Raw genomic sequence first — 57,671 nt, 5'->3', positions numbered from 1 at the left:
GAAAAGTAAGCAGTACAACGATTTGGTCGTGATTTCTAACAGCCATCCCTTTTAAAGAATTTTTTAAAAATACTCGGTTGGCCAACTGAACAAGGTGGCGAATGATGCTGTTCCTTTTATGTGTATTGTCCATTTCGTCTAACCGGATAATAACAGCTAAATAATCACCCATCGGATCGAAATCCATCTGTTTCGCTTTTTGAAGAATGGTGCCGTCTACTTTTCCAGAAAATAGAACATCAATGAGCTCCCCATTTATTTTTTCCTGTGCATCAAAAATAGCTTGATCCTTTACAAGTTCGAGTGAGATAACGGTACATGCATGCTCCAATGCTGCGATATCAACATCACGCATTTTTTCAGGAGAAACGATAATTAGTGAGCCATAAAGCGTTGGCTTGGCCCCAATTGGAAGGACGGTTATACACTGATTTGCTTTATTCATGTTGGTTTCAATGAATGAACGGACGTTTCCAGGTGTTTTTATCGCATTCTGTGCCAATTCCCTTATTGTATATAACTCATCATCGGATAGCCTATCTTTATATGCATAGGAGATCAGTTCTCCAAGATCATCGTATAACAAAACATTGTGTCCGGTTGTTTCGTTCAAATAAGTGATAATCGAATCGAGCCCTTCACCGTGTAAAACAAGGGCAGCCAATCGATTATGGATATCCACAGACCGTGATAGCATCTCATTTTGTTTGGAAATCGTGTTATTTAATTCCTCCAGCTGTCTTACCGTCTCTTCTTGCTCACTGTAAAGGTTTGCTTTCTCAAGTGCTACAGCAGCTTGATGGGCAATAGCAGTTAGAAGATTAATATCCTCCGGGATAAAGTGAAGGGACTGATCAAAAGAATCAAGTGTAATAACTCCAATACATTCTCCTTTTAATAGGATTGGTGCACAAATAGATGAATAAGGAAGTGTAGGGATCGATTGATCCATGAGCATATGATTCGTTTCTGACAGGGTTGCTGTTGCTTTTTCCACTTCCGTTCTGTTATGAAAAATCAAGCATTTTTGGGCGGTGAAAGCCAGGCCCGTCATAGATTCACCTGGTTTTAACCGTACCCTTGTAATTTCTGACTTGAAATTGCTGTCAGACTTTGGAATAAGCAAATCTTGTTTAGGGTCATAAATGAATAATACCCCACCGTGGGCCGCATCAATGACTGAGACCGTTTGTACCATAATCGAGTCTATAATCTTATCGATATCTAAGGATGAGTTTAATACATTGGAGACGTGTATTAATGACTGCAGCTGGCGATGACTAAGAGTTTCCTTCATGTTGCACCTCACAATCTAATGATAGGAATAATGAAAAAATTAAATTTCTTTTGTCTATTGTAACAAACTCTTCTTGACGATGTGTGATTTTTATCAGGAATTATTAGGTGAAAGGGAGATTTATGTGATATTTTTGTGCTTTTACACAAATTGTTTATTAAAAATTTTGTAGAAAACAACATAACAAATATTCTGATAAGTTTTATAATTATAAATATATTAAAAATTTCTTGCCATTCCATTAAAGCGACAAACTAATCGGGAGTGTGGCAGAAAGGATAGGGCATTGATTAACAAAGAAAGATTATGGAGTCGGTTGAATCTTCTAAGCGAAATTGGGAAAACAGACACAAACGGAGTCACTCGCTTATCTTTCACTCCGGAAGAAAGAGCAGCGAAGGATCTTGTAGCTGCATTTATGATCGAAGCAGGGCTGAAAGTTCGTGAGGATGAAGTTGGAAACCTAATTGGCAGGAAAGATGGAGGAAATCCAAATGCATCTGTGGTTTTAACTGGTTCCCATATAGATTCTGTCCTTAACGGTGGGAATTTTGATGGACCACTTGGTGTTCTTGCAGCGGTTGAAGCACTTCAAGTCATGAATGAGCAGAATATTGAGACAGAGCATCCCATTGAAGTGATTGCTTTTACGGATGAAGAGGGGGCAAGATTTAGTTTTGGGATGATTGGAAGCAGGGGTATCGCTGGCACCCTTACGCAAGAAGAATTGCTTAATAAGGATAAACAGGGGATTACGATTGCAGAAGCGTTTGTCGCTAGTGGTCTAAAGCCAGAAACGATAGGAAAAGCAGCACGCAAACCTGAGGATGTTAAAGCATATATCGAGCTTCATATTGAACAAGGGAAAGTCCTTGAAGGTCAAAACCTCTCTGCCGGGATTGTTTCAGGATTAGCTGGTCCGTTATGGCTCAAGTTTATTCTAGAAGGAGAAGTCGGTCATGCAGGTGCGACCCCGATGTCCATTAGGCATGATGCATTGACTACAGCTGCAAGAGTGATGCTAGTGATTGAAGCAGAAGCAGCTAAAACTGGAACTACAGTTGGTACAGTGGGACAAGTTCAGGTACTGCCAGGTGGAATTAACATCATTCCAGGTCGGGTTGAATTCTCATTAGATCTTCGCGATATAAGTGAAGTAGTCCGTGATGGGGTAGAGCAGAATATTAGGGAACAGGCCGGGCAGATTTGTAAGACCCAAGGTGTTAAATTGACGATTGAAGACTTACAGCGGGTTGCACCAGCCCCATGTTCTGTAATTGTAAAGAATGCTGCAAGAGAAGCTTTTGAAAAATTAGGTCTAGAAAGTTATTATCTTCCAAGTGGAGCAGGACATGATGGGATGCAATTGTTGGATTTATGTCCAATGGGAATGATATTCATCCGCTCTAAGAATGGAATTAGTCATGATCCAGCTGAATGGAGTTCAAAAGAGGACTGTGCAGACGGTGCGAATGTTCTTTATCATACGGTACTTAATCTAGCGGTTCAAAAGGTAAATGTAACAACAAACTAATAGGAGATGACAAGCATGAGTATTAATACAAAAGTAAATCTTAATCAATTAGCAGAAGAAACAAAAGAGCAAGTCATTGCCTGGAGAAGGCATTTGCATCAAAATCCGGAACTATCCTTCCAAGAGGAAAAAACATCTCAATTTATTTATGATACGTTAAAATCGTTTGGAAACTTGGAGATTACCCGTCCAACAAAAACTAGTGTGGTTGCGCGTTTGATCGGCCTTGAGCCAGGAAAAACGCTTGCCATTCGTGCGGATATGGATGCACTGCCAATCCAAGAAGAGAACACATTTGAATTCGCTTCCCAAAACCCTGGTGTAATGCATGCTTGTGGTCATGATGGTCATACAGCAATGCTGCTCGGTACTGCCAAAATCCTTTCGGGCTTAAAGGAGCAAATTAAAGGCGAAGTTCGTTTCTTGTTCCAGCATGCAGAAGAGTTATTCCCAGGTGGAGCTGAGGAAATGGTGCAGGCAGGAGTAATGGACGGGGTCGACCTTGTCATCGGTACACATCTCTGGTCTCCAATTGAAAAAGGCAAAGTTGGGGTTGTCTATGGTTCGATGATGGCTTCACCAGACACCTTCTGGATTACTGTGAATGGAAAAGGTGGACATGCAGCCCTTCCACATCAAACAATCGATTCCATCGCCGTTGGTGCACAGGTTGTAACCAACCTTCAGCATATTGTATCAAGAAATACGGATCCACTGGATAATTTGGTTATTTCCGTGACCCAATTTATCGGTGGGACAACCCACAATGTAATTCCTGGACAAGTTAAAATTTGGGGAACTGTTCGCAGCTTTGATCCAACACTTCGTGAATCCATTCCTGCAAAAATGGAGCGCGTCGTCAAGGGAATTACCGAAGCGCATGAAGCCACTTACGACTTTAAATATGAATTTGGCTACCGTCCTGTCATCAATGATAATGAAGTGACAGCCGTGATTGAAGAAACGGTTCGAGAAGTATTTGGTGAAGAGGCACTTGATATGATGAGACCCAATATGGGTGGAGAAGATTTCTCTGCATTCATGGAAAAAGCTCCAGGCTGCTACTTCTATGTTGGAGCCGGTAATGAGGAACAAGGTATTACCTACCCGCATCATCACGAACGCTTCACAATCGATGAGGATGCACTAGAAATTGGTGTAAAAACATTCCTTCATGCGACTTTTAAGTTTTTAGCTTAAGTTATCATATGGATCTTCGTGAAATAATAGAGACCAGCGAAGGTCCGGTTTAATTATAAAGGCATTATTATTATCTATTAATATTGGGGGGTTATTTTATGAAACTTCATCAACTTATCGCAATCATACCGTTCATTGGTTTACTCGGTGGAATTCCTTTCGTCAATAAAGTCACTCCCTACGTGTTCGGGATGCCTTTTGTGCTCTTTTACATTGTTTTGTGGGTAGTGATTACTTCCGGAATTATGGCGATTGTTTTCAAAATGGACCCAGCAAATAAGGAGGAGGAAATCTAATGAATACAGCATTAATTATCATTTTCGGATTTTTAGCATTATCCATCTTCCTTGGTGTCCAAGCTCAAAAGGGTAAGGACATGAGCCTTGAACAGTGGTCAGTAGGGGGACGGGGGTTCGGAACAATCTTTGTATTCTTGTTAATGGCAGGGGAGATTTATACTACATTTACGTTCCTTGGCGGAAGCGGATGGGCTTACGGTAAAGGGGGCCCAACTTATTATATTTTAGGCTATGGTTGTCTAGCTTATATCATGTCCTATTGGTTACTTCCTGCCATTTGGAAATATGCAAAAGATAACAAATTAATGTCACAATCTGACTTTTTTGTTAGTAAATATAAAAGTCCATTACTTGGTGTTTTTGTATCTATAGTTGGTGTAGTTGCATTGATTCCATATCTTGTCCTACAATTAAAAGGACTAGGAATCATTGTTTCTGAAGCTTCTGGTGGTTCGATTTCATCTACTGCAGCTATCTGGATTGGAGTTATTGCTGTAACGGTTTACGTGATGATTTCAGGAATTCACGGTTCTGCTTGGACAGCTGTTATTAAAGATATCATGATTTTAGGTATTGTTTTATTCTTAGGTATTTATTTACCAATTCATTATTACGGCGGCTTCCAGCCAATGTTTGAAGCAATTGAGGCTGCTAAACCAGGTTTCCTTGCTCTTCCTGAGACTGGATTAAGTGTATCTTGGTTTATTTCTACAGTATTATTAACTGCACTTGGTTTCTATATGTGGCCGCACACTTTCGGTTCCATTTATTCAGCACAAAGTGCAAAGGTATTCCGTAAGAATGCGATTATCATGCCGCTTTATCAACTCGTGTTATTATTTGTATTCTTCGTAGGCTTTGCCGCCATCCTTCAGGTTAAGGGTTTGGAGGGTCCAGCCGGTGACCTTGCCTTATTAAAACTATCGATGCAGACATTTGATCCATGGGTAGTCGGATTAATTGGTGCGGCTGGTTTATTAACTTCGATTGTTCCAGGATCAATGATAATGATGTCAGCCTCTACCTTATTAGCTAAAAACGTCTATAAGGTTTTTGTACCAAAAGCTTCTGACCAACAAATATCTAAACTAGCTAAGAACCTAGTGCCCGCGGTTGCACTCATCGCCCTATACTTTACCTTTAAAGGCGGGGACACTCTAGTAACCTTGCTATTAATGGGCTACAGCCTTGTAACACAATTGTTCCCAGCATTGGTATTCAGCTTAGCTAAAAAGAACGTGGTGACAAAAGCTGGTGCGTTTGCCGGTATTGCAGTGGGGGTGTTTACGGTTGCCTACATTACAATTAGTGCTTCTACAGTTGGTACACTATTCCCAGCGCTTCCACAATTCATTAAGGACCTCAATGTGGGTGTTATCGCATTAGTAATTAATCTTGTTGTTACATTTGTTGTAAGTTTTGTAACGAAATCAGCAAGTGCTGCCAATAACACGAATGAGCGTGTGGCATAATTTTAGAATGAATAACTAAAACACCTCCAAGTCGTTAAAAAGTATTGACGACTGGGGTGTTTTATTTTTGTAACGTTTAAATCAGTGAAGTTAATCAGTCTGTTTTTGAATTTTTTCTTTCTTATGCTTCATCAAGAAAAATGTTAATGGCTGGTCGGAACCCGTCATTAATTTATACACATAGGAAGAAGTAAGTTTATAGCCGTCGTCTATTTTTGTGGCCAAATAATTCGTCCGTTCGAACAGAATGGACCGGATATGATTGATTTGACGGGAGATTTTGTCCATTAGTGCTTCTTGATTGTCTAAGCGCTGTAAAACTCCGCCTTGAAACGCCTCTTGTTTCGCCATTTTTTCTGCAACCACTTTTTGTAGTTCGAGCTGTTCATTCAGTTGGAGGACAAGCACCATGATTCGCATCCTCGTACCTCTCCAACCTTCTTTGTAAATCATTTAGTTGATGGCCAACATGGTTCCACTGGTTGAAGTGTGTTTCTTCTTGATGTTGGGATTGCATACCTAATTCAGATAAGGCTTTTTTGAGTGCAGTATTCGCTATTTGCTGTTCAGAAATTAATTGAGACAGGAAATCCTGTCTTGATATGACTTGATTGGGCGCTTGTGGATTTTGTTTGTTTTTATAAACATCCGGATGTTCACTGTTATTAATGAATAATCCCATACCTCTCTCCGCCTTTTTTTGTATTTGGTTGGAATATTTTATGCTTGAAAAACTAAAGAGGGGACATGATTGGGCTGTTGGAAAGGAAAGAGTGCAAAAAAACAACGCTCGGAAAAATTCCATGCGTTGTTTCGATAAAATTTTATTATCAAACAAGAGTCGGTGTTTTCAATACGAATTTTTCTACAACCTTTGCAACACCATCATTCATATTGCTGTCAGTGACAAAGTTAGCTTTTTCTTTAATATCGTCTGGAGCATTCCCCATAGCAACACCTAAGCCTGCAAACTCAATCATTGCAAGGTCATTATAGCTGTCTCCAATTGCGATGACTTCTTCGCGCTTAATCCCCAGTTGTTGAATCAAATGGCTAAGGCTTGTACCTTTCGTGACGCCATGCTCCGTAAATTCTAGAAAGAATGGTTTGGAACGCATGACACTTAGATGACCAGCTAACTCTCGCTGCAGTTTTTCTTCTACTTCCGCAAGTTTTGTTTCATCTTCAAGCATCAGCACTTTTACCACAGGTTCCGATACAGCCTCCACGAAACTGCCGACTTCAATTATTTCTAGGCCAGTAATTTCTCCTTCAATATTTGTGAATTGGTTTCCAGCCTCGGTAACAATCTGATCCCCAACATACGTATGAATCCAAACATTTTCACGACGACTTACTTCATATAAATAGTGAACGACATCAGGCGATAAAGTGCTGCTAAACAGTTCTTCACCAGTCTGACAGTTAGTAATTTTAGCGCCATTAAAAGAAAGAATAAAGCTGCCGAAATCATTCAACCGCAGTTCTTCAGCAATAGCATACATGGCTGACGTAGGCCGGCCAGAAGCTAACACCACTTTCACTCCTAATTCTTGTGCATCCATAAGTGCACGCTTTGTGCGGTCAGATATCGTGTGGTCGTCCTGCAATAGTGTATCGTCTAAATCAAGTACAATCATTTTATAATGCATTCTTGAAGTCTCCTTTAAACATATGTCATCTAACTATCTTACTATAAATCTAGTGAAAATACGTCTAACAATTGAATCCAATTCGTAGTTATCGAATAATAAATGGGAGGTTCTTATTTTTATAAAATTATGTCATACTTAAGTGAACGTAAGTTATGTAATCAACGGAAGTACTGGAGGCTTTTCAAAAATGAATCGATGCGGTTGGGTAAATCAGGATCCACTATATATTGATTATCACGATTATGAATGGGGAGTTCCGGTCTATGATGATCGCCTGCTATTTGAGTACTTAAATCTCGAAGGGGCCCAGGCAGGACTGAGTTGGTACACCATTTTAAAAAAGAGAGAGAACTACCGGAAAGCTTTTGATAACTTTGAAGCCGAAAAAATTATCCGCTATGATGAAAAGAAAATCGAAGAATTAATCCATAATGAAGGAATTGTCCGAAATAAGCTAAAAATCAATGCAGTCATTACCAATGCACTTGCGTTTTTGAAGGTTGTGGAGGAGTTTGGCTCATTTAGTAAGTACATATGGTCCTTTGTTGGCGGTAACCCCATTCAAAACCACTTCCGTGAAATGAAAGATGTTCCTGCAATCACGGATATTAGTGATCAATTAAGTAAAGATTTAAAGAAGCGCGGCTTCAAATTTGTTGGCTCGACCATCTGTTATGCCTTCATGCAAGCGACCGGAATGGTGAATGACCATATCGTGACCTGTGAATGTTATCAAAAAACACATCAAATAACGAACTAAAGAAAAAAAGCGACTATCTCAATGTAGAGACATCGCTTTCCTTAGGTTGTGTAAAGAAAAATATAAAGATGGCAATTGACAGTAAAAATAAAAATATTTCTGCTTTAGAGGGCTCGAATGTTGGGAGGTCTGTTAAGGACAACATGACCACTTCCTTCTTAATTAGATTTGATTAAAATTTCAGGTTCGATTTCAAAATGTTCAGATACAATCCAGCGAAATTGCGTAAAGACTTTTTCTAAATCAGGCAATGTAGGTTCGTGTTTAGGAACTCCAAAAATAGGTCCTGTAATATTAAAGCTAAACCTTCCTGGACCTATAAAGATACCTGACACATTTGTCTGATCGCTAATCAATAGTATCGCTAAAAGGATATCCCCAATGTCCAAAAACAAACTAAATGTTTTATTTCCTGCTTTACCTTCTAAACGCGCTCTTCCAGTTAGCGGCCCACCAACAGATAGGGCAAATCCTCCTGGTTCTATAACAAGTCTAACAACTGTCACTTGACCTGTTAATAATAAAAATGCCGTTATAATATCAATAGTTCGTTGGATAGATATAACTGTTTGTAGGCCATTTTCTAAGTCACAACTACTTTTCAACGATTTCACAACCTACTCAATTTAAACTCTTCATGTACAACGATAATGACAAGGATAGAAATCTTTGCAGCTAAAGCATATCTTTTGTATATTATGAAATGAATCGAAGGGTGCTACTCATTTTACAAAAAGAAAGCCCATCACAACAGTGATGGGCTTTCTTAGCAAGAAAAATAGCTTCTTATGATTGTGCAGGTTTATCAAGCGTGAAATCTGATGTTGGCAAAGTAATGATCTTGCCGCCAATTTGGACATGAATGGTGTCGTTGAAAATGGCTTTCACAATTCCCTTTAAGGAGATGGTTGAATTGACAGAGATTTTTTTAGATTCAGCTTGGTTTGCCACAATATCAACGCCTTTCGAAAATTGGTAGAAATATAGGATCTTATAAAAAATAAAATAAAGATACATTAAATTATTCGGAAAAATATTAGAAACTCCTGCTAAGGCAAGGGGATTTTTATAAAAAAAATCGGTCATGTTTTGATCTATCTATATTGCAAAGGGGTGTTAAAACAATAATAGCGACTTAACATGAACCGTAGGTCAAGTATCGCATTTTTGAAGTTGTCTGTCAACGAAAACATGAACTCTGGTTCAAATTTTAAAATCGTGGTATGATATATTTGAGGTGATAAAATGCCAGACAGTGATGACCTATTAATTGGTGAATTCCCTTTTCTTCCAAAACAGGAACGGGCCCAACAAAAAAGAAATGCACTGCTCGAAAGTGGACAAATTTTGTTTATTTCTAAGGGGTACGAGCAAACTACTGCTAAGGAAATTGCTGCCCATGCAGGTGTTGCTACCGGTACCTTTTATCGTTATTTTTCAGATAAACGCCAACTTTTAATGTCATTATTAGAAGACAAATTAGACAAGCTTCTCCCACCTGAACCTAGTTGGATTTCCCATGATCCAGTATCATTATTAGCATCGCTTTTAGAAGCCCATAATAAACGCCTTAATGAGTTAGGGATACAGCGTGTGTTGCCTGAGTTAGTGATGAAAGATCCTGGTCTTGCTGAATTTCTGGGTGACGCACGAAGGAAAATTCATTCGAGAATTTTGTTAGGGCTTAAACAAGCGGAAGAAAAAGGATTAACCTGGGAGGATCTCGATTTAGAAACTGTCGCGTGGGCAATTTTAGTCTTAGTGGAAAATGGTCATGGGAAAGAGGGACAAACTGGGAAAAGAGCGGATTTTCTAGAAATTTCGAAAGTAATGTGCCGGATGGTTTTTCCACCAGATGTGTTACAGCAATTGCAAAATACGGATGAAACGAATAATCCAATATCCCAAAAATGAAGGTGATGTCGATATGATAAATGTTCAGGTAAAGGATTTTATGGTTAAGGATGTTATATCAGCTAGTCCAAGTGCTTCCATTAAAGATGTAATGACAATGTTTGTTGGGAAAAAAATTGGCGGTTTACCGATTATCGATGAGAATGGTGTGCTACGTGGATTTGTAACAGATGGTGACATTTTACGGGCAATCAGTCCAGTCGATCGTCGGATTCATGATTATTTTTCTCTTATCACATATGTTGCCAAAGAAAACATGGAGAATCGCTTGAGAGAATTAGCTGACAGGGAAGTCATTCGGATTGCCAAAACCCACGGAATCGTAACCGTCCATCCTGAAGATGAAATGAAAAAAGTTGTCTCTCTATTGTCTAAGCATCACTTTAAAAAACTACCTGTTGTTGATGAGTCTAATCATGTGGTTGGTGTAATCAGCAGGGGAGATGTCATTCGCAGCATACAAGAAACGATTATTAATGATTGGCAATGATAGTCTTGCAACTGAGACAGCCCTTCACTTTAAAGGGAAGGGCTGTCTTTGGAAAGAATATACTCCTATTGTTCCATTATAATAACCTTTGTAAGACTAAACTATTGAAGTGGTTTTTCAAGCAGGAGTTCAGATGCTGGGAGCGTTATGATTTTCCCGCCAATTTGCACATGAACGGTATCGTTGAAAATGGCTTTTACAATTCCTTTTAATGAAATTGTCGAATTAACAGAGATTTTTTTCGCTTCAGCTTTGTTTGCCAAATTAACCAACACCCTTCGAAATAGTTATGAAAATATTATATATGAAGATAAGGAAATAAAGCCAGAATAAATTATCAGAAAAGTTAAAAAAATTTACATTTTGTGAACGCAAAAATAATTTTTCTTCTATTCTTATGTGGGATGCAAATGATTGGTGAGTATTTTACGCTATTCCCTTTTTAAAAAGGTAAGATGTATTTGTATGATTTCAGAACGACTGCCAATCCGAAGTGGAGGACCCCAAAAACCATAACCGGATGAAACAATGGAATGAAGCTGACTTTTCTGAAGATAGCCCCAATCATTTTCAAATATCCTTTTTGTAATCAGATGATTCGGTGCCATTTGACCTCTGTGTGTATGGCCTGATAAAAGTAAGTCGACACGATTTTCTTGCGCATGAGTTATTTCAGCTGGCTGATGATCCATCATAATAATTGGCAGGGATGGATCAATATCAGTTAGAATAGCTTCAATCGGTAGCCGATTTCGATCAGTTTTGTCTTTTCGACCTGCAAGATAAAAGCTGTCAGCTATTTTGAGTACTTGATCCAATAGGATAGTTATCCCGATTCGTTCCATTTCCTGCAAAAACTTTGGAATCCCACCGCCATAATATTCATGATTTCCTAGAACTCCATAGACACCTAAGGGGGCCGATAACTCCTTCATTACATCACCCATTTTCTTTTGAGTAAATGGCTCGGGATCGTCGTCAATGATATCGCCTGGCAGTAAAATGATATCCGGCTTTAGAGCGTTTACATTACGGACAAGACGGCGAATATGTCGGATGCCTGAAAGTCTGCCAAAATGCATATCAGAGGCCATGGCAATTCGAAGCTCAGTTAGATTGCCCACCTGTTTTGGAATGACAAGTGAAAAAGTCCGAACGACAGGGCTATATGCATTAAACGTTCCGAAGATAAATAGAATAACAAAAGATATTAACACCGCTCCTCCTACCCAATTGATGACTGATGTTGTGGAAAGATCAGCAAAAATGAGAACAAAGGCAACAAGATTGGAAAGAGGCAAGAAAAGGATGGCATATTGGAATAATCCAAACCAATAAGAGCCGATCATTTTAAATAGAGGCACTTTTTTTGTGAAATGTCCGATGATGTATGAATAGGAAATGAGACTAACGACTAAACCGTATATCCATTTATCCTGCAAATTAAATACTGAATGCAGCCAAACCCAGCCGTTCCAACCGATATAAAATGTTATGGCAGAATATACAATTATGATGGTCATGAAATTTATCAAGTAGCGTGGTTTCATCGATTGCTCCTTTATTGAGGGAATATTCCATAAACATGAAATGTAGTTCAAGTATTGCATTGGCATGCAAGGGCTGTCAATTAATCCAACCCATTTGAATCAGATTACGATGGGATGTAGTGACATTGAAAAGGTAAGTAAGGTTAGTCCTTCATCAAAAATCGTCGTGGTCCATATGGAAGCTTGGAATCATTACTCTTATTGTCACGAAAGGATTTAATGCAATATTTTAGGTCACCAGCTATAGTAATCATACTATCTATGAACACATTTAGTGATTATGGATGATAAGGGTAAAAGATGTCATGGATAGATATTTTAGAAATATAATTTCTTTTTCAAAACATTTTCAATGCATATTAAGGATATGAAGGACAAAACCTGGTAAGAGTACAGGAGAAATGTCTTTTAAGAAGCCTCTGAAGGACAAAATCTTGAAACAGTACAGGTTAAATGTCTTTCATAAATCTTTTGTAGCAACCGTTCCCGTCACTTTCCTGAGGTATGATATAATATTCCCAAAAAGGAGGCGGACCAATGTCTAATGAAGTAGGGAAGGTAGATGAACTTTTTGAAAATACCTGCTGCTCAGATGAAGGAAGCGATCGTAAGAGTCATCATCCGAATAAGGTGAAAAATAATCTTGTTACGAGACTTAATCGAATTGAAGGGCAAATTCGAGGCATTAAGGGCTTAATTGAGAAAGATACGTATTGTGATGATGTCATAAACCAGATATCGGCCACACAATCCGCCTTAAATAGCGTAGCCAAAATCCTGCTTGAAGGTCATTTGAAAAGCTGTGTTGTAGAAAGAATTCAAGAAGGTGATTTTGAAGTCTTGGATGAAGTTCTCGTCACCATCCAAAAATTAATGAAAAAATAATCTAGTCTATTGGTGTTCTAAGGACAATCAAAAAATAATATTTTTCGACGGAGAATGTACCCAGGTACGTTCTTTTTCTTTTATAGGAAATTAGGTCTATTTAAGAAGAAAGATTGAAAGAAACTCGAATAATATATTTGAAATATTCTGATAAAAATATTATTATAAATAAAAATTCAAAGGATTTTTCCCAACAGATAAGCTTACCGTCAACACAGCTGAATATAGAAAAATTGGTAAAAGATGGACTATTAATGGTATGTCAGATATATTTGGGCCAGGTATAAAAGTTTCCATTTATATTGGTGATGCAGTCCAGCAAACTTGCTCACAAGTGTAAATGTAAATAACAGAGGGGCTTTTACTTTCACTACTATTAATTCAGCCAAGTCCATAGTTCAAGGGGGAACTCTCACTCTAGTCTCTACTTCTGGTGGAAAGTTAACAAATGTGGCGGTAACAGTTAGGTAGTTTTAGGACATTGTAAAAATTTGAGAATTGTCAATGTCCCAACTTTCATTAATATGAAATAGGTTAATCTAAGCAATCCCTTGCTGGAAAGGTACTAATATTAGTAAACTTTCCGGCTTTTTTAATTTGGGATACACCATCTTTAAAGAACGTCCCATTCCAGAGGTGAATATAATATTTACAAGGAAGGGTGGGTGCACATGTTTTTCGGTGGGTTAGTTCTTATTGGGATGGTCATACCATTCATATTAATGAAAAGAGATTCTCGATGGGTGAACTGGATCCCAGCGGTATTCTTTTTAGCAGCAGCATTCATAATGGGTGCTAAGGCGGTACTTTATCCAGGTGAGGGAATGGCTGATCTAGCTGAGAGAATCTATTTTATGATGTTTGGATCCGTTGCGATTGGTTCCATTATTGGGGGGACAATCGTTCACTTTATAAAAAGTAGAAAGAAAAAATAGTCAAAATATGAATTTCCTTCAAACCGATTGGAAGGCAGTCCCCTTAGTCAATTCCGGATCCCTTTACATTAATAAACGATTCTTCAAGAAAATCGGTTTGTATATTATATAGGGATTTTGAAGATTATTGGTGTCAGGCACCATTATTTTCAAAAAAACTAGACCTCATGGTGAGGTCTAATAAATTTTTATTCAGAAATAGAATTTGATTTTGAGATAGTAGTTGTTTCAGGTACGCGAAGAAGAATGATTCCTCCGATGGCAAAGAGAATAACTAAGCTAAACACACCGCTGTTCGTATTTCCGGTTATCTGTGCGGTGAATCCGACAAGGAATGGCCCTAAAATAGCTGCAAATTTATAAAAAATACTATAAAAGCCAAAGAACTCATTGGCGTTTTCTTTTGGAACTAGTTTCGCAAAGTAGGAGCGGCTTAGGGCCTGGATTCCACCTTGTGAGGAGGCAACAAGCATCGCCAAAATCCAAAAATCTAACGTAGTTTTTAAGAAATAAGCATACGTACAAATGATTATATAAACAAAAATTCCAACTAGCAGCATCGTTTTGCCTTTAAATTTATCGGCAAGCTTCCCAAATAAAATCGCGAATGGTGCAGCAACAACTTGTGTCGCAAACAAGATAATAAGTAGGTTCGTAGAAGTGATTCCTAGGTCAGAACCGTATGCTGTAGACATGGTAATAATCGTATTAACTCCGTCAATGTAAAAGAAATAGGCAATTAAAAACAGAAACAGTGGACGGTACAATTTAATCTTCTTAAATGTTTTAACAAGCTGTTTAAAGCCATTGGAAATGGGATTTGGAACGGATTCTTTATAATAAACCTGTTTGACATTTTTTAGCATTGGAATCGTGAATAAGCCCCACCATAATGCGGTAATCGCAAAAGCCGCTTTACTTGCAACCGTAACAGATAATGGAAGGATGTTTTGCTGCGATAATATAATCAGAGCAATGCTAATAATAAAGGGAATTGTACTTCCGATATACCCCATTGCATAGCCTTTTGATGAAATCTGGTTCATCCTCTCCTCAGTCGTTACATCGACAAGAAAAGCATCATAGAAAATATTTGTTCCGCCAAAACCAATCACGGTAATCATGTAACAAATTAATAAAATTAGCCATTGGTTACTCGGTACGACTGAAAGCAGTAAGGTAAATATAATTCCTAATGCAAAGAAAAAGGTGAAAAATCGTTTCTTAAACCCTTTGAAATCCCCTATACTTCCTAAAATAGGCGCACAAAGCGATATAAGCAGAGTAGCAAACGAATTAGCATAGCCCCAATAAGCAGTGGAAGTGGAAGCTTCAAGCCCCGCCTCGGTAGCTGCTGCCTTAAAATAAAGCGGGAAGATTGCCGTTGTGATTAGGATCGAATAAGCAGAGTTTGCCCAATCATATAACGCCCAGCTCTTTTCTTGCTTTGACATCCGACTCATAGATTTTCCCCCTTTTAATTCTTTAACATTTCTTCTATCGTCCTTCCATCTGTCTGGCCTAAATTTACTCCTAGAAGCCTTGCAAATGTTGGACCTTCATCAATGAGACGGATAGAAGGCAGGGTGATTGATTTTATCCCTTTTCCAGCTGCCATAAAAATGGTTCCATAATTTTCTTTCTCAGGTGAATAGCCATGACAGGCCAAGGTGTATTTATGATCCGCGTTTACGTCCTCCTTCGTGATTGTTTTGATGAACTCCCCTTCGAAGTCTTCTAAAAAGAAATATCCTCTTTGGGCTTCAACCATAAAGGAACACGTTCCATCTGCGCCTTTTTCAGCTGCTTGTTCCCCAGTGAGAGCGTTTTCAATCCCGTTTTCAGGATCCACTTGTAAGGAATCTAGCAATCGTCTAACTTTATCATGTGTGGCTAAATCTTGTTTGTCTTTAATATAAATATATGCAGAGCCATCACAACTTTTACAATATGCCTTCCAATTAATTATCTTTCCTTTTCCATTAGTGGTTATAAGATTTTGCTCATGAAAGAGAACATTTAGGTTGATGGCTTTATTTTCATCTAATGCACTATGATCACCTAGTGCAACTATAGTGGAATTCTCATAGATTCCGCTTTCCTTTAAGGCCTCGATAATTCTGCCAAGTCGGCTATTGTGGCGGTCGATTGCTGCCAGTGCTTCTTCCGAAGAAAAACCATGATAATGCCGCTGGGTATCCAAATCCGTAAAGTGGACCATCAATAAATTCGGCTTCTTGGTTTTAATGGTATCGACGGTCGATTCCAATACGAAGTCATCCAATTCCGGTTGATTAAGGCCTTTTCGGATATGCCCGTAAAGTTTATTAAGATCCCACTGAAAGCGTGGACTTCCACTCATCAGTGAAACAAGAATTTGATTATGCCAAGGGCGGTTCGCAAAAATTTCGGGCATATTATAGTCGATTTTTGCTTTGGCTGTGACTGGCCATAATAGTGCAGCTGTTGTCATATTTGCCTTTCTTACTTCGTCATACAAGGTTGTTCCTCGAATACAATCTCTGAACCAGTTCCAATCAGGAGAAATCATGCCTGGCTGCAGAAGTGTGTTATTAATTACACCGTGTCGGTTCGGATAATTACCTGTGACAATCGTTGCATGACAAGGATAAGTGACGGAAGGGTAAATGGATTCGACTTTCTCAACATAGGCCCCATTTTTTAATAGGGTTTGAAAGTGTGGTAGTTCTTTTAACTTAGGAAAATCTAAGGCTGAAAGGCAATCAAATGAAATGATAATTAAATGGTCAGTCAGTCGTTTCATAAATTGGAAAACCTCCGAAAATATCTACCAGTTACTCAATTGTACTACAGGTAGGCGGAAATGGAAGAATGGTTACAGAATATTTACATTATTGTTGAAAGCATTGATTTAATAGAAGGTTTTTCTAGTATAATGATATTAGCAAATTCTGGATTAATGGAGGTATGAAGATGCCAAGTATCCGAAGCTATTTTTTTGAAAAAGGAATTAAACTTTCGGTAAAAAGAGCCCTAAAAAAGGGGATATCAGATCGAGCGATGGATGAACAGCGGCAGATGCTCGACACGGCAGCAAGAAAACTGGGGAAACTCCCGAAAAACTGCCAGGTTGAGCAACTTGAAATTGAAGGCTTGTACGCTGAGTGGCTTAGTTCCGAAAACATTTTAGCTGACAAGGTGATCCTTTATTTACACGGTGGTGGTTATGCATTTTGCTCTGCCAATACCCACCGCCCACTAGCGGCTCGAATTGGGAAAGCGGCGGGTGTAAAGGTGTTATTTCCTGAGTATCGTCTTGCACCGGAACATCCATTTCCAGCTGCCATCGAGGATGCTGTTACCATGTACCGCTGGCTATTGCGACAAGGTTATGATTCCTCCAAGATTATTTTGGCAGGAGATTCTGCAGGAGGTGGCTTAAGCATTGCTGCCACTTTGGTCTTAAGGGATCAAAATGAACCACTCCCAGGGGCAATTGTTTGTCTTTCTCCTTGGGTAGATTTAACAAGCAGCGGGGAAAGTTACCGTAAAAACAAGGAGGTTGATCCATATTTAAGTGTGCAAGGTGTAAGGGATGCAGCACTAATGTATGCGGGGAATGAGAATTCCCTCAACCATCCGCTAATATCACCAGTCTTTGCAGACTTGACCGGGCTTCCTCCATTATTCATCCAAGCAGGAAATCATGAGATCTTGCAAAGCGATGCAGAATTACTCGCCGCACAAGCACGTCATGCAGGTGTTAATGTCACATTTAAAGTTTGGGACAAGATGTGGCATGTGTGGCAAATTAGTGGTGATACTTTACCTGAAGCGAAAAAGGCTGTTAGCGAAATAGGGAATTACCTAAAGAAAAACTTCCAATAATTTTTTTAAGCTTACCTTGGCCAGATATTGGGTCCAATTATAAATGAACATCTGAGAACTCCTGAGCTACTGAATCAGGAGTTCTTTCACGTGTTGATAACAATAATTAAACCTATGAACTTTATGAACAAAATGGTAGTTAAGTTTTTAATGCTGTTTAAATGAATAATCTATGAAAACCTCAAAATTTTTGTAAAATTAAGAAAACGTTAAGAAAACGTTTACAAAGGGGGAAATGAAATGTTTTCTATCAAAAGAATTACAGCAGTAATGTGTGCAGGAACATTGGCCTTAAGTTTGGGGGCTTGCAGCAGTAAGGAAACAGCGAGTACAAGTAAAAAAGAGGAAGGCACCGGTTATCCAACAAAGGCCATTAGCGTGGTAGCACCGTCTGGAGCAGGTGGAGGCTGGGATTTAACAGCCCGCTCGTTTACAAAAGTGTTAAGTGAAACAAAGCTTGTAAAACAGCCAATGACAGTTGAGAATAAGCCTGGCGGCGGTGGAGCAGTTTTTATGGCGGAATATGCAACCCAGCAAGTGGAAAATAATGACATGCTGTTTGTCAATTCACCGCCGATTATTATCAACAATTTAAAGAAAGAAGGAAACAGTCCGTACGGTTATAAGAATACCACACCATTAGCACAACTTACGAAAGACTATGGAGCGATAGTTGTTAAAGCCGATTCCAAATTTAAAGATTTAAAATCGGTTTTGGAAGAAGTAAAGAAGGATCCTAGTAAGTTGACTTTTGCTGGTGGCTCGGCACCAGGTTCGATGGACCATTTAGTTTCCATTCTACCAGCCTATAAATATGGGGTTGACCCAACCAAAATTAAATACGTTTCCTATGATGGCGGTGGCGAAGCGATTACCGCATTACTTGGAGGAAACGCAGATGTCATTGGGACGGATGCCTCTAGCGTAAAAGAGTTTCTTAAGGCAGGCAAAGTAAGAGTCCTTGCGATTACATCCACTGAACGCTTATCAGGTGACTTTAAAGATGTCCCTACAGCGAAGGAACAAGGTGTCGATGCAGAATTTACGATTTGGCGTGGTGTATTTGGTCCAGAAAAAATGTCCGATGAAGCAAAGGCTTATTGGGAAAAAACCATTGATAAGTTAGTTCAATCACCTGAATGGAAAAAAGAAGTCGAGACACAAGGCTGGGAATTAGAGTATAAAAATGGGGCAGATTTTAAAAAGTTCTTAGATGATCAGGAATCACAAGTACAACAATTATTAGAAGCATTAGGAATGCAGAAGTAGAAGTAACCCAAGAGGGAAGGAACGACTTTCTCCTTCCCTTTTATTTTAAAATCGCACGGATTGGGGGGATTGCGGATGGACATTAAATTTGATCGCATCGCTGCTATAGTCTTTCTAGCTGTAGGAGTTCTATTTATTATCGGAAGCAGAAGTATTGCAAGTTCTTCTTATGGAAGTGTAGTCGGACCAGATATTTTTCCATTTATTCTTGGGGTATTGTTGACGATCTTAAGTATTCGCTTATTTTATGAAACCTTTAATGGAAAAACGCAGGAAAAGAAAAAAGAAAAATTGCAGTATAAGCCTTTTTTAATCATATTGGCAGCCACATTAATCTATATTTTGACGCTGGAATCAGTTGGTTATGTGATCACTACATTTTTATTTCTTTTTGTCTGCTTTCAGACAATGGAACGTGCTAAATGGCTGACCTCACTAATAATCGCTGGATGTTTTTCTGGATTTGTCTATTTCTTATTTGTCGAAGTATTAAAAGGAACTCTTCCAGGGTGGCCAATTTGGTTTTAGTCAATTAAGTTATGGTGTCAGGCACCACGTTTCTTGGAAGGAAAGGGGGATATGTAATGAATACTCTTGATTATTTGCTGCACGGATTCGGTTCGGCACTTATTTGGTATAATTTACTTTTTGCATTTGTTGGAGTTTTGATTGGGACAGCCGTTGGGGTGTTACCGGGGATTGGTCCGATGAGCGGCGTTGCCTTGCTTATTCCTGTTACCGCTTCCATTACGGGAGGACTTCCTCCTGAACAAGCCGCAACTAGTGCCATCATTCTCCTTGCTGGTGTCTACTACGGAGCCATGTATGGTGGATCAACCACTTCTATTCTATTAAATACTCCTGGCGAGTCATCGTCCGTAGTGACAACATTAGATGGTTATCAGATGGCAAAGAAAGGACGAGCGGGTAGTGCGTTATCGATTGCAGCGATTGGGTCGTTTGTGGCAGGAATCGTCACGTTGGTCGCACTAATTGCCTTAGCGAAACCATTGTCAAATCTAGCCCTTAAATTCGGTCCTTCTGAATATTTCTCTCTGATGCTCTTAGGACTAGGCGCTGTGAGCGGATTGGCAGGAAAGTCCGTTACGAAAGCCTTAATTATGACGGTAAGTGGGCTGCTCCTTGCTACGATCGGAATTGACAATGTTTCTGGGATTGGCCGATTTACCTTTGATATTCCATGGTTATACCAAGGAATTGAATTCTTGACCATTGCCGTTGGTTTGTTTGCCCTTGGTGAAGTGTTTAAGACCATCCTAGAGAAAGATGAAGAAGATACACAAATGGCAAAGATTAATAATTTACTGCCATCTAAAGAAGAGTTGAAAGAATCGGCTGGACCGATCGCCAGAGGATCCATCTTAGGCTTTTTTATCGGGATTCTACCTGGAGCAGGTGCGACGCTCGCTTCCTTTTTTTCTTACATATTAGAAAAGAAGATTTCTAAAGACCCATCGAAATTTGGTACTGGGGCGATTGCGGGTGTTGCAGCACCAGAATCGGCGAACAATGCAGCCTCAGGCGGAGCAATGATACCCTTATTAACATTAGGAATTCCGGGCTCGGGTACAACCGCCATCCTGATGGGGGCACTGATGATGTATAACGTTCAGCCAGGTCCGTTATTATTCGAAGATCATCCCCAAGTAGCGTGGGGATTGATTGCTAGTATGTTTATTGGAAATATCATGCTGTTAATACTCAACCTCCCGCTTGTTAAGGTATTTGCAAAAATCATTCAGACACCAAAGAAATATTTGATTCCAATCATTATTGCCATCTCTATTTTCGGTGTTTATGCGGTTCAAGTTTCGATTAATGACCTTTTGCTTCTACTAGGTTGCGGTTTAGTTGGCTATTTTCTAAATAAACATGATTACCCGATTGCACCATTGGTGTTAGGACTTGTACTAGGTCCAATGCTTGAGAATAACCTGCGCAGAGCCTTAACGATTTCAAATGGAGATTTTGGACCGTTTTTCACACGCCCTATCTCATTAAGTTTCTTAATTTTGACCGTTCTTTGGTTGGTTATTCCGGTCATAATGAAGATGAGAGGAAAAAATGTCGTTATAAACGAAGAAGGATAATCTTTTTAAAGTTCTGATTATTGAAAAAACCCCTTTTTTTAAGGGGTTTTTTTCTATATGATAGATATAGAGGTGTTTGTATGCGATTACATACGAAATTAATGTTAGGTATTTTTATATTAATCATCCTAATTGGCGGGGTTTTTGAAATAACTTTTAAAAACATAATGGAATCCAATCTTAAGCACGAAAAAGGGACGAAGGCCTTATCGGTGGCACAGTCCATCTCAAATATGCCAGAGATTCAAAAAGCCTTTTATAGTACCGATCCTGCTGCCATTATACAACCGATCGCAGAAAAAATTAGAAAACAGGTTGGAGCGGAATTTATTGTTATCGGGAATCGAAAGGAGATTCGCTATTCTCATCCTGACCCAAACCGATTAGGACAGAAAATGGTTGGTGGAGATAATGAACGAGTCTTTAGAGGAGAATCGGTCATCTCAGAATCGATTGGAACCCTTGGTCCTTCCTTGAGAGGAAAAGCACCCATATTTAGTGAGGGCGGCGAAGTTATTGGAGTGGTTTCAGTAGGATATCTTCAAACGGATATTGATAAAGAAGTTTCAAAGATTAGAAGAAAAATCTTTATGGTGACAATGATTATCTTACTGGGAGGATTAATAGCCGCATTATTAATCTCCTTAAATATTAAGAGAGCGATTTTCGGACTTGAACCTAAAGAAATAGCTTGGATGTACCAGGAGAAACATGCCATATTAGAATCCATCCATGAAGGAATTATCGCAGTCGATACGAATGGGCGAATAACAGTTGTCAATGAAACCGCACATAAATTTCTCAATGTTCCGAAAGAGGTCCTTCTCCGTGGAAAAAGAATTGAAGATGTACTTGAAAATACGCATCTATATGAAGTTGTTCGAACGGGACTTGCGGAGTATGATCGGGAATTTGCCATTTTTGGAGAGGTATTTTTGGTTAATCGTATTCCCATTTTTAATAAAAAGGGAGAAGTAATTGGAGCAGTTGCTAGCTTCAGAAACAAGTCAGAGCTTTCCAATCTGATTCAGGAATTGTCCCATGTAAAAGCATATGCTGAAGGACTAAGAGCACAGACACATGAATATTCCAATCGTCTTTACACACTTCTTGGCTTGATTCAACTTGGTTCTTATAAAGAAGCGATTGATTTCATTTCAAGGGAAGTGGATGTCGCGCAAGGTTTCATAAGCTTCCTAATGAAGGAAATTCCTGACCCGATCATTGCCGGTTTTATTTTAGGTAAGGTCAGTTTATCGAGTGAGTTAAAAATCAATTTTACAATAGACCGAGAGAGCAGCTTTAAGGATGTTCCAGCGGAAATCAGTAGGGATACGTTAGTCACAATTATAGGTAACCTTGTCAATAATGCCTTCGATGCTGTAAGAGAAAATAATAAGGAAGAAAAAAAGGTTTCTTTGTTTTTAACTGACCTAGGAAAAGAATTGATTATCGAAATAGAAGATAACGGCAAAGGCATTGACACGAGCCTAAGTGAACAAATTTTTCAAGATGGATTTTCAACGAAAAACCGTCAAAGCAATGCAGGGATTGGGTTAAGTCTTGTTAAGGAAGCCATAAGGAGCTTAGGGGGATATATCACCTTTTCCTCGAATGAAGGGGAAGGGACCATTTTCACAGTAGCGATACCAAAAAGCAGGGGGTGTTTGAATGAAGCAGAGCCCGGATATAGAAGTGTTAATTGTTGAGGATGATTTACGAATTGCAGAAATTCAAAAACGATTTATTGAACAGATTGCTGGTTTTCAAACGGTAGGAATTGCGGCAAGTTATCAAGAAGCAAAGACCTATATTGATTTACTACAGCCAGACCTTCTCTTGCTGGATGTATATTTTCCAGACATGAATGGAATTGATTTACTCAAAGAAACAAAGCAGCAAAATAAACAAATGGATGTAATCATGATTACCGCCACAAAAGAGATTCATAAGGTTCAAGAGGCAATTAGTATAGGTGTGTTTGATTATATTATTAAACCAGTGATTTTCGAGAGATTCAAACAATCATTGCTGCGGTATCAGGATTTTCACACGAAGTTAGTAGAATTGAGGAATGAAAATCTCCATGTCACCCAACAACAGGTGGACAAGTTACTGCGAAAAGAAATAGATCTCTCCCTTAGCGAAAAAGCTTATTTGCCGAAGGGAATTGATCCGCTTACACTTGAAAAGGTTTTGGATGTCCTGTCGAAAGTCGATTTCGGGTTAACAGCAGAATTCGTCGCCAAAGAAATAGGCGTTAGCAGAACAACGGCCAGAAGGTATCTTGAACATCTCATGTCTGAGGAAAAAATTGCAGCAGATTTAGCTTACGGAACGGTGGGTCGTCCTGAACGAGTCTATTTGGTAAAAAGTGGAGTCAAATAGCATAACCACTAAAAAGGAAGAAGGCTCTAATGGAGAGCCTTCTTCCTTTTTGATGTAGGCAGTGCATAAGAAGGCGGTGCCTGACACTATTGTGAATTATTCACATGGTGCCTGACACCATGTTGTACCTTTGTTTAATTGTAATAATTTTGCCAATATTACCACAGGAGAGAATTTAAATTAGTTATATAATAAGATTGAATCTTCATAGCCAGCAAGATATTTAGTAAATGTGGCTGGTTTTAGTAATGTAATATGAAGGAGGGGTAATTGACATGAAAAGTTTAATTGTGTATTGCTCGTCTCATGGGACTACAGAAAAAGCAGTAAGATTTTTAAGTGAAAGTCTTGAAGGGGAAGTTTTAGCGGTGGATATGAAGAGGGAGAAAGAAGAGTTCGATCTGGCAAATTTTGATACCGTTATCATTGGCGGCTCGGTTCATGCAGGGAATATTCAACGAAAAATAAAACAGTTTATAAGAAACAACCTAGAAACACTTTTGGAAAAAGACGTCGGTCTTTTCCTTTGCTGCATGCATGATGGCGAGACCGCCATCGAGCAATTTAACCATGCCTTTCCACAAGAATTGCGCAAAAATTCCACGGCAATGGGGTTATTTGGCGGTGAATTTCTCTTATCAGAAATGAACTTTATAGAAAAACAAATTGTAAAAAAAGTGAGCGGTGCAACCATTGATCAATCCAATTTAGATTATGAGGCCATCAAGGAATTTGCGTCCAAATTAAATCATATAAAAAGTATTGTTTAGTGGTTACTGCCTCTTCTATTTCTATAGAAGATAAGGAGTGATATTTGATGGAATCCACGTTGAAATCTTCTTATATAATGACAATTATCATCGTTGTGCTACCTTTAATTGCTGCAGTCGGTGGACTTTTTATTGACGAATTGTATAAGGATACTAGCAGTTTTGCCTTACATGCATGGTATGCCAATGATATTATTTTACTCGCTGTCGGCTTGCCACTTTTGATTGCTGCATTGCTTCTATCGATTCGTGGTTCACTAAGAGGGCAGTTAGTTTGGTTAGGAATGCTTAATTTTACTATATATAATTATTCTTATTATCTTTTTGGTGCTGCATTAAACTCTTTTTTTCTTATATATGCCGCCTTGTTCACTTTGTCGATGTATTCAATTGTTTTCGGATTAGTTTTAATAGATTACAACAATATTGAAAAGTCATTTAAGAAGAAAACACCTGTTAAAGGGATTAGCATTTTTATGATCCTATTAGCCATAACCCTTGGGGGAGCATGGATTGTTCAGTGGATAAATTTTGTTACCACAGGTAATCCACCACAAATCATGATTAATTTAAATTCTTCAAACAACCTGGTTGCCACATTAGATTTAACATTCGTAGTTCCATTATGTATCGTTGCTGCCTATTTTCTTTGGCAGCGGCGGCCAATCGGATATGTGCTAACAGTTATGTTAAATGTTAAGGGGTTTGTTTATAATCTAATATTGATTTATGGTTCGATTGTTCAGGAACAAGCAGGAATCAAAGGTGCAATGGATTTAGTTCCGTTATGGGTGATTCTATGTATCGGCTGCCTTAGTTCTTTTGTCATTTTGTTAATTAATATGAAACCAATTGAAAATAAAAGGAAGACATTAGAAAAGGTCGGATAAATCTAAAATATATCGAGATATTTGAACGTTGCTGCTTTTGCAGAACGTTTTTTTATTGCCGAAAAAGAACCTGTCGGATAAATTTTTTCGACACATTCCAATTTGGCATGATTTTTTTTGTCAAATTTTGCTTATAAAAATAAGCATGAATGACTATAATGAAAGAGGTCTTAATACAAAAAGAAAGAGGATTAAAATGAAGATTTGGTTTAACAGATGGTTTACAACGGTTTCCCATTATATTGATATGATCCGGTTCAATGAAGATAAGCGGAACTTTATCATTTATGGGACACATCCGAACAAAGATGCCCTTTATTTACAAAATTGTGATTACGCCTTTGTCGAGCCAGATATATCTGGTGAAGAATATATTGGTTTTTGTCTTGAGTTTTGTCAGAAGCATGGGATCGATATTTTTGTCCCAAGGAAAGAAAATGTCCTCATCTCAAAAAGACTAAGTGACTTTGAGGCTTTGGGTGTTAAAGTGCTAGTTTGCCCTGAAGCAAAGTTAATGGGGACAATGGATAATAAAGCAGATACCTATCGCCTTTTATCCAACGGAGCAGCAAACTTTTTGATTCCGGACTATTATGTCGTCAATAATGTTGAGGATTTTAAGAGGGCGTATGAAAAACTCAAGGAAAAAGGACATACGGTTTGTTTTAAACCAGTGATTGGTGAAGGTGCCAATGGATTTCGGGTCATAATAGACCAAATCGTGTCCATTGACCAGTTTTTCAATCATGGAATTGGTTTCCGTATTCCCTATGCCCATGCCTGCGAAATTTTGAGCCAGCAAGATACATTCCCTGACTTAATGGTGTTGGAATTTCTAGAGGGAAGAGAATATAGTATTGATTGTTTATCGTCCCATGATGAATTGTATGCTGCTATTCCTCGAATGAAGGGGGATGGAAGAGTCAGGGAGCTTGTGGAACAGGCGGAACTCATTAAATTAGCACACGATTTTCACCAAGAGTTTAAATTGCCATATGTATTCAATATTCAGGTAAAATACAACAACTTTGGTGAGCCGAAACTGTTGGAGATTAATCCGCGAATGAGCGGGGGAATGCACATTAGTTGCTTGTCAGGGATTAACTTGCCATATCAAGCCATCAAGGTTTTACTTGGTGAAGAGGTGGAAGTAGTCAAACCTAGGTTTGGAATTCGAGCAAGTCATATTGAGAAGGAAATGATTCTGAAATATGGCGATATTAGTTAATTGAACAAGCAAAGCCAAAGAAAAGAGCAGGTTTTTTTGTATCGACCTGCTCTTTTCACTATTAGGAAGATTATTTATAAAAAACTTTATCGATATTGTATTTTGCGTGTAGTGTATTAATGATAAAGGTTTCATAAATTTCTCTCTCCATCGGATCTTCCACAACACATACTGCAATCCGATAAACTTCATCACGATGTAATTTGATCGGCGAAACAGTATCTTCAAAATGTCTTTTTACACGAGGGCGCAACTTCCTTGCTTTTCCTACAAATAGTAATTCGTCATTTGCGTTTGAAAATAAAATAATCCCGCCTTTGTCTCTTGGGATCTTATTGTAATCAGTAAAACCATAAACGCTGCTTAGCGGCGCCTCAATTTTTTCTCCAACTTGGTTCTTTTTCGTAATCACTATATCAGGATTAGGTATTTCAATTTTTATCATTAAGAAAATCGCTCCTTGCTTAAAATAAACGGTGTCCCCGTTTTGCTAACAGTTCATTATAGCACAAACTTTTGTTAATAGAATTGACTTTCTTATTTTAACCATTTTTCAGTCCTCAAAACCAGTTATACAGGATCTCTTTTGAATTTATTAGAGTGAATAAATAATGGTAGAAAAATATTCCTTATTTTTGTAAACTTAAGGAAAGTGTTGTAATTTTGCTGATTTAATTATGTTCGCAAGGTAAATAATTCTTGGTAGGATTCGATTGTTATGAACTTTCTATTTATAATAGAAGGTGATATAAAATATTAAGATTAGAAAGGGTGTTTTTATGGCTATTTCATTGTCTAAAGGGCAAAAGGTTGATTTAACAAAAACAAATCCTGGTTTAACGAAAGTTGTTGTTGGTCTTGGCTGGGATACAAATCGTTATGACGGCGGGAAAGATTTCGATTTAGATGCAAGTATATTCTTATTAGGAGCAAATGGAAAAGTGACTTCTGAAAAGGATTTTGTGTTTTACAACCAGCTAGAGGGCGGAAATGGTTCCGTGGTACATACAGGTGATAACCGCACGGGAGAAGGCGATGGGGATGATGAGCAAGTAAAAGTAAATCTTAGCGCTGTTCCTACTCAAGTGGAGAAAATCTCGTTTGTTATTACTATTCATGATGCAGAATCACGCGGTCAGAATTTTGGACAGGTTTCTAATGCATTCTGCCGAATCGTAAACGAAGATACAAACCAAGAAATCATTCGCTATGATTTAGGGGAGGATTTCTCCGTTGAAACTGCCATCATTGTAGGTGAATTATACCGACACAATGGAGAGTGGAAATTCTCAGCTGTAGGTTCTGGCTACCAAGGTGGACTAGCACGCATCGCAACAGACTTCGGACTAAACGTAGGCTAAGATGGTGAAAACAAAAAAGGACAAAAAGGTCAATTGACCATTTTGTCCTTTTTTTGTTTAGAGTGTGGCGTCATATGCGTGGTGTCAGGCACCGTAAAAAGACATTTGGTTGTTTTGTACGCCAGGCGCGGACAAAGTCGAATTTGTTTGTTGGAAGTGTTTATAACTATCTAAATGGACAGGGTTTTTGGTTTGAGGTATTGTGGAGTTAACTATTTTATTTTGATTTGATAATGGATTTTATTTGAAATTTTTGTTTAAAACACAGGATCTTTCGATTATTTTTGCAATCATTTGGGTTGTATAACTCAATATATTTGCTTTTTTGGACCAGCCAGAACATTAAAAGAAATACGAACGAAAGAGGGACATTACGATGGAAGGAAAATGGCTGATTGCCGATCGCGATTTAAATGAACGTGAAGGATTAAAATGGCTGTTGAAAACGACTTCCATCCCTGTCACAAACATATTATTAGCTTCTAATTACCAGGAATTTGTAGTTAGGTTTGAACAAGAGAGGCCAGACGTTGTTTTAATCGAACTTGATATGATCTCCAAGGAGGTTTGGACAACCTTTCGCGACCTGATGCAAATCTATGACCCAGTCCTCCTGTTAACTACCGCAGAAGGAACCTTTGAAAAAGCTCGCCTTGCCATTGACATGCAAGCGTTAGATTTAATGGTTAAACCTTTGTCAGCAACAAAGGTTACATCTGCTTTCCAAAAATCCGCACGAAAACTTGGAACCAAAAATCAGGTAGACGGAATTCTTAGTCCTAAAACATATAAGGACATTTCTTATGAAGCTTTATTTATTTCTCAACCATCTTTATCAGAAAATTTTCATATGGCCGCTTTTCAAACGGAAAGTATCGGTATGATACGTTCATTGCATTCTTTCTTAAGAGAATTTCCGTTCAAGGGTGTCCAAGGTATATTCGCAATGGACGATATGGTTGTGATTTTGTTTAAGGAAACGGCTCATCAGTTAATAGAGCAGTTTCAAAAAGCGATGAGAAAATGGGAGGAGGAATTTTCTGACCCTCTTGCCATCGTTGTCCATAAAGGAAATTCTTCGGCAATGAGCTTGAATCAACAATACTTCCAAACCCGAAAAATGCTGGAGTTCACCTATTATAAAGGCTATCGCCAAGTAGCTGAATTTGAACACTTACCAGAATGGGTACATATTGACCCTTTTTTAGCCCCTCCTGAACAGAGAGCATGGGTCGACATGCTGACAAATACCGATTTAGAAAAAATAAAGAAGTGGCTGTACGAGGAATTTTTACAATTACAAGAACCATTTCCTGATCCAGGATTGGTTAGAATCCAGCTTACGAGTATACTCGCCCAGGTTAGAAGGTTTATGAAGACCAATAATTTAGACGAGGACCAAAGTTATGAACGAGAGTACCGCTATATTTTCAATTCAATTTTGTACGATAAGGTTCTTTATCGTACAGTTCAAAATCTCATCTTATTTATTCAAAAATTGTTTATAGGTGCAGAGAGCAGCCCCAGAAAAAAACAAGATCCGATTGAACGTGGCATATCCTATATGGAGACTCATTTTTCCAATAGTTCGCTCAGGCTTGAAGATGTGGCGCAGTATGTTGACCGAAATCCTTCCTATTTCAGCCATATGATGAACACTAAAACTGGTTCGAGCTTTACAGAAGTATTGACTGCCATAAGAATGAAGGAAGCGAAACGGTTACTGATTGAAACGAACAAACCGATTCAAGAAATTTCAGACCTTGCAGGCTATCAAAATTCAAATTATTTTAGCCGGATGTTTAAGGAATTTGTAGGTACTTCACCAAGAGAATTTCGCATGAATACAGTAAATATGTTTAAAAACGAGAGGGAGACAGACTGATTTTTGTTAAATTTATTTTGGGAGAGGTGGGGAAAATTGAAGACGGTAATTAGTATTCTGGTTTTATGCTACCTGTTATTTTCTTTACTTCAATTGTATTTCAATAGAAAATGGCAGCTGGTTTACACGGCGTTTGGACATGATCAATATTTTATGATTATTGCTAAGTTAAATGCTGCAGGCGTTAAATATAAAATCAAAACTCCTGTGAATTTTCGGAATGACGCTGGGTTTAAGGATCAAGCACAATATGATATTTTTGTGAAAAAAGATGAAGAACATAGGGCACATGCTGCCCTCCAAAATAAAAATTAATACTTTGTTTGTGTTCCTTAAAATTAAGCCAGTATTGGACCCATCAGGAAAGTGATTGGGTTATTTTTTATGTAATCAAACCTAAAGATAATATCTAATTTATAAAGATATTATGGTTATAAGGACGAACTATCTAAAAAAAATCTAGTACAAACTACAAATATTATCTATTATCTAATGTTCCATTCGTATTTTTCAGAAGATTTTATTTTTATAATAAAAATAGACCTAAAACAAAAAGGGAGTGGAAACAATGGAAACAAACACAACGAATTCAAGAGTTATTAAAAATTATAAAGGTACTGAATTACATGCAAAGGGCTGGATCCAGGAAGCGGCACTGCGCATGCTAATGAACAATCTGGATCAAGAGGTTGCCGAAAGACCGGAGGATTTAGTCGTTTATGGCGGAATTGGCAAGGCAGCCCGGAACTGGGAGTCCTATGATGCTATCGTGAAAACGCTGCTAGAATTGGAGAATGACGAAACGTTAATGATACAATCCGGTAAGCCTGTGGCTGTTTGGAAATCGCATAAGGATGCACCGCGTGTGTTGCTCGCTAACTCCAACCTGGTTCCAGCTTGGGCGAATTGGGAGCATTTCCACGAGTTAGATAAAAAGGGCCTGATGATGTATGGGCAAATGACCGCTGGAAGCTGGATTTATATTGGCAGCCAAGGAATAGTGCAGGGAACGTATGAAACGTTTGCCGAGCTTGCCCGTCAGGAGTTCGGAGGAACATTAAAACATACCATCACGCTAACAGCAGGACTAGGCGGCATGGGTGGAGCACAGCCTTTATCCGTAACAATGAACGATGGGGTATGTATCGCAATCGATGTGGATGAGACAAGAATCGACCGCCGCATTGAAACCGCTTACCTTGATATTAAAACAAATGACCTTGAGGAAGCATTAAAAATGGCTCAAGAAGCTAAGGTCGCAGGTAAAGCATTATCAATTGGTTTATTAGGTAATGCAGCAGAAATTTTACCAATCATGATTGAAAAAGGCTTTAATCCAGATGTATTAACGGATCAAACTTCTGCACACGACCCGCTAAATGGCTATGTTCCAGTTGGTTTTACATTAGAAGAAGCGGCTGCATTACGAAAAGAAGATCCTACTAAGTATGTAGATCTTTCAAAACAAAGCATGGCTGTACATGTGAAGGCTATGCTGACGATGCAACAAAAAGGTGCGGTCACGTTTGACTACGGTAACAACATTCGTCAAGTAGCGAAGGATGAAGGTGTGGAAAACGCATTTGATTTCCCAGGCTTCGTTCCAGCCTACATCCGTCCATTATTCTGCGAAGGAAAAGGTCCATTCCGCTGGGCAGCACTTTCAGGAGATCCTGAGGATATTCGCAAAATTGATGATGCCTTGCTTCGCGAGTTCAAAGATGATGAACATCTATGCAAATGGGTAAAAATGGCACAGGAAAAAATTAGCTTCCAAGGTCTTCCTGCGCGGATTTGCTGGCTTGGATATGGTGATCGTGCTCGCTTTGGTAAAGTTATCAATAATATGGTTGCTTCCGGAGAAGTATCGGCACCAATCGTTATTGGACGTGACCACTTAGATGCAGGTTCTGTAGCATCGCCAAATCGTGAAACAGAAGCCATGAGAGACGGCAGTGATGCAGTTTCCGACTGGCCGATTTTAAATGCGATGATTAATGCTGTTGGCGGCGCGAGCTGGGTTTCCTTACACCATGGCGGCGGGGTTGGCATGGGTTACTCTCAACATTCCGGTATGGTAATTGTTGCGGATGGTACAAAGGATGCGGAAGTGCGTCTTGAGCGGGTATTAACCACGGATCCTGGCATGGGTGTGGTTCGTCATGCCGATGCAGGGTATGAGATTGCTATTAAAACAGCAAAAGAGAAGGGCATCAAAATGCCAATGCTTAAGCAAGACTAAGACTGAGAGGATGGTAGATTAATGAGTACACCAATTTTTATCAGAAATGCCTCTCAACTCGTGACGTTACAAGGGAGTTCCGATGCTCCTCTTGTAAAGGGCGCGATGTCTGAACTTGGCATTATTGAGAATGGCAGTGTTTGGATGGAAGACGGAGTGATTCAGGCTGTTGGAACGGATATTGAGCTTTTTGAAAAATATGCTGGTCGCATTGATGAGGCAGAAGTGGTGGATGCGAGTGGTAAACTCGTAACTCCAGGACTTGTTGATCCACATACACATGTTGTTTTTGCAGGCAGCAGGGAAAATGAGTTTAACATGCGTCTTCAAGGTGCTACTTATATGGAAATCATGAACAGTGGCGGTGGAATCTATGCGACGACTAGACGGACACAGTCCGCGACACATGAAGAACTTTTTCAAGAAAGCTATGAGCGCTTGAATCAATTCCTGCGCCACGGTGTCACAACAGTTGAAGCGAAAAGTGGCTACGGAATGGAATGGGAAACGGAACTAAAGCAGCTGGAAGTGGCCAAACAGCTTAATGACAAGCATGTGATTGATGTTATTTCAACATTCATGGGAGCCCACGCTGTACCGAAAGAGTACAAACAAAATCCTGATGAGTTTGTAAGATTGCTGATTGACGAAATGATTCCAAAGGTAGCAGAACTTGGTCTTGCCGAATTCAATGATGTTTTTTGTGAACAGGGTGTGTTTACACCGGAGCAATCGAAGCAGATTCTTGAAGCAGGTAGAAAATATGGCTTGATTCCTAAGATTCATGCGGATGAAATTGAGCCTTATGAGGGGGCTGAACTTGCGGCCGAGGTAGGCGCAATTTCTGCAGACCATCTCTTAAAAGCTTCGGAAAAAGGCATGAAAGCAATGGCTGAAAAAGGCGTAGTTGGCGTGTTGCTTCCAGGAACAGCTTACTTTTTAATGGCGGAGTCTGCAAATGGCCGTAAAATGGTAGATTTGGGTGTACCGGTGGCACTTTCGACAGATTGTAATCCCGGCTCATCACCAACGGTTTCGCTGCCATTCATTATGAATCTAGGCTGTTTAAAAATGGGGATGACACCGGCTGAGGTGATTACGGCCACGACGATTAATGCTGCACATGCCATTAATCGCGGGAAAGAGATTGGCAGTTTAGAGGTCGGCAAAAAAGCAGATGTTACGATTTTTAACGTTGGGAATTATATGAAATTGCAATACTCTTATGGCGTGAATCATACGGATACAGTCGTGAAAAATGGGCAGGTGGTTGTAAGGGGAGGTCAGTTAGTTGAAGAGCTTTCTCTATCCTAAACTGAATCCACCAAGTTTTATATGGGTGAGACCTGATGAAGGGGCAGAGGTTGCGAAGGTTCACGAGTGGATCCAACCACTAACTGCTGCCTCGGATCCTGAAAAAAGCAAGGACGCCGACTTTGTTATCGTCGGTGTTCCGCTGTCTCGCTCATCGATTAGTGCTTCGGGTGCCTCGGAATTTCCTGAGGCATTCCGCCGCTCGTGGCGAAGTTTTACTACTTATAACCTTGATGAGGATATCGATTTGTCGGAAATGACTGCTGTGGATGTTGGTGATGTGCCGATGCATGTCACGAATATCCAGCGGTGTCATGACAATATCATCGAAGCATCTGCTGCCCTTCATCAACATTTTGATACCTCAAAGGTGTGTGCAATTGGCGGTGATCATTCGATAACAGCGATGATGGTCAAAGGTCTGCATCAAGTGAGACCTGATGAAAAAATTGGCATCCTGCAGTTTGATACTCATTTTGATTTAAGGGATATGACCGATAACGGCCCGTCCAATGGGACTCCAATGCGGAACTTAATTGAAAGCGGAGTAGTTGAGGGTAGTAATATGTACAACATCGGCCTCCATGGATTTTTTAATACAAAAGATTTGAAGAACTATGCCGATGAAAAAGGTGTCAACTATTTCACGCTTCGGGAAACAAGAAAAAAGGGGATTGAAGAAACGGTTGTTGCCTGTTTAGATGCGCTCGCTGCGAAGGTGGATACCATTTATTTAACAGTCGATATGGATGTTCTTGATATTGCCTATGCTCCAGGGGTACCGGCCTCAACGCCGGGGGGCATGACAACAGCAGAACTTTTGGATGGGGTACTTGCGGCAGCTAAACATCCAAAAGTCAAAGCAATGGACATCGTCTGCCTTGACCCACTAAAAGACACACATATACAGCCAACAGTAAAACTCGGCACACACGTATTTCTAACCTTTCTTACAGGAGTAATGCTTCGCTAGACAATTAATGGTGTCAGGCACCACAAAAAGACACTTTCCTGCCAATGTCCACCCCGGGTGGACATTGGCTTTTTTAGGTTAATCTCCAAATAATTTAGGGAAATTAAAGGACTTTGGCTTATTCACGTAAAATTTATTAGTTAAGAATAACTTTTTGGGGATGGTAGTTTTGCATATTAGTAAATTTGTTACGCCTGAGATTATTTTTGGAAAGAACTCTATTAAACAGGCTGGGGATGCCTGCTTACGGCTAGGGGCAAAAAAGGTATTGATTGTAAGCGATTACGGGGTTGCCAATGCGGGTTGGCTCGATAAGGTAATTTCTATATGCAAAGAGTCAGATCTGCCGTATGCGACCTATATGGATGTCACAATAAATCCAAAGGATACCGATGTAGTAAAGGGGTGTCGGGCTTATATTGAAAATGAATGTGATGCAATCATTGGTTTGGGTGGGGGTAGTGCATTAGATTCGGCAAAGGCTATTGCCATACTTGCTACGAACGGCGGCCAAATCAGCGATTATGAAGGGGTTGATAAAATAGAACGTCCTCTTCCACCGATGGTAATGATAATGACTACTGCTGGCTCAGGCTCTGAGGTTTCTCAATTCTCTGTCATCGTCGATTCGAAGCGGGGAAAGAAAATGAGCATCATCTCCAAAACATTGGTCCCTGATATTGCCATTGTTGACCCCTTAACGCTGGTTACAAAAGACAGCAGCCTCACTGCTGCAACGGGTTTGGATGTTCTTACGCATGCAATCGAAGCCTATGTCAGCACGGCTGCTACACCACTAACAGATGTGCAGGCAAAAAATGCCCTTTCCCTGGTCTCAAAATTTTTACGACCCTCGGTGGCTTCGAAGACGAATGAAGAAGCAAAGGAAGCAATGGCTATGGCGAGTTTACAGGCAGGACTTGCTTTTTCCAACGCCATTCTTGGTGCTGCACATGCCATTTCACATGCTATTGGCGGAAAGTTGCCGATTTCCCATGGTGAAATCAATGCCGTTTTACTTCCTTATGTAATGGATTTTAATTTTATTGCTGCGCCGGAACGTTTTTCTGATATAGCAGCTATTATGGGATTTGACAGAAGAGGTTTGTCAGAGCGTGATGCAGGAAATGCTTCCATTCAATTTGTCAGAGACTTGGCTGCTGATATCGGTGCGCCACAAAGGTTAAGAGATGTTGGGATAACGGAGGATATGATTGATTGGGCTGGGCAAATGGCATTAAATGATGCATGTATGATTACCAATCCCCGCGATGTCAATCTCGAACAAGTAAAGACACTTCTAAAAAATGCATTGTAAGAAGGTGAACCCGGTGCTTGAAGATAAACAGGAAATGATTGCACTCTTAACAGGAGTTAAATCATCGAAAAAAAACTATTATACCGAGTTGAAAACAACCGTTGAGCAATTAAGAAAAAAGAACATTCAACTGGAAATTATTAATGAAGTAATGAAAAGTATGAAAATAGACATGTCATTAGATGAAATGCTCCAAAATGTATTAGATAGATTAAAAGTGCTGTTGAACTGTGACCGGTTGAGTTTATTCTTATTAAGAAATCATGAACTCGTTTTGACCAATGTCTATCCTGAAGGCAGCCGTGGGTTGAAAATTAACTCTGCGATACCGAACCGACTGTCTCTGTATTGGTCTGTATTGTTAAACAAACAGATCATTTTTCAACAATTGCTTAACACTAGTGATGTCTTTTTTGAAAAAGAATATTTGCTTGACCTTGATATACATAATGTCATCGTCCTGCCTATTTTTATAAAAAATAAGGGCATCGGTGTTTTAAGTATCGGACGGCAGGATCCATCTGAGTGGGGTATCGATGACCTGGTATTTCTCGAACAATTGACCGACCATCTTGCTGTCAGTATTGAAAATACCCAGTTGTACCATGAAGTAGTCCGCGGTAAGCAGCAATGGGAGGATACCTTTAAAGCAGTAGATGATATGATAATTGTTTTTGATAAAAATCTAAATGTCCTTCAATATAATGATTCTGTTCGATATTTCTTTCCATACAACGAGCTTTCTCCATCTTTTGCTCTTTTGAGGAAAGAATGTAAGTCGATTATAGACGAAACGTTTCGGTCCCAAATGCCTGGATATAGAGATATTTATTTTAAAAATAACGCCATTGGGTGAAACGTATACCTATCCGGTCCAAAATCATCAACACCAGGTGTACGGCGTGATTCTTTATTTAAAAGACGTAACGGAAAAACGAAAAATGGAGGCACAGCTTCTCCATTCTGGTAAGCTTGCAGCGATTGGCGAAATGGCGGCGGGCATAGCTCATGAATTAAATAGTCCGTTAACTGCTATTCTTGGTAATTCCCAGCTTCTGTTAAGGAATAAAGAAAAAGATGACCCTTCGTACCCCCTTTTAAACGATATAAAAAACTGCGGGGACCGCTGTAAGCGAATAATTAAAAGTTTACTGACTTTTTCCCGTCAGGATGAGTACATATTTGGATCTTTTTCATTAAACGATGGAATAAACCAAGTTCTTAATTTACTAAGATACCAATTAGAAAAAAATGAAATTATGATAACACTTAAACTGGATGAGGACCTCCCTGAAATTGAGGGGAGTCAGCAGCAAATAGAACAAATCATTATTAATCTAATTTTAAATGCGAGAGACGCTTTAGAGCTCGCCGATAAAACAAAAAAAGAAATTACGATCATCACCTCTCAACAAGAAGATGAAGTGCAATTAATCATCAAAGATAATGGAATTGGGATTGAGGATAATAGATTATCTGAAATTTTCCATCCATTTCACACAACAAAAGAAGCAGAAAAGGGTACCGGCCTTGGTCTTTCAGTAAGTTTCGGAATCGCTAATGCCCATGGAGGTACACTCGAAGTGAGCAGCACCGTCAAAACAGGTAGTACCTTCACGTTACGACTACCATTGCCGCTGTCTCAAGAGTTGGAGGTCGGAGGATGACAAATCTATTAATAGTAGATGATGAAATCGAGGTTGGAAACTTCCTGTCCCATCTTTTTAAATCGAAAGGCTATAACGTCAAGGTAGTTAATAGCGGGAAAGAGTTCTCCAACATCGATTTTTCAAAGAGCAACTTCCATGTAGCAATGATTGATTTAAAGCTACCAGATGCAGACGGGTTAACACTCCTGAAGGAATTGAAAAAACAGCAGCCCCGATGTAAAGTCGTAATAATGACGGGGTACAGTACCATTCACACGGCGGTGGAAGCGATAAAATCAGGAGCAAGTGATTATATCGAAAAACCGTTCGATGATATTGATTTATTGGAAAAACAAATTGATCAGCTGTTAATTTCGACAGGCAGCACTTCCCAGCAGCATATCAACGATCTAGCTAATAAAATAGGGTTGATTATTGGAAAAAACCCTGAAATGAATCAATTAATAGAAACAGCATATAAAGTAGCCGGGAAAAATGTAATTGTTTTAATAGAGGGTGAAACTGGAACAGGAAAAGAGGTATTGGCGCGCTTTATTCACGAGGCAAGTCAACGAAATAACGAGCCCTTTATTGGAGTGAATTGTGGCGCTATTACGGAATCGTTATTAGAAAGCGAGCTGTTTGGTCACGAGAAGGGGGCCTTTACGGGGGCATCTCATCAGCGGAAAGGTCTATTTGAAATTGCTAGCAAAGGAACATTATTCCTTGATGAAGTGGCTGAGGCAACACAGTCCATACAGGTAAAGTTACTTCGGGTTCTTGAAACAAGAGAATTTATGCGAGTGGGAAGCGAGAATACACTGCATACCAACACCCGATTAGTAGCTGCATCAAACGTAAACCTCCTAGAAGCCGTTCGGCAGAAGAACTTTAGAGAAGATCTTTTTTATCGTTTGAATGTGGTTCATTTAATCGTGCCACCCTTAAGAGAAAGAAAAGAGGATATCCCTCTTTTGATACAACATTTATTACAGCGGCACACAAACAATTCGATCACATTTTCGGAAGATGCACTAAAGGTGCTACAGGGCTATAGGTGGCCCGGGAATATTCGCGAACTTTCAAATTTCGTTACAAGGGTGGTGACTCTGTCAGATTCGGCCGATGCGATCATCACACCGTCCAACCTTCCATTAGCTATGAATGGAGGAACTCCGATGAAACCGATAGAACAAGAAGAACTTGAACTACATATGGAAGGTTTTTTGCAAAGCTGGGTCGAAAAAACTTTATCAGCTTTCGAACAAAAGGAAGAAATTGATTTGGAGGAAGTCTTGGCGCAAATCAAACAATTGGAGTCACAAGTAGGTAAGGCGTTTATAAAAAGAACATTAAAGGAGACTCATGGTAATAGGAGGGAAACAGCCAAACGATTACAAATAACGATGAGGAAACTCCGATATCTTTTAAATGAAAAAAGTGAAAGCAGTAAAATAGATTAGTAAGAATGTTTAGAACCTACAGCTTGCATACAAAAAGGCCTACGATGAAAACTATTCGTCGTGGGCCTCTCCTTTAATTTATTTCCCTGTAAGGCTATTCCAAGGTTAGGACAACTCGGCCGTTAATTTGGCCAGTTTCCATCCGTTCGAATACTTCGTTTATTTTTTCAAGCGGCTGAACCTCAATATTGGTTCGTACTTTACCTTGTGCTGCGAATTCAATCGCTTCTTGTAAATCTTTTCGTGTACCTACAATCGAGCCTTTGACCGTTACACCATTTAATACTGTATCAAAGATAGGGATTGGCAGGTCAGCATTTGGGAGACCAACGACTACTAATGTACCGCCTCTTTTTACAGAACCATATGCTTGTTCGAAGGCTTTCTTTGTAACGGCAACACTAACGGCGGCCTGAACTCCACCGACAAGACTATTAATTTCTTCCACAGGGTCGACTCTTAATCCATTAATCGTTTGATCTGCTCCTAATTCGGTTGCAAGTTCTAGCTTATCATCTTGAATATCTACCGCAATAACATTGAATCCCATTGCTTTTGCATATTGAAGGGCCACGTGTCCTAGACCGCCAATTCCATAAATAGCCACCCAATCACCAGGCTTCGCATTGGAAACTTTTAATGCTTTATAGGTAGTAACTCCTGCGCAAAAGATTGGCGAGATTTCATGGAAATCAAGCCCATCAGGAATTTTCACCACATAGTTTGCCGGTGCTTTGCAATATTCAGCATAACCGCCATCGACAGAGTAGCCAGCATTTTCCTGTGCCAAGCACAGTGTCTCACGTCCTGTTAAGCAATATTCGCATTCGCCACAGGCAGAATAAAGCCACGGAATACCAACACGATCGCCTACTTTAATGGAAGTTACCCCTTCTGCCACTTTTTCGACGATACCAACACCTTCATGACCAGGAATTAGTGGAAGCTTAGGCTTTACTGGCCAATCCCCATTCACAGCGTGAAGATCAGTATGACAGACGCCAAGGCTTTAATTTTCACTAGTATTTCGCCATACTCTAATTCTGGAATAGGTACTTCTTTAATTTCGAGCTTTTGATGATGCTCATTAACAACGGCTGCCTTCATCATTCTCGTTCCTTGTTGGGTTTCATTTACTAGAACTACACCGCTTTGATTCTCAGTCGTACACATTACATCCCATCTCCCTTGTAAATCGTATTCACATTAAGAAAATGCAATAATCGTGCCAACTAGTAAAGTGCTTTCATTACCAAGAAAAATCACAATTTACAAATAATGGGCCGAAAAATCGGCATAATACAGCCGTTAAGACGGCAAACCGAAAACAATTTTTCGTCATCGTGTATTCACAGAGTTACTTTATGGTGTCAGGCACCGCAAAAAGACACTTTTAAGCTAATGTCCACCCCGGGTGGACATTAGCTTTTTCAGTTTTGTCCTAAATAATAATTTAAATGATATGGAAAGCCCATAGCACACACTTGTCCATTCCAAGATTAGAGGAATTAGGCTTAACTTTGATGAGGCTTGAAGAAAAAATGGAAGAATTAAAAATCATTTTTGGTTTAGAAACAGAAGATCTCAATATAGAATTGGGACCATTGGGGAAAAACTCTTTAAACCAGCTGATAGGAGAGAGATTATGCCCATCCAACACCCATCACAATCATCATCGAATTTGATTGAAGTATTAGAAAATATACATGATAAAGGAGTGGTTATTGCAGGGGATATTAAAGTATCGTTAGCAGACGTCGACTTGTTAACCATTAAAATCAGACTGCTAATAGCTTCTGTAGACAAGGCCAGAGAAATAGGAATGGACTGGTGGGAAAAGGACCCATACTATTCTTCTAAAGGCAGATTAGCTGAAAAAGAGCATGCCCTGTTACTTGAAAGAATCAATCACATTGAACAGCTTGTTGAGACAAAGGCACTCCCTCTAGAAGAAGGAGCATTACTTGAACCAATTAATGAAAATATTTTACACCAGCCGGATGAAATGCCTACGATGGACGAGTAAATAGAAATAACAAAAGTGGAAAAAACTGATTCAAAAAAAAATGGGAAGAAAAAGGACTCACAAAATAAGAAAAACGACTCACGAAATAAGAAAAACGATTCACAAAATAAGAAAAACGAAAAGAAAAAGTGTCGAAGCAAACATAAGGAATAAAATTTAAATGTTATTTTATTTTAGGAAAGTGGAGTCGACACTTTCTTTTTTATTGTAATTTCCTTGTGTGTAATCAAAAAGAAAGTTCGGTAAGTGTATGTGAGTTACCTTAAAACTTTAAAAAGTATTTGACTTTGTAAGCTTAATTAAAAAAACCCTGATATTCTCAAGGTTCTTATTGTTTAGAAATGGGATAAGCGAATTGTATTCAATTATAATATGACTATTTTTTATTGTTTTTCAATATTTTTTTGAGTAATTTAATAATATCACTATTTTGTCCTTTTACGTCTTTTAGTTCTTTTTTTAACTCTAAAATATCACTAGTGATATTCTCTAGTTTTTGAGACAAAGATGCCAGCTCTACATTTTCTTGTTTTTCAGAAACCGTAGATACTGGGAGTGTCGCGTTTAGATTTTTTTTACTTAGTTCTGTAACTGAATTCAATAATGACTCATTTTTCATAGTTGTTGCCAGTTGTTTCATGATAGAATTTAAATCAAGCGAATCCCTGGCTACATTGTTATCTGTTTTCTGTACGCTATTATCCTTAGTGACTTTCTTCCGTTTTTCAGTAATGTTTGACTCAGTATGCGCAGGGCTTTGATTTTTTTTACTAAGTTCCGTAACAGAATTCATGAGCGAATCGTTTTTTAGTAGAGTTGTTGCCATTTGAATTAATGATCCCAAATCAAGCGAATTTGGATTTTTTAGTAAATTGTTGGCGAGATTTTCTAAATTGTTACCCGTATTCTGTACGCTATTTTCATTAATGTTTTCCTTCATAATTTAACCACCTTTTTAGTTTTAATTAGTAATAAGCTCAGAAATTTCCTAATATCTTATGCCGTTTGACTAAAAATGTAGTGTGTTAATATCATCATAAAAGGAAATATTTTCTCTTTAATTCTATAAAATATAAAAAAACCCTAGAAGATTATTTTATTTTTAAATAATCTTCTAGAGTTCATCACACCTCCATTAGGAATTCCTAGAAAGATAAGTCCGATTTGAGGATATAGAATGTATTGTGTAAGGGCCCCATTTGAAATTCTAATCCCGTAAAGGGGGAAAGATATCCATAATCTGAATAGGGGTCGCTTCTCGAGGTGAATAGTCCTCCAGAACGTGCCGACTTGCAACGAAAAATATATTTTGTTTCGATAGTTTCTTTGGATCGGTAGCAAACAGCTTTACGTAGGGATAAATTCCTGAAATCGTCGCGTATAGTGTATGCAATAATTTATCATTACTTACCTTTCCAATATAATTCATGATTAGAATTCCTTTGTCGGACAGCTTTTCGTTTGTCAGAGTAAAAAATTCTTTAGTTGTTAGGTGAAACGGAATTTCACTGCTACTGTACGCGTCCAAAAAAATGATATCCTGAGATTGTGCCTCCTGAGTTTTTAAGAGCGCTTGTCCATCACCGACTTCCACGTTCTTTCCCGTATACCCAAAGTACTTCTTGGATACCTCGACGACCAGCGGGTCAATCTCCGCCGTTAACAAGTATTTATGCGAATAATAAGAGCTAACGGTGCCAATTCCATGGCCAATAATGTATCCTTTTTTAAAATGAGATGCATAGTGATCAATAAGATCAACTGTGATTCGACTGTATGAAGCGACTAGGCATTGCGGTTGCTCCATATTTATTACTCCTTGAACAGCATCGGAAGAAAATTGAAGTATTCGGAATTTTCCTCGCATTCCTTCGTATTTACTTCGATCCGTAACGTATATATTTTGATACGAGCTTGAAGTCTTATAAATTAACGTGGATCCGTAACGAGAAATATGTCTTTCCAAACCTTCATTTCTATTAAACGGATTCATATATACACCTCCAAAATACCGTTATCGTATAAAAAAGACCTTCTTAGACTTGGCTAAGAAGATCCCTAAATTGACTGCGCATTTTATCCTGCCTAAATTATAAGCAAAGAGCAGTAGCGATGCAGTCTCCAATACAAGCTTGTACGTCTGCACGAGCTCCGAGCAAAACAGCTAACAGTAAAGCTACAATCAAAACGATTGCAATAAGAACTTCAACAACACTTATAGTACAAGGAGTTGCCATGTGTTATCCCCCCTTATTATCTTTTTAAATAAGGAAGATTTTCAATCTCCTTATATTAGACAAGCTATGTTGAAAGAAAGCGATTGGTACTAGTTGTATATATCAATTGATGAAATTATGTTATTGTCCTAATAGATGTTCTTTCCTATAGGGTCCAAAGTACTTCTCGGATACCTCGACGATCAAAAGGCTGTCTAATTTTTTAGGAGAAATGAAATGGGACTATTGGAATATTTTCTTGAGGGAAATGCATAAAAAGTCGAAAAAGAGAAAAATCATATATTTCCCTAAACAGCCATTTTATTAGCCAAAAAAAGCCTAAGATACTAGGGAATTAGGTAATAAATGCCCCATCATTATGGAAATAATTTAAATTATTCCTTGGGAAAGCGCGTGTTCAGACAATTATCGAGTTTTATTGTCGGAAAATTGGAAATTTAATTGGAATAAAGTAGATTATTATTACAACAAGTCTGAATAAAGGAAGTGAGCATTTTGTTAAAAATGATTGATGCCCACATTCATCTCGATCATTATAAAGATGACGAGATTAGTCAGCTGATGGAAACTATTCCACAAATTGAAAATCTGATTTCGGTTTCTTATGATTTAGAATCGTGTAAAAGAAATCATGGGTTTACGGGAAAATATCAAAAGGTGAGAGCCGCATTCGGATACCATCCTGAGCAGCCGCTACCGACAGTTGAACAGCAGAATGAGCTGTTCTCTTGGATGAATGATCATATTGACGTTATGATAGCTATTGGAGAGGTTGGGCTTCCCTATTATTTACGGAAAAAACAAAAGGTTACCACTTGCCAGTACGAACAGTACAGAAAGCTGTTAGAGGCTTTTGTTCAAAAAGCAAGTACATATGGGAAGCCAATTGTCCTCCATGCCGTTCATGAGGATGCTCCCATTGTTTGTGACCTTTTAGAAAAATATTCCGTCAAAAACGCCCATTTTCATTGGTTTAAAGGAGATAATAAAACAATTACAAGAATGAAAGAAAATGGCTATTATATATCGGTTACACCGGATGTTGTCTATGATGAAGAGATACAACAATTAGTACAGAGATATCCGCTTGAACAAATGATGATTGAAACAGATGGTCCATGGCCATTTGAAGGTCCATTTTTAGGAACTATGACACATCCGAATATGATGCTTGAATCCATTAAGGAAATTTCAAAAATAAAAAAATTGTCAGAAGATGAAGTTTCGGAAAGATTATGGAAGAACACAAGATTATTTTATCAATTATAAACGCATTATTATGAGTGGTACTTAGAATGGAGTATGATTATGAAAATTACTGTCCTTTCAGACACGCATTTGACCAAAAGAGCTAGAGGGTTGCCATTTAGATTAATTGAAGAATTAGTCAATTCTGATTTAATAAGCATATCCTTTTCACAATAGAGCCTTCAGAAAATAATACAAAAGGGGAAAACAAACAATGAACAAGCCGGTAATCGTCTATACAACAAAAGACTGTATCGAATGTACGATGGTCAAAAAAGTTCTTAGTGAGGAAGGAATTGCTTTCGAATCCAGGGATGTGTTGGCAAACCCTGAATATCAGGAGGAAGTGGAGAAATTCGGTTTTCTAGGAGTTCCTGTTACTGTCGTTGATAATCGAGCAGTGAAAGGATTTACAAATGAATTAAAGGAACTAATTGAAATAGCAAAAAGTTAAGGTGCAGCTTTCAATTCAGTACAAAAATGGCTTGGAGGAAAATCCCCCAAGCCATTTTTCTGTAAATTATTATGCACTAATCGATTTATCTGTTTTGGTACTTTGAAGTTCATCAGTAGGGTGGAATTCGTTCTCCATCTTGGAAACTACTACAGTTGCCACACCATTTCCGATTAAGTTCGTAATCGCACGTGCTTCAGACATAAAACGATCGACACCTAGTAACAAGGCAATCCCTTCAACCGGTATTACCGGGAAAGCAGATAGAGTAGCAGCTAGTGTAATAAAACCAGAACCCGTTACACCGGCAGCACCTTTAGATGTCAACATAAGAATACCTAATAAAGTGATTTGATGCCAAATCGTAATATCGACATTGTAAGCTTGAGCAATAAAGAGCGCAGCCATTGAAAGATAAATAGCAGTACCATCTAAGTTAAAGGAATACCCGGTTGGAACGACAAGACCAACAACTGATTTGGAACAGCCGTATTTTTCAAGTCTTTCCATCATTCTTGGTAAAGCGGATTCAGAGGATGAAGTACCTAACACCAAGAGAATTTCTTCTTTAATGTAGGCGATGAATTTCAAAATATTAAAACCATATAGCTTCGCGATCCCACCTAGTACAAAGATGATGAAAAGAAACATCGTTGCATAAACGCTGCCCATCAATTTTCCAAGCGAGACTAACGAACCAAGACCAAAATTACCAATCGTATAGGCCATTGCACCAGATGCTGCAATGGGTGAAAATTTCATTACAATATTAACAATCTTAAAAAAGATTTCCGTAAATTGCTCAAACAAGGCAACAACTGGTTTCCCTTTTTGCCCTAAAGAAGCAAGTGCAATCCCAAACAGGACGGCAAAGAATAAAATCGGGAGCAGCTCGCCCTTCGCCATTGCCCCAACAAAATTATCAGGAATAATTCCTAAAATAAATTCAATAAATCCATGACTAGTTTCATTTGCTTGCGCGGTAAATTGTGAAATATCTCCGCCTTTTACGGAATCTGTATTAAACCCAGATCCAGGTTTGATCACATTAACTAAGAGCAAACCAATAGCCAAGGCAAACGTCGTTACAATTTCAAAATACAGGAGCGCTTTCCCGCCGATACGCCCAACCTTCTTCAAATCCCCCATGTTACCGATGCCAATGACTATTGTAAAAAATACAATTGGAGCAATGACCATTTTTATTAACTTGATAAAGATATCCGCCAAAACCTTTAATTCTGTACCGAATTTCGGAAAAAGAAATCCGATGACAATCCCAAGTACGATCCCCAATAATACTTGGACGGTCAAATTTTTGAAATTAATTTTCATTTCCTCATACACCCCTTTGTTTAGTAATTCTGTTAACGCTTTCATCCAGCCTAATCACATAATAAAAGAAAATTCAGATTATAGTAAGATTTTGGTCATATTGGTCTTATTGTTCCTTTTGTTATAGAAAATACCTTAGTTAACTCTCATAAAAATCGAACAAAATTGCTATCTATGAATTTACTATTTCAATAAAATAGGCCATGATAATAATATAAAGTGAAATATAATTTCATTTAATGTAAGGGGGAGCAGGGGATGTTTCCGTTAAAAGTACTATTGATTGAAGATGATCCGATGGTTCGAGAGGTGCACCGCCAATTCATTGATAGGATTGAAGGGTTTTCGATTATTGGAATCGCCTCTAATGGGATGGAAGGGTTAAGATTAGTGAAAGAACTCAGTCCGGATCTGGCGATTATCGATATTTATATGCCTTATATGGGTGGATTGGAAATGCTCAGCGAACTGCGTTCAGAGGCCTATTCTGTGGATGTGATTGCGATAACAGCTGCGAGCGATATAGAAACCATCCACCGTGTACGACAACAAGGGGCTGTTGATTACATCATAAAACCGTTTACCTTTGATCGAATTAAAAAGTCACTTGATAATTATAAAAACTATCGAGTCAAATTAGGAGAAAAGAAAGCTCTTTTACAGGAGGAGCTCGATCAAATTTTATTTATTGATAGCAAAGAAGAAAGTGAAAGAGAGAGTTTACCCAAGGGATTAAATATGAATACGTTAATAAAAATTACCGATTTCATTTCGCAGGAAAAAGAACCTATATCTGCGGAAGAAGTAGCGGAAAGCATCGGAATGGCTCGGGTAACGGCTCGAAGATACCTTGATTACTTAGAAAAAGAAGGAAAAGTCAAGATTCATATCCATTACGGCGGCGTCGGAAGACCAATCAACCGTTACGGTGTTTAAAGAAAATACCTTGAAAAGATTGCCTGTAAGAAAGGGGGAATCATGTTGGGGTGGAAAAAAAGGTTGGGCAAACCAAAACTTCGATTACAATCGACGATAACCCTGCTGGTTTGTATCGTGGTCGTGATGGCATTGTTAGTAACCGAGATTTTAATCACCAACAGAATTTCAGAAGAAACAGAGAATAGCCAAGCTGAAAAAGCAACAGATATTGCGAGAATTGTTGCAAAGTCTCCGATTGTCATGAATGGGCTTAAAAATAAAACAGCAGAGAAGGATATCCAAACATTTGCGAATGATATTAAACAATCAACGCATGTTGAATTTATCGTCGTGATGGACATGTATGGAACAAGAAAATCACATCCCAACCGCAACCTATTAGGTCTGCATTTTGTCGGTGGGGATGAAGGACCTGTCTTAAAAGGGAAAGAGCATATTTCCATTGCCAATGGGACATTGGGATTGTCTTTACGCTCGTTTGTTCCGGTGTATGATCAAGAAAATAAACAAATAGGAGCAGTCGCGGTTGGGATTTCTTTAGAAAAAGTTAATCAGGCGATTGAACAAAGTAGGAAAATTATTTTGATCGGTGTGGGAGTAGGAATTCTAGTTGGGATTCTAGGAGCCCTTATTCTAGCTAGAAAAATCAAAGCGATTCTTTTTGGACTTGAGCCGAGTGAGATGGCAAAATTGCTTGAGGAACGTAGTGCGATGCTTCAATCCACAAAGGAAGGAATTTTGGCAGTTGACCAGGATGCTTTTACCACTCTCGTAAATAATGAGGGGATCCGACTTCTTCAAAAAGCTGGCATTCATGGGCCCTTTTTAGGAAGAAAAGTGGATGACTACATGCCAAATTCAATGCTATCTTCTGTTCTAGGAACGGGGGAATCTCAATTAGACCAAGAACAAGAAATCAATCATATTACCATTTTAACCAATCGGGTTCCGGTTGTTGTCAAAGGAAAGATTGTCGGTGCGATTGCTACCTTCCGAGAAAAAACCGAAATCAAGCAATTAGCTGAACAATTAACCGGTGTAAAGCTATACGCGGAAGCACTGAGAACTCAGTCACATGAATTCATGAATAAACTGCATGTAATATCAGGTTTAATTCATATGAAAGACTATCAAATGGTCTCGTCATACATTACCAAAATTGTCGATCACCAACAAACTGAGGTAGAATTTGTTGTCAGTCGGTTTAAAGATCCTGTTTTAGCAGGTTTTATTTTAGGAAAACTTAGCTTCGCCAGGGAAAATGGATGTGAATTAATCATTGATGGGGAAGGAAGTCTACCTGAACCAGAGCAGCAGGAAATAACCCATGAAGTGGTAACGATTCTCGGAAATTTAATCGATAATGCACTGGATGCTGTTGCGGACCGTCCACATAAAAAAGTTACCTTAAGGTTTGACTTTTACGATGAAGTCCTAGCGTTGGAGGTCCATGATACAGGACAAGGAATCGATGAGGATGTAAGACATCACTTATTTATCAAAGGGTATTCTACCAAGGGTGAAAATCGCGGAATCGGTTTATCATTGGTGCAGAGAAGCTTGGAAAAATTAAATGGACAGATAGAAATTCATTCCCAAAAAGGAAAAGGGACAACATTTATTGTTACTTTCCCATATAAAAGCAAACAATAATAATGTTATGTTAACTGATACTTTTTCCTTTACATTCTAGTACCATAGGAATATTATGTAGTTAGTTAAATAAAGTATTAGATCTACTAGGGGTGCCCTGTAAACAGGCTGAGAGAAAATGGAGAAATTTTCAACCCTTCGGACCTGATCTGGGTAATACCAGCGGAGGAAAGTAGCCAAGTGAATGTTAATTATTTCTTTGACTAACTAACCAGGTCCATTATTGGATCTGGTTTTTTTATTTTAAAATAAGAAACGGGGAAATCGAGATGGAAAAAAATAGTTTGTATGAAACGTTGGAAGAAGTTAGAAAGGATAATCCGCTGGTACATAATATTACCAATGTGGTCGTTACGAATTTTACGGCAAATGGGCTCCTTGCCCTTGGTGCCTCACCGGTTATGGCATATGCAGCTGAGGAAGTAGCAGATATGGCCAAGATTGCAAGTTCATTAGTATTGAACATTGGAACATTAAACCCACAGACAGTAGAATCGATGATCATTGCCGGAAAAGCGGCCAATGAATCCGGTGTTCCCGTCATTTTTGACCCGGTTGGTGCAGGGGCTACCCGCTATCGAACCGAAACCGCGCAAAGAATTATGAACGAGGTAAAAGTCTCTGTGATTAGAGGTAATGCAGCCGAAATTGCCAATGTGGTTGGTGAAAAGTGGGAAATTAAGGGCGTCGATGCTGGGGATGCAAAAGGAAATATCATTGAACTAGCTATTACTTCAGCACAAAAATTAAATGGTCTTGTCGTCATCACTGGAAAAGAGGATGTCGTTTCGGATGGGAAAACAACCTATGTCGTGTCAAATGGACATCCAATTTTAACGAAGGTGACAGGCACTGGCTGTTTATTAACCTCTGTGATTGGAGCGTTTGCAGGAGTGGAAAAGGACCTGCTTCAAGCTTCAGTGGCTGCTTTAACGTATTATGGAATCGCGGCAGAGAAGGCAGCAGCAAAAACAGTTGAAATGGGACCTGGAAGTTTCCAAATCGAATTCTTAAACCAATTAACTTTAGTTTCTTCCGAAGATATCATTTCACATGCTTCTGTTAAACAATTCAATCGATAACTGGGGGTAATTTAAATGAAAAAAGCATTAACAATCGCTGGTTCTGATAGCGGCGGTGGAGCAGGAATTCAAGCGGATTTAAAGACATTTCAGGAATTAGATGTTTTCGGGATGTCGGCTTTGACTGCAGTAACGGCCCAAAATACATTAGGCGTCCATGCTGTCTATCCAATGACGGCTGAGGCAGTCGTAAAACAGATCGAAGCGATCGGCGAAGATATCGGTACGGATGCGGTGAAAACAGGAATGCTTTTTAATGCTGAAATAATCGAGGCCGTCGCTGCACAGCTTAGAAATTATCAATGGCAAAATATTGTTGTCGATCCTGTCATGATTGCAAAGGGTGGCGCTTCTTTGTTGCAAATGGAAGCCATTTCTGCCATGAAAAAATACTTATTGCCGCTAGCAACGGTAATCACCCCGAATATTCCAGAAGCGGAAGTACTAACGGGCATGTCGATTCTGACAGTGGAAGATAAACTGGAGTCTGCTAAAAGACTACTTGCGTTAGGCGTAAAAAATGTCGTGATTAAGGGCGGCCATGATGAAAATGTGTCTGAATCCACTGATTTATTATTTGATGGAAAGGAATTTTACTACTTTACCAGCAAGAGAATTCAGACAAAGAACACACATGGAACAGGTTGTACTTTTTCCGCAGTAATTACTGCTGAACTAGCAAAAGGGGAAACTCTTTATGAAGCAGTTTGTATAGCAAAGGATTTTATTCAGTCCGCAATTGAAAACCATTTGGAGATCGGGCAGGGACATGGTCCAACTAACCATTGGGCATATCGAAAAAGAAAAATTGCAAAGGAACTGGCTGAATTATGAAAAACTTACGAGCGGCTTTAAGTGTTTATTTTATCATGGGCAGCACCAACTGTTTAAAGGATCCAGTCGAAGTTTTAAAAGAGGCGATTGCCGGAGGGATTACACTTTTTCAATATCGAGAAAAGGGTGACGGCGCATTAACTGGAGCTGACAAATATACACTCGCGAAAGAACTCCAAGCCATTTGCAGAGCACATCATATCCCTTTCATTGTTAATGACGATATCGAGTTGGCTGTTGCAATTGATGCGGATGGTGTACATATCGGACAAGAGGATGAAACGGTATACACAGTTCGAGAGAAGATCGGCGATAGGAGAATCCTTGGGGTTTCCGTCCATTCAACGGAAGAAGCAATGACTGCAATAAGCGGTGGTGCTGACTATTTTGGCATTGGTCCTGTTTTTCCGACAAAAACAAAGTTGGATGCCAAACCATCACAGGGAACAATACTGATCGAAAAATTACGAAAAGATGGCATTGATATTCCGATTGTTGGGATCGGAGGGATCACGGTAGAAAACGCTCAATCGGTAGTGGAAGCTGGGGCAGATGGGGTTTCCGTTATTACGGCCATAAGCCATGCAGAATCACCAATCGAAGCAGCCAGGGCGTTAAGAAATAGTGTCGGTATTAATGAGAGGTATTCAAATGAACAAAACACATAAACTGACGTTAACTGCGATGATGATAGCCATTGGTACCATTTCAAGCAACCTGTTCTATATACCGATTGGATTTACAAAGGTCTTCCCGGTTCAGCACTTTTTGAACGTTTTATCAGCCGTTCTTTTAGGACCTTATTATGCTATAGCTCAAGCCTTTTGTGTATCCCTGTTAAGAAACCTGATGGGAACAGGTTCGATTTTTGCCTTTCCTGGAAGTATGGTTGGAGCTTTACTGGCCTCGCTATTATTTTTGAAAACTAGAAAGATCTATCTTGCTTTTATCGGAGAAGTAATTGGAACGGGTATCATTGGGGCACTGCTTTCTTACCCAATCGCTACTCTTTTTCTCGGTCAAAAGGCAACATTATTTGGGTTTATTCCATTATTTATATTTAGCTCGTTTGCTGGAGCGCTGATTGGATTTATTATTTTAACCGTCTTTTTAAGAAAGAAAGTTTTGATTGTTAGTGAAAATGATACCACTATCAGGAACTAATCATAGATAGTAAGGGAGTATACAAATGAAAGAGGACTTGCTTGAAAAAATCTCACAAGAAGTTGAAGCGAGAGAAGCGGAATTAATCGAATTGTTGACCACGCTTATCGCATTTCCAACCGTTAGTCCTCCTGCACGGAATACAAATGATGTCCAGGAATTTATAAAAGGGTATTTAGAAAACATGGGATTTTACACGGATAAGTGGGATGTCTATCCCGGAGATCCGAATGTGGTTGGCAATTTACCTGGAGAATCTTCTGATCAATATCATAGTTTGATTGTAAATGGTCATGTGGACGTGGCGGAGGTAGGTGATCATTCAGAGTGGGACCAATCTCCTTTTTCTGCCTATTGCAAAGATTCTTATATCTATGGACGTGGTGTGGCCGATATGAAGGGCGGGATTGCGGCATCACTAATCGCAATTAAACTTTTAAAAGATCTGGGTATCCCACTCAAAGGTGATCTTCAATTTCAATCTGTTATCGGTGAAGAAGTTGGAGAGGCTGGGACGCTGGCGTGCACTGAGAAGGGTTATACCGCTGACTATGCAGTAGTGGTTGATACAAGTGATTTACATATTCAAGGACAAGGCGGAGTCATAACTGGATGGATTACCATTCAAAGTAAAGAAACTTTTCATGATGGAATCCGCCGGAAGATGATTCATGCAGGTGGCGGCGTAAAAGGGGCCAGTGCAATTGAGAAAATGATGAAAATAATTTCTGGGCTCCAAGACCTAGAACGCCATTGGGCCATTACGAAGAGTTATGAAGGCTTTCCACCCGGCACAAATACGATAAATCCGGCAGTGATTGAAGGTGGCAGGCATGCAGCATTTGTGGCCGATCGCTGTGCTCTATGGGTTACGGTTCATTTTTACCCGAATGAAGACTATGAAGAGGTTATTAAAGAAATAGAACAACATATTGGTGCAGTTGCAGCGGCAGATCCGTGGCTTCGCGAGAATCCGCCACAGTTTGTTTGGGGCGGAAAATCAATGATTGTTGATCGTGGTGAAATTTTTCCATCGTTAGAAATTGATTCTGATCATCCTGGAACGAAGGTTTTAGCTAATTCCTATGAAAAATTGTTAACAGACAAGCCGACGGTGGGCATGTCAACCACCGTTACAGATGCAGGCTGGCTGGGTCGAGCTGGTATTCCAACGGTCATCTTTGGACCTGGTAAATTGGAAGATGCCCATTCAGTCAATGAGAAAGTTGAAATTCAGCAATTATTAGATTTTACAAAAGTATTAGCCGTATTTATCGCGGAATGGTGTAACACGAGGAAGGAAGAGTATGGAAATGAAACTCACCGAAAGACTTTATCAATCAGTAAATGATGTATGGCAGAAAACCCATCAACATCCATTTGTAGTCGGAATAGGTACAGGGGATCTGCCTGTTGAATCCTTTATCCGCTATATGAAACAGGACTATGTGTTTTTAATTGACTACTCTAAGCTGTTTGCTATAGGGGCTGTTAAGGCAAAGGATATTGAAACCATGGCCGCATTTGCGAAGCTTTTGCATGAGACATTGCACGGGGAAATGGATCTGCACCGACAGTATGCTGAGAGGTTTGGAATTACCCATCAACAGCTGGAGGAAACAAAACCAACGCCGGTTAACTTAGCTTATACTCGGTATATGCTAAATGTCGCTCAAACAGGTTCGCTCGAGGAATTAATTGCTGCTCTCTTGCCGTGTATGTGGAGCTACTGGGAGATTAGCAAGATGCTAGCAGATGCTTATCCAAATGCTAGTGAACACCATCTTTATGGAGAATGGGTGAAAATGTACTCTTCTAATGAATTTGGTTCATTAGCAACTTGGTTGATCGATTTGTTAGATAGATTGACAGAGGGTAAACCGGAGCGGGAATTAGCCAACTTAGAAGAACACTTCCTGACTACATCAAAATTTGAATATATGTTCTGGGATATGGTCTATCAGGGAGGCGAGTGGCCTGTCTAGCTCAGCCATGTTATCTATCAAAGACCTATCCTACTCTTTTCAAAGTGAAGAAAACTCCAATCCTATTTTCGATCAAATTTCACTAGACGTTAAACCAGGTGAGTTTGTCTCAGTAATAGGCGCAAGTGGATCTGGAAAGAGCACTCTTTTTAAATTGATTTCTGGTTTACTTGAACCTGATCAAGGAGATATTATGGTCAATGGTCAAAAGACTGGAAAGAGATTAGGGAGTATCGGTTACATGCCGCAAAAGGATCTGCTTTTACCATGGAGAACCGTTTTAGAAAACGTGTTACTACCTTTAGAAGTAACAAAGGAACCTAAGCAAGCGAGAATACCTGAAATACGAGAGTGGTTATCGCGGTTTGGTTTGGCAGAATATGAAAAGGCTTATCCGAATGAACTTTCGGGAGGAATGAAGCAGCGCGTGGCCTTTTTAAGAACCCTTATGACAGGGAAAGATCTTTTATTATTGGATGAGCCCTTTGGCGCACTTGATTCCCTGACAAAACGGAACATGCATAGCTGGTTATTAGGACTGTGGGGGGAATTACAAAAGACGGTATTGTTCATTACCCATGATCTTGAAGAAGCGGTTTTGTTGAGTGATAGAATCTATTTGCTCCAAGACACCGGAATCAAAAAAATAAAGGTCAACCTGGCGAGACCAAGAAGTTCACAGCTAATCTATCAATCAGAGTTTATTACGATGAGAAAAGAACTGGAGTGGCTGATTCACAATGAAAGCTAGTTTGAAAAAATGGACGGAACAGTACGGTTTGTTTTTGATCGTGGTGATCCTCCTTGTCAGCATATGGGAATGGATCGTCAGGCAAGGCATGATTCCTTCCTTTATTTTGCCAGCGCCTTCGGCTATTTGGGGGTCATTACAAGAAAATCGACAGCTTTTGTTTGAAGTGCATTTGCCGGCTACCCTAAAGGAAGTTCTGATCGGTTTTGTGCTCTCCGTAATCGGTGGATTATCGCTGGGAGTTGCTATGCATTTTTCTCGTTCCATTGAAAAGGTATTATATCCATTTCTTGTTATCTCACAAACGGTGCCGCTAATTGCAATTTCACCGATTTTTATTATGTGGTTTGGCTATTCGATTTGGAGCAAAATTGCCGTGACTATTTTAACCGCCTTCTTTCCCATCGTCGTAAGTACCTATGATGGGTTGAAATCTGGTGGAAGTGAATACCGGGAATTGCTGTTAACGATGGGCGCCAATCGCTGGACAATTTTTAAAAAAATCCAGATTCCCATGGCGTTGCCAGCCATTTTTTCAGGATTGAAGTTGTCAGTTGTTTATTGTGTTGTCGGAGCGACGGTTGGTGAATGGCTGGGTGCTAGTGAAGGCCTAGGGTACTTCAGTCGACGAATGTCTGGTAACTTACAGGCAGACTCCGTGTTTGCTGCAATATTTTTATTATCGCTTTTAGGAATTGTGTTGTTTTTATTCATTGGTTTATTGGAAAAACAGGTATTGAAAAATAAAATTCGCAGCTAGAGAGGAAGAAATCTAAATGAAGAAAAGTTTTTTGATCATGGTAAGTCTATTGTTACTGCTATTAAGTGCTTGTGGTAAAAACAATGAAAAGGAATCAGATAAAACCACGGGGGCTGCCGATAAACTACAAAAAGTTAGCTTAATGTTAGATTGGTATCCAAATGCGGTGCACTCCTTTCTTTTTGTCGCTGAAGAAAAGGGCTATTTTAAAGAACAAGGCTTAGATGTTGATATCCAAATGCCAGCAGATACCAATGATCCGCTTAAACTGGTTGCGGCCAACCAAATTGACATGGCGCTTAGCTATCAACCACAGGTACTTGTGGCACGCAGTGAAGGTATTCCTGTTCAATCCATTGGAGCAATTGTCCGTCATCCATTAAATCAATTAATGGTGCCAGCAGATGGTTCGATAAAATCACCCAAAGATTTAGCTGGGAAAACGATTGGCTATCCATCGATTCCATTAGATGAAGCGATCGTTCAAACGATGGTGAAAGCTGATGGCGGAGACGCCGGAAAGATAAAAATGGTCGATGTGGGCTGGGATCTCATTCCTGCGATGGCAACGAAAAAAACTGATGCGCTGATCGGCGGCTATATTAACCATGAGAAGTTATTGCTGGAAAAAGAAGGTCACCCGATGAGAGCATTAAATCCGGCGGACTATGGCGTTCCAGATTATTATGAATTAGTTATGGTCGCTAGTGAAAAGGGATTAAAAGAAAAACCAGAAGTGTATAAAAAGTTTATGGCTGCGATTACAGATGGTCAAAAATACGTTCAGAAACATCCAGAAGATGGTCTCTCGATCTTAATGAACCATGAAGATAAAACATCACCCCTTGAGAAGGATGTCGAAACAAAAAGCCTAGAAATCCTTCTCCCACTAATGGACGCCAAAGAAAAACCATTCGGCTACCAAGACCCAGAAACCTGGAAAACCGCCGCCCAATGGCTAAATGACAAAAAAGTCATAAAAGACACAGTCAAAGCCGAGGATGCATTTATTAACTTTTAAAATATTTTGGTGTCAGGCACCACAAAAAGACAAAACGAATAAAATGTCCGCCTTGGGTGGACATTTTTTTGTTGGTCTTTTTATTGGGTTGTTGCTGTATACCTCAATGAAGTTTGCTAATATATAGGTAAAATCTATTATTGAGGTAGCTACATGAAAATCTTTGTAACAATGAAAAGTCTGGCTAAGAGGAAGGATTATCTTACGAGTAAGGAGATTCATTTACAGAGTTCTCCGCCGACACTTAGAGTGTTGTTGACAGAATTAGTGTCAATCCAAGTCCAGGTGTTTAATGCAACAACCCAAGCAGAAACCAACTTGGTAAGTTTTCTTACAAACGAGAAAATCGAACAGCAAGTCCATGCCGGAAAAGTAGGGTTTGGGACTAAATATAGCGACCAAAAAGCCAATCTGCAAACGGCAGCCAGGGTGGCTATCCAAGCCTTTGAAGATGGGTTATACCGAGTATTTATTAATGAAAAAGAGTCTCTCGATTTAGATAAGCCATTGGATTTACAAGAGGATGATCAACTTACTTTTATAAAGCTGACAATGTTAGCAGGACGTATGTGGTAATGGGGGGAAACGGTATGAGAGCAAAAAATAAGGATCAATATTATGAGAGTTTAGAAGCGAAGGCAAACAAAGAATTTTCTGGAACAGAGCAGAATTTGGCGCTGCTGCTAATAAAATTAATGGACGCGACCTACATCGTACGCGACACAAATCTTCAAGAAATTAGAAACATCCTATTCACACAAAAAAGCCCCCGTGACCCCCTCATTTTCCAACCGCTAGTGGAAATTGTGCACACCTTAATCGGAGCAGAATACGTGGCTCTTTTTCAATATATCGTCGACCATAAATGTGAATATCCATACAGTGAAGGGTATTCGCGCCGACCGTTTCGGACGAGAAACCTCGAGTATCACTACCATGGAATGATCGAGAGCTTCCTTTATATATTTGACTTGGATTTTGAAGAGTTTTCGATTATTGATTATCTATCTAGCCGTGAGGGTTCGCCGATATACAATCCTCTGATCAGTGATATGATTGCCTATGAAATTGACCAAAATAATGAGCGGGTATTTCAAGCCCTATCCAATATAATTTTCGGAGAAAATAACACGGCACTACTTACATATGAAATGATCAAGGGTATTTTTAAAAGCCATAGCCAGCAAGGATATAATATGCTCGGTGATTTGTTACTTGCTGCCAGACTGCAAGAGGGCTTGCGCCAAAGCATTGTCGAAAATATGGATGAAGGTACATTAGAAGCTACTATATACATGCTTAAAGTCATCCTTGACAATGAACTTATTCGTTACAGTTCCGTCGTGAGAGCGCTTGACGTTTGGACAGGCTTGGACCTGCAATCCTCGGATAAAAGAGTGACTAAACGATCGATTCAATATGCGGCAGATTCTCTATCCAATCGAGTGCTGCGTGAAGAG

Annotated in this window: 60 protein-coding genes, 1 pseudogene and 1 riboswitch (2 of these 62 only partly in view); of the genes and pseudogenes, 45 read left to right on the top strand and 16 right to left on the bottom strand. The window is 39.2% G+C overall.

Annotation, left to right across the window (positions count from 1 at the left end; translation table 11 throughout):
- On the bottom strand, nucleotides 1–1,297 hold the 5' portion of the coding sequence (locus QF028_RS15470; RefSeq protein ID WP_429466705.1) for a helix-turn-helix domain-containing protein. Its footprint begins 548 nt before the window's first position; only the first 1,297 of its 1,845 coding nucleotides appear in the window; its start codon is at nucleotides 1,295–1,297; its stop codon lies off the left edge, out of view.
- A gap of 286 nt (nucleotides 1,298–1,583) precedes the next feature.
- Between QF028_RS15470 and QF028_RS15465 the strand changes: the two genes are divergently transcribed.
- The 4 genes from QF028_RS15465 to QF028_RS15450 all read left to right on the top strand — a co-directional run bounded on the left by QF028_RS15465 (nucleotide 1,584) and on the right by QF028_RS15450 (nucleotide 5,802).
- Nucleotides 1,584–2,831 carry a Zn-dependent hydrolase gene (locus QF028_RS15465; RefSeq protein WP_429466703.1) on the top strand — a complete coding sequence of 416 codons (1,248 nt, stop codon included), beginning with the start codon at nucleotides 1,584–1,586 and terminating at the stop codon, nucleotides 2,829–2,831.
- 15 nt (nucleotides 2,832–2,846) lie between these two features.
- Complete coding sequence (locus QF028_RS15460) at nucleotides 2,847–4,031, top strand: M20 family metallopeptidase (protein ID WP_429466701.1); 1,185 nt, start codon at nucleotides 2,847–2,849, stop codon at nucleotides 4,029–4,031.
- A gap of 98 nt (nucleotides 4,032–4,129) precedes the next feature.
- Nucleotides 4,130–4,327, top strand: a complete 198-nt coding sequence (locus QF028_RS15455) for a DUF3311 domain-containing protein (RefSeq protein WP_429466699.1) — start codon at nucleotides 4,130–4,132, stop codon at nucleotides 4,325–4,327.
- Nucleotides 4,327–5,802: a sodium:solute symporter family protein gene (locus QF028_RS15450; protein ID WP_429466697.1), complete on the top strand. Its 1,476-nt coding sequence runs from the start codon at nucleotides 4,327–4,329 to the stop codon at nucleotides 5,800–5,802. Before QF028_RS15455 ends, QF028_RS15450 begins: the two co-directional genes overlap by 1 nt.
- Before the next feature lie 90 nt (nucleotides 5,803–5,892).
- On the opposite strand, the gene QF028_RS15445 is transcribed toward QF028_RS15450, so the two are convergent.
- From QF028_RS15445 to QF028_RS15435, 3 genes are all read right to left on the bottom strand, one after another.
- On the bottom strand, nucleotides 5,893–6,222 hold the full coding sequence (locus QF028_RS15445) for a hypothetical protein (protein ID WP_429466695.1): 330 nt from the start codon (nucleotides 6,220–6,222) through the stop codon (nucleotides 5,893–5,895).
- Entirely contained in the window at nucleotides 6,188–6,484 is a 297-nt protein-coding gene (locus QF028_RS15440) for a hypothetical protein (RefSeq protein WP_429466693.1), read from the bottom strand. The genes QF028_RS15445 and QF028_RS15440 overlap by 35 nt, the downstream gene beginning before the upstream one ends.
- A 148-nt stretch (nucleotides 6,485–6,632) precedes the next feature.
- The gene (locus QF028_RS15435; RefSeq protein ID WP_429466691.1) at nucleotides 6,633–7,454 is read right to left on the bottom strand and encodes a Cof-type HAD-IIB family hydrolase; all 822 of its coding nucleotides are present in this window, start codon (nucleotides 7,452–7,454) and stop codon (nucleotides 6,633–6,635) included.
- A 190-nt stretch (nucleotides 7,455–7,644) separates the two neighbouring features.
- Between QF028_RS15435 and QF028_RS15430 the strand changes: the two genes are divergently transcribed.
- Nucleotides 7,645–8,217: a DNA-3-methyladenine glycosylase I gene (locus tag QF028_RS15430; RefSeq protein WP_429466689.1), complete on the top strand. Its 573-nt coding sequence runs from the start codon at nucleotides 7,645–7,647 to the stop codon at nucleotides 8,215–8,217.
- A 158-nt stretch (nucleotides 8,218–8,375) separates the two neighbouring features.
- On the opposite strand, the gene QF028_RS15425 is transcribed toward QF028_RS15430, so the two are convergent.
- Nucleotides 8,376–8,822: a hypothetical protein gene (locus tag QF028_RS15425; protein ID WP_429466687.1), complete on the bottom strand. Its 447-nt coding sequence runs from the start codon at nucleotides 8,820–8,822 to the stop codon at nucleotides 8,376–8,378.
- A 181-nt stretch (nucleotides 8,823–9,003) separates the two neighbouring features.
- Nucleotides 9,004–9,168: a hypothetical protein gene (locus QF028_RS15420; protein WP_215001874.1), complete on the bottom strand. Its 165-nt coding sequence runs from the start codon at nucleotides 9,166–9,168 to the stop codon at nucleotides 9,004–9,006.
- A 294-nt stretch (nucleotides 9,169–9,462) separates the two neighbouring features.
- Here QF028_RS15420 and QF028_RS15415 point away from each other — a divergent pair, with 294 nt between their 5' ends.
- Complete coding sequence (locus tag QF028_RS15415) at nucleotides 9,463–10,131, top strand: TetR/AcrR family transcriptional regulator (RefSeq protein ID WP_429466685.1); 669 nt, start codon at nucleotides 9,463–9,465, stop codon at nucleotides 10,129–10,131.
- 13 nt (nucleotides 10,132–10,144) lie between these two features.
- Nucleotides 10,145–10,621, top strand: a complete 477-nt coding sequence (locus tag QF028_RS15410; RefSeq protein WP_429466683.1) for a CBS domain-containing protein — start codon at nucleotides 10,145–10,147, stop codon at nucleotides 10,619–10,621.
- A 101-nt stretch (nucleotides 10,622–10,722) separates the two neighbouring features.
- Here the strand turns inward: QF028_RS15410 and QF028_RS15405 are convergent, their stop codons facing one another.
- Nucleotides 10,723–10,884: a hypothetical protein gene (locus QF028_RS15405; protein ID WP_215001880.1), complete on the bottom strand. Its 162-nt coding sequence runs from the start codon at nucleotides 10,882–10,884 to the stop codon at nucleotides 10,723–10,725.
- A 168-nt stretch (nucleotides 10,885–11,052) separates the two neighbouring features.
- Complete coding sequence (locus tag QF028_RS15400; protein ID WP_429466680.1) at nucleotides 11,053–12,171, bottom strand: metallophosphoesterase; 1,119 nt, start codon at nucleotides 12,169–12,171, stop codon at nucleotides 11,053–11,055.
- A 537-nt stretch (nucleotides 12,172–12,708) separates the two neighbouring features.
- Between QF028_RS15400 and QF028_RS15395 the strand changes: the two genes are divergently transcribed.
- Together QF028_RS15395 and QF028_RS15390 are read left to right on the top strand one after the other, a co-directional pair.
- A complete protein-coding gene (locus tag QF028_RS15395) occupies nucleotides 12,709–13,056 on the top strand; it encodes a metal-sensitive transcriptional regulator (protein ID WP_429466678.1) in 348 nt (115 codons plus the stop codon).
- Nucleotides 13,057–13,727: 671 nt separating this feature from the next.
- Nucleotides 13,728–13,991 carry a hypothetical protein gene (locus tag QF028_RS15390; protein WP_429466676.1) on the top strand — a complete coding sequence of 88 codons (264 nt, stop codon included), beginning with the start codon at nucleotides 13,728–13,730 and terminating at the stop codon, nucleotides 13,989–13,991.
- A 188-nt stretch (nucleotides 13,992–14,179) separates the two neighbouring features.
- On the opposite strand, the gene QF028_RS15385 is transcribed toward QF028_RS15390, so the two are convergent.
- Together QF028_RS15385 and QF028_RS15380 are read right to left on the bottom strand one after the other, a co-directional pair.
- Complete coding sequence (locus QF028_RS15385; protein WP_429466674.1) at nucleotides 14,180–15,454, bottom strand: MFS transporter; 1,275 nt, start codon at nucleotides 15,452–15,454, stop codon at nucleotides 14,180–14,182.
- 14 nt (nucleotides 15,455–15,468) lie between these two features.
- The gene (locus QF028_RS15380) at nucleotides 15,469–16,776 is read right to left on the bottom strand and encodes an ectonucleotide pyrophosphatase/phosphodiesterase (RefSeq protein ID WP_429466672.1); all 1,308 of its coding nucleotides are present in this window, start codon (nucleotides 16,774–16,776) and stop codon (nucleotides 15,469–15,471) included.
- A gap of 170 nt (nucleotides 16,777–16,946) precedes the next feature.
- Between QF028_RS15380 and QF028_RS15375 the strand changes: the two genes are divergently transcribed.
- From QF028_RS15375 to QF028_RS15335, 9 genes are all read left to right on the top strand, one after another.
- A complete protein-coding gene (locus tag QF028_RS15375) occupies nucleotides 16,947–17,861 on the top strand; it encodes an alpha/beta hydrolase (protein WP_429466670.1) in 915 nt (304 codons plus the stop codon).
- A 240-nt stretch (nucleotides 17,862–18,101) separates the two neighbouring features.
- Nucleotides 18,102–19,130 (top strand): Bug family tripartite tricarboxylate transporter substrate binding protein, encoded by a 1,029-nt coding sequence (locus QF028_RS15370; protein WP_429466668.1) that lies wholly within the window; start codon nucleotides 18,102–18,104, stop codon nucleotides 19,128–19,130.
- Nucleotides 19,131–19,205: 75 nt separating this feature from the next.
- A complete protein-coding gene (locus QF028_RS15365; RefSeq protein WP_429466666.1) occupies nucleotides 19,206–19,658 on the top strand; it encodes a tripartite tricarboxylate transporter TctB family protein in 453 nt (150 codons plus the stop codon).
- A 56-nt stretch (nucleotides 19,659–19,714) separates the two neighbouring features.
- Nucleotides 19,715–21,241, top strand: a complete 1,527-nt coding sequence (locus tag QF028_RS15360; protein ID WP_429466664.1) for a tripartite tricarboxylate transporter permease — start codon at nucleotides 19,715–19,717, stop codon at nucleotides 21,239–21,241.
- A gap of 80 nt (nucleotides 21,242–21,321) precedes the next feature.
- On the top strand, nucleotides 21,322–22,950 hold the full coding sequence (locus tag QF028_RS15355; protein ID WP_429466662.1) for an ATP-binding protein: 1,629 nt from the start codon (nucleotides 21,322–21,324) through the stop codon (nucleotides 22,948–22,950).
- Entirely contained in the window at nucleotides 22,913–23,629 is a 717-nt protein-coding gene (locus QF028_RS15350) for a response regulator (protein WP_410883028.1), read from the top strand. Before QF028_RS15355 ends, QF028_RS15350 begins: the two co-directional genes overlap by 38 nt.
- Nucleotides 23,630–23,904: 275 nt before the next feature.
- The gene (locus tag QF028_RS15345; RefSeq protein WP_429466659.1) at nucleotides 23,905–24,399 is read left to right on the top strand and encodes a flavodoxin domain-containing protein; all 495 of its coding nucleotides are present in this window, start codon (nucleotides 23,905–23,907) and stop codon (nucleotides 24,397–24,399) included.
- Between the two features lie 47 nt (nucleotides 24,400–24,446).
- Nucleotides 24,447–25,289: a hypothetical protein gene (locus QF028_RS15340; RefSeq protein ID WP_429466657.1), complete on the top strand. Its 843-nt coding sequence runs from the start codon at nucleotides 24,447–24,449 to the stop codon at nucleotides 25,287–25,289.
- 196 nt (nucleotides 25,290–25,485) lie between these two features.
- On the top strand, nucleotides 25,486–26,517 hold the full coding sequence (locus QF028_RS15335) for an ATP-grasp domain-containing protein (protein WP_215001909.1): 1,032 nt from the start codon (nucleotides 25,486–25,488) through the stop codon (nucleotides 26,515–26,517).
- A 70-nt stretch (nucleotides 26,518–26,587) separates the two neighbouring features.
- Here QF028_RS15335 and QF028_RS15330 read toward each other — a convergent pair whose 3' ends face one another.
- On the bottom strand, nucleotides 26,588–26,962 hold the full coding sequence (locus QF028_RS15330; RefSeq protein ID WP_088086990.1) for a nucleotide excision repair endonuclease: 375 nt from the start codon (nucleotides 26,960–26,962) through the stop codon (nucleotides 26,588–26,590).
- A 334-nt stretch (nucleotides 26,963–27,296) separates the two neighbouring features.
- Here QF028_RS15330 and QF028_RS15325 point away from each other — a divergent pair, with 334 nt between their 5' ends.
- The 10 genes from QF028_RS15325 to QF028_RS15280 all read left to right on the top strand — a co-directional run bounded on the left by QF028_RS15325 (nucleotide 27,297) and on the right by QF028_RS15280 (nucleotide 38,722).
- Nucleotides 27,297–27,878 carry a TerD family protein gene (locus tag QF028_RS15325; protein WP_429466654.1) on the top strand — a complete coding sequence of 194 codons (582 nt, stop codon included), beginning with the start codon at nucleotides 27,297–27,299 and terminating at the stop codon, nucleotides 27,876–27,878.
- A 376-nt stretch (nucleotides 27,879–28,254) separates the two neighbouring features.
- On the top strand, nucleotides 28,255–29,763 hold the full coding sequence (locus QF028_RS15320; protein WP_429466652.1) for a helix-turn-helix domain-containing protein: 1,509 nt from the start codon (nucleotides 28,255–28,257) through the stop codon (nucleotides 29,761–29,763).
- A 36-nt stretch (nucleotides 29,764–29,799) separates the two neighbouring features.
- Nucleotides 29,800–30,078 (top strand): hypothetical protein, encoded by a 279-nt coding sequence (locus QF028_RS15315; protein ID WP_429466650.1) that lies wholly within the window; start codon nucleotides 29,800–29,802, stop codon nucleotides 30,076–30,078.
- Nucleotides 30,079–30,331: 253 nt separating this feature from the next.
- Complete coding sequence (hutU, locus tag QF028_RS15310; RefSeq protein ID WP_429466648.1) at nucleotides 30,332–32,005, top strand: urocanate hydratase; 1,674 nt, start codon at nucleotides 30,332–30,334, stop codon at nucleotides 32,003–32,005.
- 21 nt (nucleotides 32,006–32,026) lie between these two features.
- Nucleotides 32,027–33,319, top strand: coding sequence for an imidazolonepropionase (hutI, locus tag QF028_RS15305; protein ID WP_429466646.1), 1,293 nt, complete (start codon nucleotides 32,027–32,029; stop codon nucleotides 33,317–33,319).
- The gene (locus QF028_RS15300; RefSeq protein WP_429466644.1) at nucleotides 33,297–34,292 is read left to right on the top strand and encodes an agmatinase family protein; all 996 of its coding nucleotides are present in this window, start codon (nucleotides 33,297–33,299) and stop codon (nucleotides 34,290–34,292) included. The genes hutI and QF028_RS15300 overlap by 23 nt, the downstream gene beginning before the upstream one ends.
- Nucleotides 34,293–34,461: 169 nt before the next feature.
- Nucleotides 34,462–35,610: an iron-containing alcohol dehydrogenase gene (locus tag QF028_RS15295; RefSeq protein ID WP_429466642.1), complete on the top strand. Its 1,149-nt coding sequence runs from the start codon at nucleotides 34,462–34,464 to the stop codon at nucleotides 35,608–35,610.
- A gap of 13 nt (nucleotides 35,611–35,623) precedes the next feature.
- The gene (locus QF028_RS15290) at nucleotides 35,624–36,466 is read left to right on the top strand and encodes a GAF domain-containing protein (RefSeq protein WP_429466640.1); all 843 of its coding nucleotides are present in this window, start codon (nucleotides 35,624–35,626) and stop codon (nucleotides 36,464–36,466) included.
- A 46-nt stretch (nucleotides 36,467–36,512) separates the two neighbouring features.
- Nucleotides 36,513–37,277 carry a sensor histidine kinase gene (locus tag QF028_RS15285; RefSeq protein WP_429466639.1) on the top strand — a complete coding sequence of 255 codons (765 nt, stop codon included), beginning with the start codon at nucleotides 36,513–36,515 and terminating at the stop codon, nucleotides 37,275–37,277.
- Nucleotides 37,274–38,722 carry a sigma-54-dependent transcriptional regulator gene (locus tag QF028_RS15280; RefSeq protein ID WP_429466637.1) on the top strand — a complete coding sequence of 483 codons (1,449 nt, stop codon included), beginning with the start codon at nucleotides 37,274–37,276 and terminating at the stop codon, nucleotides 38,720–38,722. Before QF028_RS15285 ends, QF028_RS15280 begins: the two co-directional genes overlap by 4 nt.
- 94 nt (nucleotides 38,723–38,816) lie before the next feature.
- Here the strand turns inward: QF028_RS15280 and adhP are convergent.
- Nucleotides 38,817–39,829 (bottom strand): annotated as a pseudogene (adhP, locus tag QF028_RS15275) (alcohol dehydrogenase AdhP).
- A gap of 350 nt (nucleotides 39,830–40,179) precedes the next feature.
- On the opposite strand from adhP, the gene gvpK reads away from it, so the two are divergent.
- On the top strand, nucleotides 40,180–40,407 hold the full coding sequence (gene gvpK, locus QF028_RS15270; RefSeq protein ID WP_429466635.1) for a gas vesicle protein GvpK: 228 nt from the start codon (nucleotides 40,180–40,182) through the stop codon (nucleotides 40,405–40,407).
- Nucleotides 40,368–40,748, top strand: coding sequence for a gas vesicle protein (locus QF028_RS15265; protein WP_429466633.1), 381 nt, complete (start codon nucleotides 40,368–40,370; stop codon nucleotides 40,746–40,748). The genes gvpK and QF028_RS15265 overlap by 40 nt, the downstream gene beginning before the upstream one ends.
- Nucleotides 40,749–41,124: 376 nt before the next feature.
- Here QF028_RS15265 and QF028_RS15260 read toward each other — a convergent pair whose 3' ends face one another.
- The 3 genes from QF028_RS15260 to QF028_RS15250 all read right to left on the bottom strand — a co-directional run bounded on the left by QF028_RS15260 (nucleotide 41,125) and on the right by QF028_RS15250 (nucleotide 42,985).
- Nucleotides 41,125–41,688 (bottom strand): hypothetical protein, encoded by a 564-nt coding sequence (locus tag QF028_RS15260; protein WP_429466631.1) that lies wholly within the window; start codon nucleotides 41,686–41,688, stop codon nucleotides 41,125–41,127.
- A gap of 267 nt (nucleotides 41,689–41,955) precedes the next feature.
- Nucleotides 41,956–42,741 carry a spermidine synthase gene (locus QF028_RS15255; RefSeq protein WP_429466629.1) on the bottom strand — a complete coding sequence of 262 codons (786 nt, stop codon included), beginning with the start codon at nucleotides 42,739–42,741 and terminating at the stop codon, nucleotides 41,956–41,958.
- Nucleotides 42,742–42,838: 97 nt separating this feature from the next.
- A complete protein-coding gene (locus QF028_RS15250; RefSeq protein WP_429466627.1) occupies nucleotides 42,839–42,985 on the bottom strand; it encodes a hypothetical protein in 147 nt (48 codons plus the stop codon).
- 504 nt (nucleotides 42,986–43,489) lie between these two features.
- Between QF028_RS15250 and QF028_RS15245 the strand changes: the two genes are divergently transcribed.
- Together QF028_RS15245 and QF028_RS15240 are read left to right on the top strand one after the other, a co-directional pair.
- Nucleotides 43,490–44,254, top strand: a complete 765-nt coding sequence (locus QF028_RS15245; protein ID WP_429472367.1) for a TatD family hydrolase — start codon at nucleotides 43,490–43,492, stop codon at nucleotides 44,252–44,254.
- A gap of 193 nt (nucleotides 44,255–44,447) precedes the next feature.
- Nucleotides 44,448–44,687: a glutaredoxin family protein gene (locus QF028_RS15240; protein WP_215010047.1), complete on the top strand. Its 240-nt coding sequence runs from the start codon at nucleotides 44,448–44,450 to the stop codon at nucleotides 44,685–44,687.
- A gap of 69 nt (nucleotides 44,688–44,756) precedes the next feature.
- On the opposite strand, the gene QF028_RS15235 is transcribed toward QF028_RS15240, so the two are convergent.
- On the bottom strand, nucleotides 44,757–46,022 hold the full coding sequence (locus QF028_RS15235; RefSeq protein ID WP_429466624.1) for a dicarboxylate/amino acid:cation symporter: 1,266 nt from the start codon (nucleotides 46,020–46,022) through the stop codon (nucleotides 44,757–44,759).
- Nucleotides 46,023–46,280: 258 nt separating this feature from the next.
- Between QF028_RS15235 and QF028_RS15230 the strand changes: the two genes are divergently transcribed.
- From QF028_RS15230 to QF028_RS15170, 13 genes are all read left to right on the top strand, one after another.
- Nucleotides 46,281–46,958, top strand: coding sequence for a response regulator (locus tag QF028_RS15230; RefSeq protein WP_429466622.1), 678 nt, complete (start codon nucleotides 46,281–46,283; stop codon nucleotides 46,956–46,958).
- A 42-nt stretch (nucleotides 46,959–47,000) separates the two neighbouring features.
- Nucleotides 47,001–48,614 (top strand): DcuS/MalK family sensor histidine kinase, encoded by a 1,614-nt coding sequence (gene dcuS / locus QF028_RS15225; RefSeq protein ID WP_429466620.1) that lies wholly within the window; start codon nucleotides 47,001–47,003, stop codon nucleotides 48,612–48,614.
- Nucleotides 48,615–48,692: 78 nt separating this feature from the next.
- Nucleotides 48,693–48,802, top strand: a riboswitch (TPP riboswitch).
- A gap of 81 nt (nucleotides 48,803–48,883) precedes the next feature.
- The gene (gene thiM, locus QF028_RS15220) at nucleotides 48,884–49,696 is read left to right on the top strand and encodes a hydroxyethylthiazole kinase (RefSeq protein WP_429466618.1); all 813 of its coding nucleotides are present in this window, start codon (nucleotides 48,884–48,886) and stop codon (nucleotides 49,694–49,696) included.
- Nucleotides 49,697–49,711: 15 nt separating this feature from the next.
- Nucleotides 49,712–50,530, top strand: a complete 819-nt coding sequence (thiD, locus tag QF028_RS15215; RefSeq protein ID WP_429466616.1) for a bifunctional hydroxymethylpyrimidine kinase/phosphomethylpyrimidine kinase — start codon at nucleotides 49,712–49,714, stop codon at nucleotides 50,528–50,530.
- Nucleotides 50,527–51,198 (top strand): thiamine phosphate synthase, encoded by a 672-nt coding sequence (thiE, locus tag QF028_RS15210; protein ID WP_429466614.1) that lies wholly within the window; start codon nucleotides 50,527–50,529, stop codon nucleotides 51,196–51,198. The genes thiD and thiE overlap by 4 nt, the downstream gene beginning before the upstream one ends.
- Nucleotides 51,182–51,694, top strand: coding sequence for an energy coupling factor transporter S component ThiW (gene thiW, locus QF028_RS15205; RefSeq protein WP_429466612.1), 513 nt, complete (start codon nucleotides 51,182–51,184; stop codon nucleotides 51,692–51,694). Before thiE ends, thiW begins: the two co-directional genes overlap by 17 nt.
- A 25-nt stretch (nucleotides 51,695–51,719) precedes the next feature.
- Nucleotides 51,720–53,045: an acetylornithine deacetylase gene (locus QF028_RS15200; protein ID WP_429466610.1), complete on the top strand. Its 1,326-nt coding sequence runs from the start codon at nucleotides 51,720–51,722 to the stop codon at nucleotides 53,043–53,045.
- On the top strand, nucleotides 53,008–53,679 hold the full coding sequence (tenA, locus tag QF028_RS15195) for a thiaminase II (RefSeq protein WP_429472365.1): 672 nt from the start codon (nucleotides 53,008–53,010) through the stop codon (nucleotides 53,677–53,679). The genes QF028_RS15200 and tenA overlap by 38 nt, the downstream gene beginning before the upstream one ends.
- A 7-nt stretch (nucleotides 53,680–53,686) precedes the next feature.
- On the top strand, nucleotides 53,687–54,430 hold the full coding sequence (locus QF028_RS15190) for an ABC transporter ATP-binding protein (RefSeq protein ID WP_429466608.1): 744 nt from the start codon (nucleotides 53,687–53,689) through the stop codon (nucleotides 54,428–54,430).
- Entirely contained in the window at nucleotides 54,420–55,190 is a 771-nt protein-coding gene (locus QF028_RS15185; protein WP_429466606.1) for an ABC transporter permease, read from the top strand. Before QF028_RS15190 ends, QF028_RS15185 begins: the two co-directional genes overlap by 11 nt.
- A gap of 16 nt (nucleotides 55,191–55,206) precedes the next feature.
- Nucleotides 55,207–56,211, top strand: a complete 1,005-nt coding sequence (locus QF028_RS15180) for an ABC transporter substrate-binding protein (protein WP_429466604.1) — start codon at nucleotides 55,207–55,209, stop codon at nucleotides 56,209–56,211.
- Between the two features lie 153 nt (nucleotides 56,212–56,364).
- Nucleotides 56,365–56,787 (top strand): hypothetical protein, encoded by a 423-nt coding sequence (locus QF028_RS15175; protein WP_429466602.1) that lies wholly within the window; start codon nucleotides 56,365–56,367, stop codon nucleotides 56,785–56,787.
- Nucleotides 56,788–56,801: 14 nt separating this feature from the next.
- Nucleotides 56,802–57,671, top strand: partial view of a hypothetical protein gene (locus QF028_RS15170; RefSeq protein ID WP_429466601.1) — the 5' portion only. 156 nt of this gene lie beyond the right edge of the window; the window shows 870 of its 1,026 coding nt (coding positions 1–870); the start codon lies at nucleotides 56,802–56,804; its stop codon lies beyond the right edge, outside the window.

This window comes from Neobacillus sp. B4I6, assembly GCF_050434045.1.
In the GTDB taxonomy this organism is placed as follows: Bacteria; Bacillota; Bacilli; order Bacillales; family Cytobacillaceae; genus Neobacillus.
This window is presented reverse-complemented; position numbering and strand designations above follow the sequence as displayed.

Coding starts and splice junctions, on each gene's coding strand:
- QF028_RS15460 (WP_429466701.1), top strand. CDS start 2,847: ATGAGTATTAATACAAAAGTAAATCTTAATCAATTAGCAGAAGAAACA.
- QF028_RS15455 (WP_429466699.1), top strand. CDS start 4,130: ATGAAACTTCATCAACTTATCGCAATCATACCGTTCATTGGTTTACTC.
- QF028_RS15450 (WP_429466697.1), top strand. CDS start 4,327: ATGAATACAGCATTAATTATCATTTTCGGATTTTTAGCATTATCCATC.
- QF028_RS15445 (WP_429466695.1), bottom strand. CDS start 6,222: ATGCGAATCATGGTGCTTGTCCTCCAACTGAATGAACAGCTCGAACTA.
- QF028_RS15440 (WP_429466693.1), bottom strand. CDS start 6,484: ATGGGATTATTCATTAATAACAGTGAACATCCGGATGTTTATAAAAAC.
- QF028_RS15435 (WP_429466691.1), bottom strand. CDS start 7,454: ATGCATTATAAAATGATTGTACTTGATTTAGACGATACACTATTGCAG.
- QF028_RS15430 (WP_429466689.1), top strand. CDS start 7,645: ATGAATCGATGCGGTTGGGTAAATCAGGATCCACTATATATTGATTAT.
- QF028_RS15415 (WP_429466685.1), top strand. CDS start 9,463: ATGCCAGACAGTGATGACCTATTAATTGGTGAATTCCCTTTTCTTCCA.
- QF028_RS15410 (WP_429466683.1), top strand. CDS start 10,145: ATGATAAATGTTCAGGTAAAGGATTTTATGGTTAAGGATGTTATATCA.
- QF028_RS15400 (WP_429466680.1), bottom strand. CDS start 12,171: ATGAAACCACGCTACTTGATAAATTTCATGACCATCATAATTGTATAT.
- QF028_RS15395 (WP_429466678.1), top strand. CDS start 12,709: ATGTCTAATGAAGTAGGGAAGGTAGATGAACTTTTTGAAAATACCTGC.
- QF028_RS15390 (WP_429466676.1), top strand. CDS start 13,728: ATGTTTTTCGGTGGGTTAGTTCTTATTGGGATGGTCATACCATTCATA.
- QF028_RS15385 (WP_429466674.1), bottom strand. CDS start 15,454: ATGAGTCGGATGTCAAAGCAAGAAAAGAGCTGGGCGTTATATGATTGG.
- QF028_RS15380 (WP_429466672.1), bottom strand. CDS start 16,776: ATGAAACGACTGACTGACCATTTAATTATCATTTCATTTGATTGCCTT.
- QF028_RS15375 (WP_429466670.1), top strand. CDS start 16,947: ATGCCAAGTATCCGAAGCTATTTTTTTGAAAAAGGAATTAAACTTTCG.
- QF028_RS15370 (WP_429466668.1), top strand. CDS start 18,102: ATGTTTTCTATCAAAAGAATTACAGCAGTAATGTGTGCAGGAACATTG.
- QF028_RS15365 (WP_429466666.1), top strand. CDS start 19,206: ATGGACATTAAATTTGATCGCATCGCTGCTATAGTCTTTCTAGCTGTA.
- QF028_RS15360 (WP_429466664.1), top strand. CDS start 19,715: ATGAATACTCTTGATTATTTGCTGCACGGATTCGGTTCGGCACTTATT.
- QF028_RS15355 (WP_429466662.1), top strand. CDS start 21,322: ATGCGATTACATACGAAATTAATGTTAGGTATTTTTATATTAATCATC.
- QF028_RS15350 (WP_410883028.1), top strand. CDS start 22,913: ATGAAGCAGAGCCCGGATATAGAAGTGTTAATTGTTGAGGATGATTTA.
- QF028_RS15345 (WP_429466659.1), top strand. CDS start 23,905: ATGAAAAGTTTAATTGTGTATTGCTCGTCTCATGGGACTACAGAAAAA.
- QF028_RS15340 (WP_429466657.1), top strand. CDS start 24,447: ATGGAATCCACGTTGAAATCTTCTTATATAATGACAATTATCATCGTT.
- QF028_RS15335 (WP_215001909.1), top strand. CDS start 25,486: ATGAAGATTTGGTTTAACAGATGGTTTACAACGGTTTCCCATTATATT.
- QF028_RS15330 (WP_088086990.1), bottom strand. CDS start 26,962: ATGATAAAAATTGAAATACCTAATCCTGATATAGTGATTACGAAAAAG.
- QF028_RS15325 (WP_429466654.1), top strand. CDS start 27,297: ATGGCTATTTCATTGTCTAAAGGGCAAAAGGTTGATTTAACAAAAACA.
- QF028_RS15320 (WP_429466652.1), top strand. CDS start 28,255: ATGGAAGGAAAATGGCTGATTGCCGATCGCGATTTAAATGAACGTGAA.
- hutU (WP_429466648.1), top strand. CDS start 30,332: ATGGAAACAAACACAACGAATTCAAGAGTTATTAAAAATTATAAAGGT.
- hutI (WP_429466646.1), top strand. CDS start 32,027: ATGAGTACACCAATTTTTATCAGAAATGCCTCTCAACTCGTGACGTTA.
- QF028_RS15280 (WP_429466637.1), top strand. CDS start 37,274: ATGACAAATCTATTAATAGTAGATGATGAAATCGAGGTTGGAAACTTC.
- gvpK (WP_429466635.1), top strand. CDS start 40,180: ATGATATGGAAAGCCCATAGCACACACTTGTCCATTCCAAGATTAGAG.
- QF028_RS15265 (WP_429466633.1), top strand. CDS start 40,368: ATGCCCATCCAACACCCATCACAATCATCATCGAATTTGATTGAAGTA.
- QF028_RS15260 (WP_429466631.1), bottom strand. CDS start 41,688: ATGAAGGAAAACATTAATGAAAATAGCGTACAGAATACGGGTAACAAT.
- QF028_RS15255 (WP_429466629.1), bottom strand. CDS start 42,741: ATGAATCCGTTTAATAGAAATGAAGGTTTGGAAAGACATATTTCTCGT.
- QF028_RS15250 (WP_429466627.1), bottom strand. CDS start 42,985: ATGGCAACTCCTTGTACTATAAGTGTTGTTGAAGTTCTTATTGCAATC.
- QF028_RS15245 (WP_429472367.1), top strand. CDS start 43,490: ATGATTGATGCCCACATTCATCTCGATCATTATAAAGATGACGAGATT.
- QF028_RS15240 (WP_215010047.1), top strand. CDS start 44,448: ATGAACAAGCCGGTAATCGTCTATACAACAAAAGACTGTATCGAATGT.
- QF028_RS15235 (WP_429466624.1), bottom strand. CDS start 46,022: ATGAAAATTAATTTCAAAAATTTGACCGTCCAAGTATTATTGGGGATC.
- QF028_RS15230 (WP_429466622.1), top strand. CDS start 46,281: ATGTTTCCGTTAAAAGTACTATTGATTGAAGATGATCCGATGGTTCGA.
- dcuS (WP_429466620.1), top strand. CDS start 47,001: ATGTTGGGGTGGAAAAAAAGGTTGGGCAAACCAAAACTTCGATTACAA.
- thiM (WP_429466618.1), top strand. CDS start 48,884: ATGGAAAAAAATAGTTTGTATGAAACGTTGGAAGAAGTTAGAAAGGAT.
- thiD (WP_429466616.1), top strand. CDS start 49,712: ATGAAAAAAGCATTAACAATCGCTGGTTCTGATAGCGGCGGTGGAGCA.
- thiE (WP_429466614.1), top strand. CDS start 50,527: ATGAAAAACTTACGAGCGGCTTTAAGTGTTTATTTTATCATGGGCAGC.
- thiW (WP_429466612.1), top strand. CDS start 51,182: ATGAACAAAACACATAAACTGACGTTAACTGCGATGATGATAGCCATT.
- QF028_RS15200 (WP_429466610.1), top strand. CDS start 51,720: ATGAAAGAGGACTTGCTTGAAAAAATCTCACAAGAAGTTGAAGCGAGA.
- tenA (WP_429472365.1), top strand. CDS start 53,008: ATGAAACTCACCGAAAGACTTTATCAATCAGTAAATGATGTATGGCAG.
- QF028_RS15190 (WP_429466608.1), top strand. CDS start 53,687: ATGTTATCTATCAAAGACCTATCCTACTCTTTTCAAAGTGAAGAAAAC.
- QF028_RS15185 (WP_429466606.1), top strand. CDS start 54,420: ATGAAAGCTAGTTTGAAAAAATGGACGGAACAGTACGGTTTGTTTTTG.
- QF028_RS15180 (WP_429466604.1), top strand. CDS start 55,207: ATGAAGAAAAGTTTTTTGATCATGGTAAGTCTATTGTTACTGCTATTA.
- QF028_RS15175 (WP_429466602.1), top strand. CDS start 56,365: ATGAAAATCTTTGTAACAATGAAAAGTCTGGCTAAGAGGAAGGATTAT.